At 45.2% G+C, this 57,671-nt stretch carries 57 protein-coding genes (1 of these 57 running past the window's edge); 26 read left to right on the plus strand and 31 right to left on the minus strand.

What is annotated here, in order from left to right; all coding sequences use genetic code 11:
- A partial coding sequence (locus M9196_RS05570) for a DMT family transporter (protein ID WP_250616544.1) occupies positions 1–816 on the minus strand: 816 nt, incomplete at its 3' end.
- Between the two features lie 110 nt (positions 817–926).
- On the opposite strand from M9196_RS05570, the gene M9196_RS05575 reads away from it, so the two are divergent.
- The 6 genes from M9196_RS05575 (at position 927) to M9196_RS23480 (ending at position 7,903) form a co-directional block, all read left to right on the plus strand.
- On the plus strand, positions 927–1,511 hold the full coding sequence (locus tag M9196_RS05575) for a TetR/AcrR family transcriptional regulator (RefSeq protein ID WP_250616545.1): 585 nt from the start codon (positions 927–929) through the stop codon (positions 1,509–1,511).
- 322 nt (positions 1,512–1,833) lie between these two features.
- A complete protein-coding gene (locus M9196_RS05580; RefSeq protein WP_250616546.1) occupies positions 1,834–2,772 on the plus strand; it encodes a bile acid:sodium symporter family protein in 939 nt (312 codons plus the stop codon).
- Between the two features lie 464 nt (positions 2,773–3,236).
- The gene (locus M9196_RS05585; protein ID WP_250616547.1) at positions 3,237–3,980 is read left to right on the plus strand and encodes an ABC transporter ATP-binding protein; all 744 of its coding nucleotides are present in this window, start codon (positions 3,237–3,239) and stop codon (positions 3,978–3,980) included.
- Positions 3,967–6,462, plus strand: coding sequence for an ABC transporter permease (locus M9196_RS05590; protein WP_250616548.1), 2,496 nt, complete (start codon positions 3,967–3,969; stop codon positions 6,460–6,462). Before M9196_RS05585 ends, M9196_RS05590 begins: the two co-directional genes overlap by 14 nt.
- Positions 6,462–7,580 carry a lipocalin-like domain-containing protein gene (locus M9196_RS05595; protein WP_250616549.1) on the plus strand — a complete coding sequence of 373 codons (1,119 nt, stop codon included), beginning with the start codon at positions 6,462–6,464 and terminating at the stop codon, positions 7,578–7,580. The genes M9196_RS05590 and M9196_RS05595 overlap by 1 nt, the downstream gene beginning before the upstream one ends.
- A 200-nt stretch (positions 7,581–7,780) precedes the next feature.
- Entirely contained in the window at positions 7,781–7,903 is a 123-nt protein-coding gene (locus M9196_RS23480) for a hypothetical protein (RefSeq protein WP_284677105.1), read from the plus strand.
- A 76-nt stretch (positions 7,904–7,979) separates the two neighbouring features.
- Here the strand turns inward: M9196_RS23480 and M9196_RS05600 are convergent, their stop codons facing one another.
- The gene (locus M9196_RS05600; protein ID WP_250616550.1) at positions 7,980–9,548 is read right to left on the minus strand and encodes a polysaccharide lyase family 7 protein; all 1,569 of its coding nucleotides are present in this window, start codon (positions 9,546–9,548) and stop codon (positions 7,980–7,982) included.
- Between the two features lie 626 nt (positions 9,549–10,174).
- A complete protein-coding gene (locus M9196_RS05605; protein ID WP_250616551.1) occupies positions 10,175–11,053 on the minus strand; it encodes a LysR family transcriptional regulator in 879 nt (292 codons plus the stop codon).
- Between the two features lie 130 nt (positions 11,054–11,183).
- Here M9196_RS05605 and M9196_RS05610 point away from each other — a divergent pair, with 130 nt between their 5' ends.
- From M9196_RS05610 to M9196_RS05625, 4 genes are all read left to right on the plus strand, one after another.
- A complete protein-coding gene (locus M9196_RS05610) occupies positions 11,184–12,257 on the plus strand; it encodes a linear amide C-N hydrolase (RefSeq protein WP_250616552.1) in 1,074 nt (357 codons plus the stop codon).
- Positions 12,258–12,506: 249 nt separating this feature from the next.
- Positions 12,507–12,722, plus strand: coding sequence for a DUF4177 domain-containing protein (locus tag M9196_RS05615; protein WP_250616553.1), 216 nt, complete (start codon positions 12,507–12,509; stop codon positions 12,720–12,722).
- 2 nt (positions 12,723–12,724) lie between these two features.
- On the plus strand, positions 12,725–12,949 hold the full coding sequence (gene yidD / locus M9196_RS05620) for a membrane protein insertion efficiency factor YidD (RefSeq protein ID WP_284677106.1): 225 nt from the start codon (positions 12,725–12,727) through the stop codon (positions 12,947–12,949).
- The gene (locus M9196_RS05625; RefSeq protein ID WP_250616554.1) at positions 12,949–13,338 is read left to right on the plus strand and encodes a hypothetical protein; all 390 of its coding nucleotides are present in this window, start codon (positions 12,949–12,951) and stop codon (positions 13,336–13,338) included. The genes yidD and M9196_RS05625 overlap by 1 nt, the downstream gene beginning before the upstream one ends.
- 181 nt (positions 13,339–13,519) lie before the next feature.
- On the opposite strand, the gene M9196_RS05630 is transcribed toward M9196_RS05625, so the two are convergent.
- Positions 13,520–14,155: an SDR family NAD(P)-dependent oxidoreductase gene (locus tag M9196_RS05630; protein WP_250616815.1), complete on the minus strand. Its 636-nt coding sequence runs from the start codon at positions 14,153–14,155 to the stop codon at positions 13,520–13,522.
- A gap of 301 nt (positions 14,156–14,456) precedes the next feature.
- Here M9196_RS05630 and M9196_RS05635 point away from each other — a divergent pair, with 301 nt between their 5' ends.
- The 4 genes from M9196_RS05635 to M9196_RS05650 all read left to right on the plus strand — a co-directional run bounded on the left by M9196_RS05635 (position 14,457) and on the right by M9196_RS05650 (position 16,557).
- The gene (locus M9196_RS05635; RefSeq protein WP_250616555.1) at positions 14,457–14,921 is read left to right on the plus strand and encodes a GNAT family N-acetyltransferase; all 465 of its coding nucleotides are present in this window, start codon (positions 14,457–14,459) and stop codon (positions 14,919–14,921) included.
- 159 nt (positions 14,922–15,080) lie between these two features.
- Positions 15,081–15,476 (plus strand): ACT domain-containing protein, encoded by a 396-nt coding sequence (locus tag M9196_RS05640; RefSeq protein ID WP_250616556.1) that lies wholly within the window; start codon positions 15,081–15,083, stop codon positions 15,474–15,476.
- Between the two features lie 182 nt (positions 15,477–15,658).
- The gene (locus M9196_RS05645; RefSeq protein WP_250616557.1) at positions 15,659–16,003 is read left to right on the plus strand and encodes a VOC family protein; all 345 of its coding nucleotides are present in this window, start codon (positions 15,659–15,661) and stop codon (positions 16,001–16,003) included.
- Positions 16,004–16,278: 275 nt separating this feature from the next.
- The gene (locus M9196_RS05650; protein WP_250616558.1) at positions 16,279–16,557 is read left to right on the plus strand and encodes a hypothetical protein; all 279 of its coding nucleotides are present in this window, start codon (positions 16,279–16,281) and stop codon (positions 16,555–16,557) included.
- 138 nt (positions 16,558–16,695) lie between these two features.
- Here M9196_RS05650 and M9196_RS05655 read toward each other — a convergent pair whose 3' ends face one another.
- Positions 16,696–17,274, minus strand: coding sequence for a nucleoside deaminase (locus M9196_RS05655; RefSeq protein ID WP_250616559.1), 579 nt, complete (start codon positions 17,272–17,274; stop codon positions 16,696–16,698).
- Positions 17,275–17,557: 283 nt separating this feature from the next.
- On the opposite strand from M9196_RS05655, the gene M9196_RS05660 reads away from it, so the two are divergent.
- Both M9196_RS05660 and M9196_RS05665 read left to right on the plus strand, forming a co-directional pair.
- Entirely contained in the window at positions 17,558–18,466 is a 909-nt protein-coding gene (locus tag M9196_RS05660; RefSeq protein ID WP_250616560.1) for a dienelactone hydrolase family protein, read from the plus strand.
- 252 nt (positions 18,467–18,718) lie between these two features.
- Positions 18,719–19,099: a VOC family protein gene (locus M9196_RS05665; RefSeq protein ID WP_250616561.1), complete on the plus strand. Its 381-nt coding sequence runs from the start codon at positions 18,719–18,721 to the stop codon at positions 19,097–19,099.
- A gap of 216 nt (positions 19,100–19,315) precedes the next feature.
- Here M9196_RS05665 and M9196_RS05670 read toward each other — a convergent pair whose 3' ends face one another.
- The 5 genes from M9196_RS05670 to M9196_RS05690 all read right to left on the minus strand — a co-directional run bounded on the left by M9196_RS05670 (position 19,316) and on the right by M9196_RS05690 (position 25,942).
- Positions 19,316–19,807, minus strand: coding sequence for an SCP2 sterol-binding domain-containing protein (locus M9196_RS05670; protein ID WP_250616562.1), 492 nt, complete (start codon positions 19,805–19,807; stop codon positions 19,316–19,318).
- A gap of 153 nt (positions 19,808–19,960) precedes the next feature.
- Complete coding sequence (locus tag M9196_RS05675; protein ID WP_250616563.1) at positions 19,961–21,937, minus strand: alkyl sulfatase dimerization domain-containing protein; 1,977 nt, start codon at positions 21,935–21,937, stop codon at positions 19,961–19,963.
- A gap of 350 nt (positions 21,938–22,287) precedes the next feature.
- The gene (locus tag M9196_RS05680; protein WP_250616564.1) at positions 22,288–23,277 is read right to left on the minus strand and encodes an efflux RND transporter periplasmic adaptor subunit; all 990 of its coding nucleotides are present in this window, start codon (positions 23,275–23,277) and stop codon (positions 22,288–22,290) included.
- Entirely contained in the window at positions 23,277–23,903 is a 627-nt protein-coding gene (locus M9196_RS05685) for a magnesium transporter (protein WP_250616565.1), read from the minus strand. Before M9196_RS05685 ends, M9196_RS05680 begins: the two co-directional genes overlap by 1 nt.
- Positions 23,904–24,721: 818 nt before the next feature.
- A complete protein-coding gene (locus M9196_RS05690) occupies positions 24,722–25,942 on the minus strand; it encodes an OmpP1/FadL family transporter (protein WP_250616566.1) in 1,221 nt (406 codons plus the stop codon).
- A 134-nt stretch (positions 25,943–26,076) separates the two neighbouring features.
- Between M9196_RS05690 and M9196_RS05695 the strand changes: the two genes are divergently transcribed.
- Positions 26,077–27,021 (plus strand): LysR family transcriptional regulator, encoded by a 945-nt coding sequence (locus M9196_RS05695; RefSeq protein WP_250616567.1) that lies wholly within the window; start codon positions 26,077–26,079, stop codon positions 27,019–27,021.
- Positions 27,022–27,198: 177 nt separating this feature from the next.
- Here the strand turns inward: M9196_RS05695 and M9196_RS05700 are convergent, their stop codons facing one another.
- The 4 genes from M9196_RS05700 to M9196_RS05715 form a co-directional block, all read right to left on the minus strand.
- On the minus strand, positions 27,199–28,803 hold the full coding sequence (locus tag M9196_RS05700; RefSeq protein WP_250616568.1) for a BCCT family transporter: 1,605 nt from the start codon (positions 28,801–28,803) through the stop codon (positions 27,199–27,201).
- 538 nt (positions 28,804–29,341) lie between these two features.
- On the minus strand, positions 29,342–29,479 hold the full coding sequence (locus M9196_RS05705) for a hypothetical protein (protein WP_250616569.1): 138 nt from the start codon (positions 29,477–29,479) through the stop codon (positions 29,342–29,344).
- Positions 29,480–29,662: 183 nt separating this feature from the next.
- Positions 29,663–30,538, minus strand: coding sequence for a radical SAM protein (locus M9196_RS05710; protein WP_250616570.1), 876 nt, complete (start codon positions 30,536–30,538; stop codon positions 29,663–29,665).
- A 240-nt stretch (positions 30,539–30,778) separates the two neighbouring features.
- Complete coding sequence (locus M9196_RS05715; RefSeq protein ID WP_250616571.1) at positions 30,779–31,579, minus strand: SDR family NAD(P)-dependent oxidoreductase; 801 nt, start codon at positions 31,577–31,579, stop codon at positions 30,779–30,781.
- Between the two features lie 217 nt (positions 31,580–31,796).
- Here M9196_RS05715 and M9196_RS05720 point away from each other — a divergent pair, with 217 nt between their 5' ends.
- From M9196_RS05720 to M9196_RS05730, 3 genes are all read left to right on the plus strand, one after another.
- Positions 31,797–32,783 carry a zinc-dependent alcohol dehydrogenase family protein gene (locus tag M9196_RS05720; RefSeq protein ID WP_250616572.1) on the plus strand — a complete coding sequence of 329 codons (987 nt, stop codon included), beginning with the start codon at positions 31,797–31,799 and terminating at the stop codon, positions 32,781–32,783.
- Between the two features lie 94 nt (positions 32,784–32,877).
- Positions 32,878–34,227 carry an MATE family efflux transporter gene (locus M9196_RS05725; RefSeq protein WP_284677108.1) on the plus strand — a complete coding sequence of 450 codons (1,350 nt, stop codon included), beginning with the start codon at positions 32,878–32,880 and terminating at the stop codon, positions 34,225–34,227.
- A 12-nt stretch (positions 34,228–34,239) separates the two neighbouring features.
- The gene (locus tag M9196_RS05730) at positions 34,240–35,145 is read left to right on the plus strand and encodes a LysR family transcriptional regulator (protein WP_250616574.1); all 906 of its coding nucleotides are present in this window, start codon (positions 34,240–34,242) and stop codon (positions 35,143–35,145) included.
- A 47-nt stretch (positions 35,146–35,192) separates the two neighbouring features.
- On the opposite strand, the gene M9196_RS05735 is transcribed toward M9196_RS05730, so the two are convergent.
- Positions 35,193–36,038, minus strand: coding sequence for a LysR family transcriptional regulator (locus M9196_RS05735; protein ID WP_250616575.1), 846 nt, complete (start codon positions 36,036–36,038; stop codon positions 35,193–35,195).
- 845 nt (positions 36,039–36,883) lie between these two features.
- On the opposite strand from M9196_RS05735, the gene M9196_RS05740 reads away from it, so the two are divergent.
- The 6 genes from M9196_RS05740 (at position 36,884) to M9196_RS05765 (ending at position 42,868) form a co-directional block, all read left to right on the plus strand.
- Entirely contained in the window at positions 36,884–37,969 is a 1,086-nt protein-coding gene (locus M9196_RS05740) for a porin (RefSeq protein ID WP_250616576.1), read from the plus strand.
- A 351-nt stretch (positions 37,970–38,320) separates the two neighbouring features.
- The gene (locus M9196_RS05745) at positions 38,321–38,815 is read left to right on the plus strand and encodes a hypothetical protein (RefSeq protein ID WP_250616577.1); all 495 of its coding nucleotides are present in this window, start codon (positions 38,321–38,323) and stop codon (positions 38,813–38,815) included.
- Positions 38,816–38,896: 81 nt separating this feature from the next.
- Positions 38,897–41,113, plus strand: a complete 2,217-nt coding sequence (locus M9196_RS05750; RefSeq protein ID WP_250616578.1) for a protein-disulfide reductase DsbD family protein — start codon at positions 38,897–38,899, stop codon at positions 41,111–41,113.
- Entirely contained in the window at positions 41,113–41,640 is a 528-nt protein-coding gene (locus M9196_RS05755; RefSeq protein ID WP_250616579.1) for a protein disulfide oxidoreductase, read from the plus strand. The genes M9196_RS05750 and M9196_RS05755 overlap by 1 nt, the downstream gene beginning before the upstream one ends.
- A 63-nt stretch (positions 41,641–41,703) precedes the next feature.
- Complete coding sequence (locus M9196_RS05760) at positions 41,704–42,474, plus strand: DsbA family protein (RefSeq protein WP_250616580.1); 771 nt, start codon at positions 41,704–41,706, stop codon at positions 42,472–42,474.
- A gap of 238 nt (positions 42,475–42,712) precedes the next feature.
- Entirely contained in the window at positions 42,713–42,868 is a 156-nt protein-coding gene (locus M9196_RS05765) for a hypothetical protein (RefSeq protein WP_250616830.1), read from the plus strand.
- Between the two features lie 213 nt (positions 42,869–43,081).
- Here M9196_RS05765 and M9196_RS05770 read toward each other — a convergent pair whose 3' ends face one another.
- From M9196_RS05770 to M9196_RS05845, 16 genes are all read right to left on the minus strand, one after another.
- Positions 43,082–44,305 carry a beta-ketoacyl-ACP synthase gene (locus tag M9196_RS05770; protein WP_250616581.1) on the minus strand — a complete coding sequence of 408 codons (1,224 nt, stop codon included), beginning with the start codon at positions 44,303–44,305 and terminating at the stop codon, positions 43,082–43,084.
- A complete protein-coding gene (locus M9196_RS05775) occupies positions 44,302–45,027 on the minus strand; it encodes a 3-ketoacyl-ACP reductase FabG2 (protein WP_250616582.1) in 726 nt (241 codons plus the stop codon). Before M9196_RS05775 ends, M9196_RS05770 begins: the two co-directional genes overlap by 4 nt.
- Positions 45,024–45,488 (minus strand): hotdog family protein, encoded by a 465-nt coding sequence (locus M9196_RS05780; protein WP_250616583.1) that lies wholly within the window; start codon positions 45,486–45,488, stop codon positions 45,024–45,026. Before M9196_RS05780 ends, M9196_RS05775 begins: the two co-directional genes overlap by 4 nt.
- Positions 45,481–46,686 carry a beta-ketoacyl-[acyl-carrier-protein] synthase family protein gene (locus tag M9196_RS05785; RefSeq protein ID WP_250616584.1) on the minus strand — a complete coding sequence of 402 codons (1,206 nt, stop codon included), beginning with the start codon at positions 46,684–46,686 and terminating at the stop codon, positions 45,481–45,483. Before M9196_RS05785 ends, M9196_RS05780 begins: the two co-directional genes overlap by 8 nt.
- Positions 46,687–46,695: 9 nt before the next feature.
- Complete coding sequence (locus tag M9196_RS05790; protein WP_250616816.1) at positions 46,696–47,343, minus strand: DUF3261 domain-containing protein; 648 nt, start codon at positions 47,341–47,343, stop codon at positions 46,696–46,698.
- A gap of 14 nt (positions 47,344–47,357) precedes the next feature.
- Positions 47,358–49,739 (minus strand): MMPL family transporter, encoded by a 2,382-nt coding sequence (locus M9196_RS05795; protein WP_250616817.1) that lies wholly within the window; start codon positions 49,737–49,739, stop codon positions 47,358–47,360.
- Between the two features lie 4 nt (positions 49,740–49,743).
- Positions 49,744–50,325 (minus strand): outer membrane lipoprotein carrier protein LolA, encoded by a 582-nt coding sequence (locus M9196_RS05800; RefSeq protein WP_250616818.1) that lies wholly within the window; start codon positions 50,323–50,325, stop codon positions 49,744–49,746.
- A gap of 64 nt (positions 50,326–50,389) precedes the next feature.
- Positions 50,390–50,842 carry an acyl-CoA thioesterase gene (locus M9196_RS05805; protein WP_250616585.1) on the minus strand — a complete coding sequence of 151 codons (453 nt, stop codon included), beginning with the start codon at positions 50,840–50,842 and terminating at the stop codon, positions 50,390–50,392.
- Between the two features lie 72 nt (positions 50,843–50,914).
- Complete coding sequence (locus tag M9196_RS05810) at positions 50,915–52,453, minus strand: HAL/PAL/TAL family ammonia-lyase (protein ID WP_250616586.1); 1,539 nt, start codon at positions 52,451–52,453, stop codon at positions 50,915–50,917.
- Positions 52,437–54,200, minus strand: coding sequence for a glycosyltransferase family 2 protein (locus tag M9196_RS05815; protein ID WP_250616587.1), 1,764 nt, complete (start codon positions 54,198–54,200; stop codon positions 52,437–52,439). The genes M9196_RS05810 and M9196_RS05815 overlap by 17 nt, the downstream gene beginning before the upstream one ends.
- Positions 54,201–54,228: 28 nt before the next feature.
- Positions 54,229–54,597 carry an ApeI family dehydratase gene (locus tag M9196_RS05820; RefSeq protein WP_250616588.1) on the minus strand — a complete coding sequence of 123 codons (369 nt, stop codon included), beginning with the start codon at positions 54,595–54,597 and terminating at the stop codon, positions 54,229–54,231.
- Positions 54,598–54,633: 36 nt separating this feature from the next.
- Positions 54,634–56,049, minus strand: coding sequence for an AMP-binding protein (locus M9196_RS05825; protein ID WP_250616589.1), 1,416 nt, complete (start codon positions 56,047–56,049; stop codon positions 54,634–54,636).
- A 6-nt stretch (positions 56,050–56,055) separates the two neighbouring features.
- A complete protein-coding gene (locus tag M9196_RS05830) occupies positions 56,056–56,613 on the minus strand; it encodes a COG4648 family protein (protein ID WP_250616590.1) in 558 nt (185 codons plus the stop codon).
- Positions 56,613–56,870, minus strand: coding sequence for an acyl carrier protein (locus M9196_RS05835; RefSeq protein ID WP_250616591.1), 258 nt, complete (start codon positions 56,868–56,870; stop codon positions 56,613–56,615). The genes M9196_RS05830 and M9196_RS05835 overlap by 1 nt, the downstream gene beginning before the upstream one ends.
- A 15-nt stretch (positions 56,871–56,885) precedes the next feature.
- Positions 56,886–57,146 (minus strand): phosphopantetheine-binding protein, encoded by a 261-nt coding sequence (locus M9196_RS05840; RefSeq protein ID WP_250616592.1) that lies wholly within the window; start codon positions 57,144–57,146, stop codon positions 56,886–56,888.
- Between the two features lie 6 nt (positions 57,147–57,152).
- Positions 57,153–57,671 carry the 3' portion of a lysophospholipid acyltransferase family protein gene (locus M9196_RS05845; RefSeq protein WP_250616593.1) on the minus strand. 273 nt of this gene lie beyond the right edge of the window, so the window shows 519 of its 792 coding nt (coding positions 274–792); its start codon lies off the right edge, out of view; the stop codon is at positions 57,153–57,155.

The raw sequence follows: 57,671 nt of genomic DNA on the forward strand, positions 1-57,671 counted from the left end.
ACTGGTTGTGGCAGGTATCTCAGAGAAGAATAGAAATCCCCATACGGGTGCGAGCACGGTTTCTAACATCAAAGTCATCGAGACTTCTGCTGCCGTGATATAACGAGTTGCCACCATCGACATCACTCTACCTAATGGCGCGGTAAACAATCCCATTGCTGCCATAATTAGCCAAGTATTTGTGCTGTAGGTACTCGGCTCTGCGAAAAATGCCATGGTAATGGTAAGTAACACGCCGCCCAACGCTACGCTCGCCAATCTACTCACATCTTGATATTTCCGCAGCAAGGTGAACATTAGCGACAGGCAGATCACCGAGAAAACAGCCAAAGCATCGCCAAACCAGCTTCCTGAACTAAACGATCCTGAAACAACAACGCCAATGCCTACCATGACAGAGATAATCGCCAAAACTGTCGAGCGGCTGGTTTTTTCACGTAACAGTAACCAACTAAATATTGCTGCGACGGCTGGGGAAGCGCTCAGAATCACGAAGGTATTAGCAATCGAGGTGTTCTTGATACTAAATACCAAGCCCGTCGCACTGCCTACCATCAAGACACCAGCGAACAGTAACGGCCAACCACTTTGAACCACGGCTTTTCTAATGCCACGTTTGTCGTTTATCTTGAGCAAAATTGGCATTGAGATAGCGCTAAATAACCCGAAAAGAAATGCAGTATCAAAACCACTAACGCCAGCGAAGCGGATAAATATCGGATCGATACTCATCAATACTGCGCCTATAAGTGCAACCATAAAACCGGTTGTGCGGCTATTCTTTACCGCCAAAGAAGGAAGAGAAAAAACAGTCATGATGTACCCCTGTAAAAAAATCATACTGGCGAGTATGATTTTTTGTTGTTATTGTGTCAACAAAAATAATACCAGTGGGTATGATCTATATTTTTTGAGGAAGGAAGCGGATGAGTAAAATTGCGCAAAATAAAGAAAAGAAAAAGCAGGCTATCTTGGCTGCTGCAAAGTCTGTCTTTTTATCCGAGGGTTATAGCTCTGCCAGTATGGATGGCATAGCAGTGCAAGCGAAGATAACAAAGCAAACGCTCTATCGCTATTTCCCTTCCAAAATCGAGCTTTTCCAAGCAACTTTGCAACAGATCGGTGAAAACTATAATGATCGATATTCTCAACATCTCGCACTGGAAAGCACTCGAGATGCACTGATTGCGTTTGCAAGTGAGTTTATGAAGTTTCATTTATCGCAAGAACATATTGCGGTGCAACGACTATTGATTGCAGAAGCGGTCCAAGAACCTGAAATCGTCCAGCGTTTTATGCGCATGGGCCCGGACGACACCAACCGTTCGTTAAATGTCTTCTTTGTTGAACGGTTTAAATTACGCCAGCCTCATACCAAGATTGAACTTTGGATTGGTATGCTGTTAGCCCCTCGCTCTGAGGCGTTATTGGGGATGTCGGTTCTGAATGAGCAACAAATTGAGCAACATGCCATTGAGGCAACCGACGTGTTGCTTTTGGGAATTCAATAGAGCACAGGGAGGTCGTCTACAGATTACGACTGCGTTGGAAAAACGTTCGTATTTTACTGGGGATTCGTATTTTACTAAGGGAAAAATCATTGCAGCTTCGCCAAAACACATGAATGAAGTCAAAAAACCTCTTGATACCAATCTCACAAACGTCTTGATACTAATCTCTCTTCATTTTTATGTGGATTGGTCATTTGAATTTAAATTCAAATATTGATTGATGGATATTGATAAACCCTGCTAATTTAATAACTCGTTAACATTACAGCAATGTATTGGTTGTAATCGTTTTTTAGCTACTTATCACACGGATGTTCTACCCATGCTCGCTAAAATTATTACCCTATTTCCACTTTGGGCAATCCTTTGCTCAATCATTGCGTTTGTTATGCCTGCCCCTTTTGCGTCTCAAAGCCCCATGATAGTGCCTTTATTGACCGTCATTATGTTAGCAATGGGGTTAACCTTAAAACCTTCAGATTTCTTGGCGGCAATTAAAAATAAAAAAGCCGTAGGCTTGGGTCTAGTGTTGCAATTTACGGTTATGCCGACAGCAGCCTTGCTGATTAGTTTGATACTAAGCTTCTCTCCTGAATTGACACTCGGCATGGTTTTGGTGGGCACGGTTGCGGGTGGAACCTCTTCAAATGTGATGTGCTATTTAGCAAAAGGCGATGTTGCGCTTTCCATCACCATGACGGCATTATCTACATTTTTAGGTGTGATTTTGACACCGTTCATTATTGAATTGATTATGGGGCAGAGTGTCGATATTCCAGTTCTCGGCATGATTCAAAGCCTATTTAAGATTGTATTCTTACCTGTGTCGATTGGCGTTTTATGTAATGTCTTTTTCAATAAAGCGGTCAGTAAAGTTGAACCGCTGTTACCGCTTATTTCGATGATCGCCATTATTTTAGTGGTGGCGATTGTGGTTGCTTTAACGGGAAGTAAATTAGCGGCGGTAGGACCTATCGTTATGTTAGCGGTCATTATGCATAATGGCTTTGGTCTAACGGCCGGCTACTTTATCTCCAAAGCCATGGGGTTTGAAGAGAAAGTATGTCGCACCATAGCATTTGAAGTGGGGTTACAGAACTCAGGATTAGCCACCGCGTTAGCGTTGAAATTCTTCACACCGGCATCGGCTGTGGCGGGTTCACTTTTTTCCGTTTGGCACAACATATCGGGCTCCATCGTCGCGGGGTACTTTTCAAAGCGATCACCTAAAGAGCCTAGCCTATTGAAAGTCAGTGATTAAATCACGTTATATTATTTGGTAGGGGAGTGGCGGCAATTTGGCTTATTGGATGAGAGCTTGTAGCAGAGCACGCTCTACTCGATGCTAATTGGTCGCCACTTCGTAAAAAAGGCGCTTCAAAGAATCTCGTGTATCCCAAACTGGGGTTAATAAACCGGGTCAATTTTACTGTTGTAGGGCGTTTGAGGCATCGAATAGATAGCAAGCCAACATAATGGTTATCCGGTTATAGCTATCAAGTTATAGTTATCCGGTTATAGCTATCCAATTATCGTTATCCGATCATGGTTTTTTAGTAACTCTGTTTCCCTCACGTTAATCTATATCCTCACTTTCGCAGTACAAGTGACTAATAAGTCGATGTTAATCGCGGTCTTTTTTGAATTATTGTCTAAAGTTTCATAGAGCTAACCATCGTGACCGTTGCCTAAAAAAACAGTACCTTCTCATTGTAGGGAGTAGAAATGACCAGCCCCATCGTGACACTCAACCACGCCAGAAAAAACTTTGTTGATGGCAAAGAAACCCATCGTGTGCTGGACGGTGTCGACTTTACCCTTACAACGGGTGCAAGTGTGGCCTTAACGGGTGCCAGTGGCAGCGGTAAAAGTACCTTACTCAACGTTATAGCGGGCTTTGAACCGCTTTCAGAGGGGGAGCTATGGTTAGATGGCGATAACACTGCCGACTGGAAAGATCGCCAGTGGAGTCGATTCCGCTATCAAAAGCTGGGCGTTATCTTCCAACAGTTCAATCTATTAACCCCTCTCAACGTCAAGCAAAATATCGCCTTTCCCCTGCACTTGAATCAACAAGAATGGAGCGATTGGTGTGATTATTTGGTGGAAAAATTAGGCATCAGTGATCTGCTCAATCGGCATGTTGCTGCTCTCTCCGGTGGTCAGCAGCAGCGAGTGGCGATAGCGCGTGCATTGGCACACAAACCCAAATTGTTGCTTGCCGATGAACCCACAGGAAATCTCGATCAAAAAGCAGGGTTAGAGGTAATGAAGTTACTGAAGGAAATTACCACACAAGGCAACACGGCGGTGCTTTTGGTGACTCACAGCTCAGAGTGTGCCGATTTTATGCAGACACAGCTTGTTTTAGATAATGGCCATTTGACTGACACTCGCTTGAAGGTCGTTCAACAAAAAAATGGGTACCCTGAAGCGAAGAATCTCGAGCCACACCATGAAGCAAACTAGGCTCTCCCACACCAAAGTCGCTCTCAATTTATTTGCTGAGCACTACCGTCAATCCCCATTGCAAGCGGCGGCGATTCTAATAGGGATCGTACTTGCCGTGACCTTATTTGTCGCCGTGCAAGCCATTAACCTTAATGCCAAACGAAGCTACGCCGAATCCACCGAGCAACTCAGCGCCCAAGCACAGAACATGATTATTCCACCTGCTGGGCAAAACGACTTACCAGAATCGCTTTATTTCAACCTAAGACAGCATGGATTAAGCGCGGCGCTTCCTGTGATAGAAGGTCGTGTCAGAGATAAGCAAGGTCGCCGTTGGTCGGTGCAAGGTAGCGATCTGATCGCTGCGCTCACATCACGTTCTCGTTATGCGGCAACTAACCAGAACGGTAGCGATGAAAATATTTCTTTGTTTAATAACGCCTTGCCGTTGCCTCAACTTTTGGCGGGCAAGCCCATTGTGATGATGAGCCAATCGCAACACCAAATCTTGGGCGAAGTAGACACCCTGACTCTGGATGAAACTAGCACCAAAGTGGTGGTGTTACCCGATGAATGGCAACTGGGTAGCAGAATGTTAATGGACATTGGTTTCGCTCAGCAGCTCCTAGGTAAGCAAGGGCGGCTTAGCTATATCGCTGTGTTTGATAGGAATAACAACACACAACAAAAATGGCAGAGCCTAGTAGGCGCGCAAGGGCAATGGATCGTCAATAACCAAAGCACGGATCTTGGTTCGATTACCGATAGTTTTCACCTTAATCTAACGGCCATGAGTTTATTAGCATTTTTAGTTGGCCTGTTCATCGCTTACAACGGTGTGAAGTACAGCTTGCTCAAGCGAAATCGGCTATTGGTGCAAATTCAGCAAGCGGGTATTGCGCCAAATTTTGTATTCTCAGCACTCCTTATCGAGCTGACGATACTGGTCACAATCGGCGCTTCAATTGGATTTTTGTTGGGCATTCAACTCAGTCACTGGCTACATCCGACCGTGGCGATAACCCTTGAACAACTTTATGGCGCAACATTGCTGCCCGGCACATGGCAGTGGCAGTGGCTACTACAAGCGTTAATACTCACGCTGGCCGCTACGCTTGTGGCTTGTTGGCAACATTTTAAGCAGCGGGTACGTCAGCCACTTGCATCACACGGTGGGTTTTACCAGATGCCGGAGGCGTCAAACGAAGGCGTGTTGTTTATCATCGGCACTGTGTTGACGGCTCTCGCGTTATCAGGATTGTGGTTAAGTGAGCATCATCGCTTTACTATGGGGTGGCTCGGACTGTTAGTGGTATCGATTCCTTTATATGTCCCTAAAACGTTAAGTCTGTTAGCACATTGGAGCGAGCGGCGTACCAAGTCGGGGTTGATGCAGTATCTGTTTGCTGAACTGCGCGAGCTGATTGCTCCTCTTTCTCTTGCCATGATGGCATTACTTCTCGCAGTTACCGCCAACATAGGGATGAATACTTTGGTGGGCAGCTTTGAATTTACCTTAAAACAGTGGCTTGAACAGCGGTTACATGCTGACATTTACGTCAGTCCTGCCCAAGGTGAGATCGCGAATGTAGAACGCGCACTTGCGCAGTTTGATAACGTTGAAACCATCTACAAGCAATATTACGTCGACGATAATTTGCAAGGTTTGCCCATTTTACTCGGCACCAAAGACCGAGACACGCTAGAGCAAACCATGGTATTTAAATCGCAAGTGGATACCTTTTGGCCACGCTTTTACCAAGGGGAGGTGGTCGCGATCAGCGAACCCACAGCGGTCAAACTTGGCTTACTGCTTGGTAGTGAACTCACGTTAGACGCCGTTCAAGGAAAAAAACTAAAAGTTGGCGCTATTTTCCACGATTACGGCTCGCCAAATGGCGAAGTCTTACTTGCCCCTAAATTGTGGTTTGAGAGTGGTTTTACTGACGTACCCACGAGCCTTGGAATTCAAGTTTCTGGCGACCAACAAGTCGCGTACGAACAACTTCGCCAACAACTGAATTTGCACCCCAGTCAGCTTTACGATCAAACACAAATCAAGTCCATTGCTTTAGACATATTCTCACAAACCTTTGCCATCACGCGGGCGCTCAATAGTGTCACTCTAATGGTGGCCGTAGTGGGATTGTTCTGCGCTTGTTTTATGTTGCTCGAGGCACGCAAAGCCGCTATTGCGAGGCTGTATGCGCTTGGCGTCAGCCGTCGACGACTAATGGGGATGGTCGTGGGACAAATCGTTGTTCTGGTCAGTTTTACTCTTGTTATCGCTCTGCCACTTGGCGCCATCGTCGGCTATGTGTTGACAGATATGGTCACTCTACGAGCCTTTGGTTGGAGCTTACAATACGTATGGAATTGGGGGGATGCATTGAGCATTGCCGCCATCACCATCTTGGTCGCGGTGATGGCCACCTTGTTGCCATTATGGCGTTTGGTGAATAAGCCTGTCGTATCCAGTTTACAGAGTGAGGTACTGTGATGAACCGAATCCCTAGAGGTGTCGCACTCACCCTGACCGCTTGGTTACTCATAGGTTGTGAAGATCCACAATCGTATCAAACGCAAAATATGGGCGTAATACTTGGCGAAAATACAGCACAAAGCGAGGATGCGCCATTTACGAAAGTCGTCAGTGGTATCGATATTGCTTTCCCTTCTGACCATCAAGCACACCCTAACTTTCGACACGAATGGTGGTACTTAACCGCTAACCTAACCGATGAAAACGGCCGCCCTTTAGGTGTGCAATGGACGCAGTTTCGTTTCGCTGCAGCCCCGCAAGAAAGTGAGAGTAGCACCAACAAAGGTACATGGCGCAGTCAACAAATTTATATGGCCCACAGCGCTGTTACAACGAAAAATAAACACTACGCCGATGAAAAATGGTCCCGCGAACACGCTGAATTTGCGGATGTGGAGGCTTCACCATTTCGTGTTTATCTAGACGATTGGCAATGGATGTCTGCTACCGATGATCTTTTTCCTGCCACGTTGAATGTAAACTCAGCCCAGTTTGGCTACTCGCTCAAGTTAACGTCCAGTGCGCCTTACCAAAAACAAGGGCAGCAAGGCTACAGCGTCAAAAGTGCCGATGGTCAGGTTGCTTCGTATTACTACAGTCAGCCGTTCATTAATATCTCTGGTAAAGTCACGATTGATGGACAAACGCATCAGGTATCGGGCAAAGGTTGGATCGACCGAGAATGGAGTTCGCAGTTCTTGCTTGATTCACAACAAGGGTGGGATTGGTTTGCGCTAAGGTTGAGTGATACGACGAGTTTAGTCGTGTTTCAACTGCGAAATTCAATTGCAGGGGAAGCCAATTATACCCACGCTAAATTGATGCAGGAAAATGGGTCAGGAACCACTATCGGGCAGCAAGACATCCGCTTAGTCGCGATTAAGCAAACGGCAATCGACGGACGTGACTATCCAACAGAGTGGCGGCTTACGATACCAACACAACAGATTGATTTGACCGTTTCAGCGCTTAATCCAGATGCCAGAATGCCGCTTTCTGTGCCGTACTGGGAAGGACCCGTCGAGATTCAAGGATCACATTCTGGAACCGGCTATATGGAGCTGACAGGTTATTGATCGCACCGTCATATTCTTGGCAATGTGTACGGGTAAGGCTAATGCGCATTACACCAATGAGTCTCGATATTAAAAGAAATGGGATACGTGATTTGCTGGTGGTACTCAGTGCTAAAAACAAACAGCAAACCTCGTGAATTGTGCGTGCCGTGGGTAAGTGTTGATTCTCTGTTCGAGAGAAGAGCAGTTATTTTGAATAGATGAGTTGGAAAGCGGAGGCGGTCAAAGATAGTGCCGTGATTGGCGCGGTGATTTTTTGTGCTGCTGTTACTGTTACTGCTACTGCTACTGCTACCGCGACGGCGACGGCGAAGAGAAAGTAAGAAAATGTGTTCTATCGATTGACGAAAAAAAACCTCCTACTCAATGAGCAGGAGGTTGGATTGTTATACGTGAGTATTATTTTTTGTACTGATCGTGAGACACGTCTAGCTGGTAGAACGTCGCTTGTGAGTAGTCGTCTAGATCGCCGCTGATGTTTTGGTTGTAAACACCGGCCTTGAAGTACATGTATTTTCCGCCTGCGTCGTAGCCGCTGTTGCTCATGTCAACCACTTGTACAACATCGTCTTGGCCTTCACGCATTAGAGTAACAGTCATCGTGTTGCCCTTAACGTCAATGCGGTAGCTGAATACTTCACCAAGAGCGATACCATCTTCACCGACTTCAGCCGTCATGTCGCCAACTAGAGGATAGAAATCTTCTTTTGTTGCGTCTTGGCTTTCGTGTGCAAAGTATACCGCACCCGTTGCTTGGTTTGGCAGTTTACGGTAGTACAAACGAATTGGCTCATCGTTTTGATCGTGAATCTGACCAATGATGAAGCGACCTACTTCATTCGCGTTACCTGTTGTTGTTGCATGGTCTACTTTCAATGTCGCTTCTAGAACGCCATCGATACCTGCCGCCGCTTCTAGATCAGCTTGAGGTGCACTTGAGAATACCCAGTTATTCTTGTTAACACCTTTAGTGCTAATAGACTGGTCACCACGACGCATCATTTCACGAAGTTCAGTACGTGCGTACTTGGTGTTTTTAGAAGTACGTACACCTTTCACGTAAGACTTAAATACTAAGCCACCATCGTCAGCTGTGTAGAAGACTTCTGGGTGTTGGTATCCATTTGCAAGGTTCCACTCAGAAACGTCATCTGGCTTGCCATTCTTGTCATGATCGAATGGTTGAGACAGATACCAGTGAGTCATATCAAAGTTTTCGCTTGGTGCGTTACCCGCAACTGGTGTTGCTGGTAGATCTTTTGGTACTGGCAGTGCACTACGTGTGTCACATTTTACGGTTGTTTCACAAGGGTAAACCGCTGCTACGCCGAAGTTACCAGAACGCAGATCTTTGCGCGCTTCTTTACGTGCTTTTTCCGCCGCTTTCATTTCAGCGATCATCGTTGCTTCTGCCGCGACTACCGCCGGAGTGATGATGTGGCTAGTAGGACAAGCGTTAATACCACAGTTCACTGCTGCAAGTTCAGTTACACTGTTCCAGCCACTTTTGCTGTTACCGTGACCCACGTACTTAACGTAGCGTGCTTTAACTGCTGGCTCAAACTGGAAACGTTCTAGACCAATTGCTTTGCCTGAACTCATTTGATTCTCAAGAACCGTCGTCCAGTTTTCACCATCTTCACTCACTTGAATATCGAAGATAGACTGACGCTCATTACCTTTGCTGAATGATGCTTGAACAGCGTCAAATTCTTGTACAGAACCGTAGTCCAACATTGCCCACTCGCCGTCACCAGCAGAAGACCAACGTGTTGTTAAATCTTGGTCAAACAGGCGGTCTGGGCCGTTACCATCGTGACTACTAGCGGTGATAGCTACTGGCGTTAAAAGTGGTTCACCCGTTTCTTTGTTATTTGGAAAATCAGGAGTCGTCGTGCTTGTGCTCGCGCAACCAACCGCAAGTAATACGGAAGATGCAACCAAGCTCTTTAGAATAGTTTGTTTCATATTAAATCCATTATTGTCATACAAACGCAGCGATGTAGGCGAAAACGAAGTTCTAAAACCGATACTTCAGGGTCTTTAACCTTCAAATGCCTGCCTTAACATAAAATATTACATAATCTTATAATACAAATAAGTATTTAGTTGGATAAATGAGATCGGTGACAGTTTTTGTGTTGCCATACTTTAACTGGATCACATTTGTTATTGATAAAATAGCGGATAGATAGGTGGATAAGTAGATAAGTAGATAAGTAGATAAGTAACTAGATAGGTGCTAGCGTGACGCGGGTAACCCCAATTCGTTTGGTCGCTCAGTCGTCAAACTCTTGTTCTAATTAGGTATAGTGAAGTGTCACGCCGCGCCTTATTTTAAAAAGTTATATTTTTCAATTTGTTGCCTAAATTTAGGTTCTGTTTTTTGCAAGCGTGCCACCATCTTCTGGATAAAAACGCCTGACATCCAGGCGAACGTTGCCACAGAACTTGTCTACTTTATTGCCTTTGCGCCGTCAAAAGCATTGGTTAGTAGACAGACGTGAGCGGTTGGCAGGCGGAAGTGAACGGTTGGTAAACAGAAGTGGGTAGTGCCTAGGCAAGGGTGTGACTCCTTCACCAAATACGATGTTCTAGGGGCGATTTTTAAATGCGCGCACGCCATCAATAAACATTTGCATTGCTGGGTTGATCGCTTTTTCTTTAGGCCATACCAAGGTTGTCGCCCAGTTTGAAACTTCGCCATCATTCGTTTGGTAAAGGTTTACCTCTTTATTATCGATTGCTTGGTTGCAAACGAACCTCGGTAAATATGCCCAACCGACCCCTGCTTTTACTAGATTGAGTATTTGCCTGCTGTTGTTGCACAGCATGTAACGATGGCTTGTTACGTCAGCGTCTCTCATGCCTATGTCGTTCAAAAAAGACAGACTAAGCTGGAGCTGATTTTTTAGTGCATCTTCGTTGACAATTTTTGGCAGAGACCACTGCGTTGGAGTGATTCGACAAACACCAAAGGAATAAGCTGTCTCGGAGGCGAGTTCATCCTGTAAATAGACCGTGTTATAGAGCAAGCCAATATCAACGACTCCGGAGGTCAACCAGCTTTTTATTTGCATCGTGTCGTTGGTGAGTATTTTTAAGGACATATGAGGGTAATCGGTCACAAGCTTTGCAATCAGGATGTCTAACTCGACATCGATTAGCCCGCTGTCGATGGCGATGGTGAGCTTATCTGGTACACCTTGCAAAATGCTGTCGACATTGGCGTCAAAAAGCGCGGCCTCTTTAAGCATTGCAATAGCCGATTTATAAAGTTGCTCACCTTGGGGCGTAACTTCTAGTGAGCGTGCGTGCCTGATGAACAACTCCAGACCAGTATCTATCTCTAGGTTGTTAATTTGCTCTCTTACGGTGGAGACATGCTTACCAAGCTGCCTAGCCGCCTGAGCCATCCCTTTATTGTCTGCGGTTGCAACAAAAGCACGTAGTTGATCTAAAGATGCTGCCATCGTTATCCTTAGTGATTAATCCTAGTTTGTAGGGGAATCCCCTAGTCTAAGCGATTTTGAGATTTAGTAATACTAGCAATAATAGACTCATACAGAGAAGGGTAGCCCCAAAACTTGAGAGAGCATTATTATGAAATCATTCAAATTCAATAAAATCGCCGTCGTCGCCGTTGCAGCCGCTTCATTGGCTGTTGTCGCGGGTACCGCCAATGCATGTTCGCGCTTTACCTTAGACACACCACACGGTGTATCAACAGTTCGCTCTCTTGATTGGGGGGATCAATTAGGTAACGTTGCGCAAGTTAACCCAGTAGGTATTGAAAACGCTTCTGAAACACCAAGCTATAAAAACGCCATGAACTGGACGACAAAATATCACGCGATTGCCCAAATGGAGTGGGACGTTTTCCACGGTGTTGCATCTGATGCGATCAACTCTGAAGGTCTAGCGGCGTCATTGTTGTATATGTACGACTCAAAAGCATTTATTAAAGATTACCAAGACACGGGTGCGCCAGCGGTGAGTTTCCTAGATGTCATTCGTTATATCACCGAGTCTTACGCAACCACAGAAGAAGCGGTTAACGCCTTCAATAACAATGAATGGCAAATTGCGTGGGCGGATGGTCTACACGGCACGCAACACGGTTTGCATATTTCAATCCAAGATAAGTCCGGTGATATTGCTCTACTTCAACTCAATGAAGGTGGCGAAATGGTTGTTCACCGTGGTGATACTCAGTCTGACCTTCGTATCATGGCGAATGCACCACTGCAACAGTACCATCGTGAAAACGTTGCTAAGGTTGACCTCAGCGACCTTAAAGCAAAAGACATTCCAAGTTCAATCAGCTCTGCTGACCGCAACCTACGTGGCCTATTTAACACTTCCCATATCGAGTTTAAAGAAGGCTCAAGCTGGGCACAAACCCGAGGTAAACTACTCAGTACGTACAATGCTGGTAACCTAGTACCACAGGATCTCGTTGATCCTGTTAACGGGGAGACCTACGCGACTTGGACCCAGTTCGTATACAATCATTCTAACGGCGAGTTCTTGTTCACTAACTATGACACACGCGCTCAAATTAGTTACAACTTTAATGATACGTTGGCGTTCACTGAAACAATGTGTGCTGACACAGTGAAGCAGGCAGAAGAAGGCCTTAACCAAGCGGTGTTCTCTACCTGTAAAACGCACTAAGAAATCGAATAGTTAAAGACAAAACTAGGATGACTAGACGCTAACTCGACGCCGTTTGGCGCTAGCATCACTCAATACCCCTTGAAGCCTCTTCAAGGGGGTTTTTGTATGGTTAGTAAAGTTCACTATTAAAGTGGTGGCTCATGCGCCACTTAGTAAGGCGTTGATACAGCAAACGTTGAATATGCGCCTTGATATGCTTGCTTCGGCATTGTAATATGCTGTTTTTATTATAATTTTTGGATAAAGATGACGGATTTTACAGAGTATAAAGTGGTTCACATTGTTGAAGGTGGCTGTGGAACAATCTTGTTAGGCGCGAGTGGTTTACCTGTGCAAAAAATGGAAGCAGAACTAAACAAATATGCACAAGATGGCTGGCAAGTTGTATTTCAAGTAGTTGAGCAAAAGCGCTTTATGCTGTTTTGGAAGCGTGAGGCAGTGATTATCACGCTTGGACGCTAAGTTTGATTAAGTATATTTCTTTAAAATTGATCCACCGCTATCAAGCTAGCGGTGGATCAAAGCAATTGTTGAACATTGAATGTAATTTTGAGCCTACTTGCTCTGAGTATACTAAACAATGTATTAAAAAATATGGGGCTTTAAAAGGCTGGAAGCTGGGGCTAGCTAGAATTAAACGATGTAACCAGCCTGACCTCATCGAAAAAATATATGATGAGGTACCGTAATGCGTTTATTTGAACCGATTGAACAATTGGAAAAAAATGAAGAACTCCTGAGAAATCAAGTAACATCATTACCTGGAGCTCAAAAGAAAGAGTTTTACAAACGACAGTCTAGAAAGCTCAAGGATCCGGACACTTATGCTACTTTGAACTGGTTTTTTCTTGGTGGCTTTCACCACTGTTATTTAGGTAAGTACGGTTTATTTACCCTAGAGTTGTCACTTCTAACGATAAGTATCATTGGCTTAATCCTAGGTCACTCAAGCGCAGTTATTATACTCGCATTGCTTGTTTGCTATGAGTTACCACAGTTATTTTTCTCTCAGAAAATCGCTAGGCAGCACAACTATAAATTGTCCTGTGAAATATTTAATGACGTCCGAAGAACTTAGGTGAAACCTGCTGTATAGCAATTAATTAAAGAGGGACTCCCAACGCTTGGTATTTTTCATTCCCTCGTTGGGCTTTGTGTTTACGGTAGTGTGGTTAAGTTTCGTGTTAGTGTTACTCACCCCTTGGTAGGACGTTATGTCAATAGAGGGGTAATCTAACCCCCTTGTCTATTTAGCGTATTTAGTACGATTCGATACTTGGGTCAACGCACTGAAAAATTTGGCCAAGACTTGTGTCACTCAACAGTAGTTCATGACTTAGTCGAGCAACTTCGCCGCGAGTAATAGAGCCGTGAACTTCTCTATGTTGTGACAGTACTCCTTGATTCGTTGGAGCTCCATCTTTTAGTCCTCCTGGGCGAAGAATTGTGTATTCTAAATTGCTGGTTTGTAGCCAAGCTTCAGCCAGCGTTTTTTCACGAACAGCGCTTCCGAAACCTCGTTTTGCTCGATCTGAAAGGTATTTCCATGAATCACCGCAACCTAACGAAGTGAGCAACAGCAACCGCTTTGAAGCGCTTTGCTCTAGAGAATCGATTAAATAACGGTGCCCTATGTAATCGACGGGGTTATCCGAATGGAAGCTGCCCATTGTTGAGATGTTAAAGGTGTTCTCAGGTAGGCTAGAAACGGCGTTTTTAACTTGGTCTTCATCTGTGGCATCACAACAGACAGAAGTAATGTTGTAATCATTGAGTTTAACGTTTTTGCTTGGATCTCTTGCAATAGCGATGACATTGAAACCTTGTTCGTAGAAGTGATCAACCATAGCAGCACCTAAGCCACTGGCGGCGCCCCAAATTGCAATATTCATAATAAACACACCCATTTGTTGATAATGAGAATAGTTTGCATGTTTATAGGGCAATAGTCACTAGGTTGGCATAAAATTCATAAAAGAAGCCGATTAATCCGCCACTTTACGCTTGGCACGTTTGGCACCCGTTCAACTCGACGCTTGATGGATTGATTAATGTTGTTTACGGTGGTTACAGTTGTTTATGGTGGTTACTGTTATTTAAGGTGATTACTGTTGTTTACGGTGATTAACTCAAGTTTGGGGGGGCGTCCCTCGTGATTGAATCGGGCGTTAGCTGTGTCCAAGCGAGGCGGTTATTATGATAAAGATTAGGCAGTATGTTGAAGCGGATACCAGAGCAATGTGGGAGATCCATTTTCATACCATCCGCAATATTAACATTCGTGATTATACTCAAGCTCAAGTTGAAGCGTGGGCTCCAGAGCATTTCGACTTGGCTATTTGGAAGCAGCGAATGAACGCTTTATCTCCTTTTGTTGCTGAACTCGACGGGGTCATAGTTGGCTATACAGACTTACAGGAAAATGGTTTGATTGATCATTTTTTCTGTCATCACGATTACCAAGGCCAGGGGGTGGGTAAGGCTCTCATAAACCATGTTTTAGCCATTGGGGAAGAGAAGGGTATTCAACGGTTTTTCTCTGAGGTTAGCATTACCGCAAAGCCATTTTACCAGCACTTTGGTTTTGAAGTCGTCAACGCTCAAGATGTAGAAATTCGCGGGCAAATTCTGAGAAATTTTGTCATGGAAAAGTACCGCTAACAAATACTCAACGTGGGTCTCTAGCGCTTGGTAGTTTTGGTTAAAATGGTAAATTAGAGTCTAGGGCCCAAAGCTATAGATTCGGCATTACGTTGCTCGCTACTTAAGCTGCGTCACTCACACATCAAGCGGTGTCAGCGATATAAGGAAATATTAACTATGTCAGGTATTACAGATTTAGATGAACTATTGCGTTCGATGAGCCCAAGTTTAGTCGAAGCCGACTTCGTTTTTTGTACCGTTTCAGGTCAACTCAACGCGTATGTTGAGTTAAATCCAGTCGCCACATTTATTGAGTCTGAAGGCTTAACTCTTGTCCTTGAAAAATCGGTAGCAGAGAAGGCGGGGTTATCGTTTGAAGGTTCATATCGTCAAATTACGCTAACCGTTCATTCGAGCTTGGAAGCGGTTGGTCTTACCGCAGCCGTCGCAAGCAAGTTAGCTTCAAAAGGTATTAGCGCGAATGTCATTGCAGCGTATTATCATGATCATATCTTTGTGCAAACGAGCAAAGCTGAAGCGGCTGTATCAGCGCTAGAAGAGTTCAGCGCGTAACCTTGACGGATATTACTAATAAGGTGTTTGCGCTTGCGAGATAATGGGTATGAACGTCTCAATTGGATCGTCTACTGAGGCCATAAAAAGGGCTCAGGCTATTCGCTATCAAGTCTTCACAGTGGAACTTGCGGGCGTTAGGTGCGTATACTCGTATCGTGGGTATATCACAAGGAATAAGAATGAACATTCACTATCTTGAAGTCGTCACCCCTGATGTCGCGTCTGTATGTAAAAGTTATGAGTTAACTCAAAATGTTCGCTTTGGTGAACCGGATGAAATGTTAGGTGGTGCAAGAACAGGTACGCTTCCCGACGGTTGTATTTTGGGGATTCGAGCCCCTTTGCGAGCAGATGAAACGCCGGTCGTTCGCCCATACTGGCTAGTGGATGACATAGACACAGCGGTTTCAATTGTTAAAGCTCAAGGCGCTGAAATAGCCGTTCCACCTGTAGAGATACCCAGTAAGGGCAAGTTTTGCATCTATATTCTAGGTTCAATCGAACATGGCTTCTGGCAACGGTAAGCATACTCAGTATTGGTTCACGCCACTTAACAAGTGATGACGGCATAATGAAACGTTGAGTTGCTGATATTCAAATAACCAATCTGGTTGGTTATGGTTTACCGTGAGAAGATACGCGAAGCAATGTGCCTTCTGTGTCTGAACCGGTAAAGTCATCGGCCAGTAGAAAAACAAACGCTTCAAATTGATTCGTGACCCGCTAACTGAAGGGCATAGCACGATACGAGTCAATATCGTCAAAATTAGTAAAAATCTTAATTTAAATAGGGGTAGATATGAACGACAAAATGTTTGAAATTTGGCAAAAAAAGCGAGAGCTGGGTTTTGTTACTTGGCTCTATAAGAGCACACTGGTGGCGGTTTGCTTCTATCTGATCTTTAGCAGTATTTTTCAATATTCGGTCATCAGTCAACAGGGTATTTGGGCATTTCTTCAGAGCCAGCTTTCGAATTACGCCTTGTTCACGGCTTTAATCACGGCGACCAATGCAGGGCTTTGGTTTTATCGAGAATCTAGCTATAAGAAAGAAGCGCGTCGTAGAAACCTCTTATAACGAGGCGCTTAACTTTTGTATTGCGAAAAACGACTCAAGAGTCATTCTTTAGAAAGTTATCGTGAAAGTTACTTCCGAGACAAATTAAGTTACTTCCGAGACCAATTAAGGTACTTGGGAGTGACCTTAATTGGCTATCTATCGACGTTTAGAGATAGTTTCTAGGGCATCACCAGCAGTAGAAAAGAATATTTGCGCCGCTAGGTCAATTAACTCTTGGCTGCATGTCGCTTTGCCAAAATGTTGTCGTTCATTAGCTAAGTGTTGCCAAACCGGGGGTAGAACTTCTAACGATGTTTGTTCGGCTTGGTCTGCACTGTCTGACTCCAGTTCTGGGTAGTACACTTGATTGACACCAGACGTCACGAGGCGCAGTGTGCACATCGGGCACGGTTGCCATGAGGAGAAAAGTTGGTACCCAGACATGTCGGGTTGTGTCACATCCGCTAACTTTTCTTCGAGCTGGTTTAGTAACTCCATTTCTGCATGTCGGTCAGATTTGAAGGTGGGGACAAATTGGCGATTCCGCTCAGAGAACACAATCTTTCCATCTTTGACGATACAACCACCCACTCCAATATTCCCTTCTTTGGCCGCTATTAGCGCTTGTTCTACCGCCACTTTTACAAATGGGTCATGGGGAAAGGATTGATTTGGCGTAAAAGCGTTAAGCTGCTGCTCAAGTGATGTAAGGTCGTGTTTATCTTGGTCAAACATAGTCGTGTCCTTTTTTCTCTGAGCTTAAGTCGCCTAGCACTACCCGTCTAGTAAATTAATGTAGCAGCGTCGTAACTATTCAGTATCGCGACAGCAAATGATTGTGGCGTTTAAAAGGTCTCTTTGTCCTAGTGGTAATGCCGAACGGGTAACCTAAGTGGTATGTGAGCGAACCATTAATACGCGCTAACAAATTTACCCAAACAATATTGAGCGATCGTTCAATATTGCTCTAGTTTCCGCTATAGTTGAATGGTCCAACAATTCACAACAAGGAAAGGTTATGAATCCAAATACCGAATCTCAATCAACATCCGCTAGGTCTATCCCTCAAGAAGCATTCGATTGGTATGACGAATATGCTCATGGTTTGATTGATCGCAGAGAATTTATGGCTCGTCTTTCAGGGTTGGCCGTCCTTGGTTTAACCGTGACCACATTAACGTCTGCACTGATCCCTAATTATGCACAGGCAGAGCAAGTCTCATTCAATGATCCTTCTATCAAAGCTACCTATGAAACCTTCCCGTCACCTAAAGGACACGGAGAAGGGCGAGGTTACTTAGTGGTTCCAAAAGAACTGGAGGGGAATGCGCCTGTTGTACTCGTTGTTCATGAAAACAGAGGATTAAACCCTTATATAAAGGATGTAGCAAGACGACTCGCAGCCGCAGGTTTTATTGCGTTTGCACCTGACGCGCTTTATTCGCTTGGCGGGTATCCGGGTAATGATGATGAAGGTCGAGCGATGCAGAAATCTTTATCAAGAGATCTCATTGAAGAAGACTTCATCGCCGCAGCGAACTTTTTGAAATCTCATGAAAAAAGCAACGGGAAATTAGGCGCAGTCGGCTTCTGCTTTGGTGGCTATATCGTGAATATGTTAGCTGCGGTCATGCCAGAGCAGCTTGATGCGGGGGTTCCGTTCTATGGCACTCCTGCCGCGCCAGATTTAAGAAAAAATGTTAAGGGGCCATTGCTAATCCAATTTGCTGGTATCGATAAACGTGTTAATGCGACTTGGCCAGACTATGAGACGGAGCTTAAAGAAGTTGGGGCAGAGTACACGGCTTATATTTATGAGGGGGTGAACCATGGCTTCCATAATGACTCAACTGGCCGATATGCTGAAGAAGAAGCAGAGCTAGCGTGGGCACGTACACTTGAGTTCTTTACTAAAAACTTGTCTTAATAGGTGAGGTGACAGCCTCATTTTTATCCAAACGAGGGCGGGTATGCGAACAACAGGCGTTAGTGGGCTGTTCGCGTACCCGCCCTCGTTCATGTCTACGTTAAGCGAACCATGTACTTTGGACGTTACTCGTTTTCACAGCGGTGGGTGATCGGATTGTGATGGGATGACGAGAATGCGCATCCGCACGAAATTTCAAATCCTAAGCTAAGCTAATAGTCTCGGTTTGCTTTTTCAACTAAGGACGAAATTATGCAATTGAACCCAGTTGGTTGGTTTGAAATTTATGTCGATGATATGGCTAGAGCCAGAAAATTTTATGAGTCAGTTTTCGATATAAAACTAGAGAAGCTTGAAAGCCCCGCCAAAATAGAGATTGAAATGTGGTGCTTTCCTCACCAAATGGACCGTTACGGAGCCAGTGGGGCGCTTGCGCATATGAGTCAGGTGAAAGCGGGAGGCAATAGTACGCTTGTGTATTTTTCATGTGAAGATTGCGCCGAAGAAGAATCACGGGTCCCGAGCAGTGGTGGTGTGGTTCAAGTACCTAAAATGGCAATTGGTGAACATGGTTTTATCAGCGTTTTCAGCGATAGCGAAGGGAATATGGTCGGGCTTCATTCAATGCAGTGATCGTTCTTTGCAATGATTGCTCTTTGCATTGAACGTTCTGTAAAGTGATTGTTGCTTCACAAGTCAATGAATGGACGGGTCACACCTTGCTGTGTGACCGCTCATCGAGGCTAGGCTTTGTGGCTATCCGCAATTCCAACACCAATATAGATGATGCTGTCGTCGGGTATGCTGGCTGAATAGGTGGAAGTGACGTTCCGCCTCACGTTCTTTTAATTAAGCGAATGTATGGCTGAGCCAAGATTGAAGTTGTTGGCGTTTTTCTCGCGGGCCATTTATTGTTACTAACCCTTGCCTGAACGCTTCATCCCAAGAAATTTTTCCTGTCGCTAGGGCGTCAAAAACATCCAATTCAGTGATCAACAATACATCTTGTTCGGTCGGTAGATTGTTGCGACCTGTGACAACTACGCCTTTTCCCGCGGTAAAACGAAAATCACTATAGTGTCCTTTGATTGCCTCAAAAAGAACAAAATCCATTGTTTCGTTGTGTGGTTTTTTTAGAGCCGCTTTGGCGGTAAATAGTCGAAAGTGGTCCGGTTTATTGAGGTTACCGAGTTGGTCATGCTGTCTTGCACTAATAATATTACCAAATACCTCTAATGACCCAGGCTCAGTCACTAAATTGAATCCCGTATCTTGGTGAAGACCACAAGCAAATGTGAGTGAAGAGGTAAGGGAGAGGATGAGTGCAAATCGTTTGAACATAATGACTACCTTGATTGACAGCAGTGATTGCAAATTAACGACGGTTAAGTCATGTCTAACCATAAAAAGGGACCAAAACTGGTCCCTATATGTGTTTTCATCCGTGAAGAAGCCGTTGCCTAAATGGTGGTTCGGCTGGTATTAAGCGGGTTACTAGCGAACGATGAGCATGATCTCTTCTGGAGTCATTGGCTTATCGAAGTAGCTCATGAACTGACCGAAACCTTTGATGTCGCCATTCGAGAACTTGAATGCACCAGATTGTAGATTGGTGCCAATCACTTGTTGAGCGTTTGGACCTGCAATCAAGATTTGGTTCAATACTGCACGAGTCGTGTCGATTTGAACGGCTGCACCTTTCACGGCTTCTTCGTGTAACTGAGCAATACCGTTACGGATTTCGATAGTGAATGCTTCGTTCGTATCGGAGAAGTTGTACGTTAGCATCATGTTTACGTCTAACGTGTTTTCTGCGATTAGCGTTGAAGTCATCATGTCGAAAATCTGCTTGCTTGGCAGTGCAGTTAGAACGTCAACAGAAGCGAAGCTGATCATGTTAGAGAAGTCACGCTTGTTCTCTAGTTCAGCCGCCGCGTTAAGCGCCCAGTTACGCCAGTTGATGTTCACTTGGTCTGCAGCCCATGCTTTGTAAGCTTGTGCTTTCATCTCACGAGCTTCCATATCTTGCTTGTTTACCGTGATTGGGTAAGAAATAATTTCTGCTGCAAATGTGTAGTTCTCAGCTTTAATTGCGGCTTGTGCAGTCGTAAGGATGTTGTCACGACCGCCCATGATCTCTACGAATGCTTTAGCACGTTGCTCGTAAGCCATTGGCTCTAGCTGCCATGGGTCCGCTTCGAAGAAACCGTTGTAACCTACGTAAATCTGACGCACGGCGTGTGCAACAGTGCCGTAGTGCTCACCTAACCAAGGGTGTTCTGCAAGGTGCTTAGGAAGTTTAACTACTTCAACGAGCTCGTCTGGCGTCATACCTTTGTTCATGTAACGGATAGTTTGGTCATGCGTGTATTGAATCGCATCACGGTAAGCTGTGAGTACGTCAGCGACCGCTTCTTTACCTTCAACAGGACGACCGTGAGAGTTAATCATGATTTCAGTGTCGAACTTACGCATGACATCGATGCCCTTGAACCACATTGATGGGTCACGGAATTTAGTACCACGGATGGTGTGAAGGTTAGGGAAATTCTCACCTTGAAGTACTTCAGCCGCGTGCAGGATTTTCTGATCTGGGAAGTAAACCACTAACTCATCTTTAGTTTCAGATGGCACGTTCTCAATGTGCATTTTCACGCCAGCAATTTCGATTTCGATGTAGCTTTGGCTTGGTACCAGCAGGTTTGGTTCGATGAACGAGATAGCCCCTTGCATGAAGCGTGGACCGAGGCCGTCGTTTACTGTGCCGTGCTCGCCTTCTTCTACGTGCTTAGCGCCGGTGTAAGAAGTACGGTGACCAAATAGAGTACCTAGGTTTGAAGACCAGTTGGCGACTGCAGCGGTTAGGCCTTCTTCAGCGATAATTTTTACTTCACCTGATGCCACTTCTTCATCTGTTACCCATGCACGCACACCAGATATGTGGTCGATGTGGTTGTGAGAATAGATGATTGCTTTAACTGGCTTGTCTGTGATTTGGCGGAACTGCTCTTTAACCGATTGAGCCATTTCTACCGACTCACCTGGATCAACAATGATGATACCGTCAGTACCTTCAATCATGACGGGTGTATCTAGACCAAAACCGTACCCAAGGTAAACGTTGTCGTCTACTTTGATGATCGCTTGGTCCATTTTACGGCCATGCTTAGTTAGGATTGGATGAACGTGGTCAGATTCTTCAGTGTAAGCCAACGAGTCGCCTGTCTTAGACACCACTTGGATACGCTCGCCTTTACCCCAAAACATATTCGATTTATGTTCGAATAGCACCTCGCTTTTGTAGCGAGCATCAAGGTCAATGTTTTGGTATTGTGCGGCGTTTGCTGTTTGAAGCTCTTGACCTACTTTTGATGTAGCTTCAACCATCGGCGTTGCAGATACAAACCCAGAGGTAAGCAGAGCGCTGGCGATAGCAATAGGGAGCGTCATTCTTTTGAATGTATTAGTCATGATGGTGACCTTATATTTGGATACAGGAATTGGATTTCTTGCGTCAAATAATAGAGAGGATAAAGGTGACTATCTATGCGCCAATAAGATTTCAACTCATCGCTTTTACGATGATTTATCGTAGTAGTTATTGTGTTTGCGATTTATTTTGATCTAAATCAAGTCGCGAGATGAGCGTGCGGCTGAGACAAAAAATGCCCCGACATTCGGAGCATTTTTTTTGATATGAATGATTGACATCACAACGTATTCTTGGATTTAGATCTGGCCAATAACGCGATCTATCCTTTTACTCACGTCTAAGCGACAGCACTGAAAGTCCAGCGCCTAAATCACAGTATTTAAAGTGCTTACCAAGCACCAAAATATGACTTGTAAGACTGAAGCCTAACCGTTGCTGCGCCGATGACATCAATGAAGCCCCAAAACGGATGCGGTTTTTCAGCAGAAATCCAAGCGGCGCCAGCTGAACCAATTGGGATGTTGAAACCTTCTGGTTCGATAATTTCAAGTACGATGGTACGACCTAATCCATTGCTGTTTCTTACCACATGTTGACCCACACTTTGAGGGCCTTGGAATGGTGAAATTGCGGCTTCGCCAGTACCTGTTGTGAAGCTGTGTACCTTGGCTCTGAAAATGTGGCCAGGGTAGGCGTCAACATAGAACTCGGCAAAGTCGCCTTTTTGAACATAACCGTAAGTTTGATCCGATACACGCATTTCTAAAAACTTTTTATTGGTGTTGTATAGGTGCATGTTGCCCATTACCGATCCTTCAGCAATGTTGACAATTGCAACCTGCCCGTCAAATTCAGCACGGATGGTTTTTTTCTCTTGTGCCCAGCTTACTTTTTGAAGGTCAGCAATAAGTGAATTGAGTTCGGCGTTCATCACTCGTAAATCAGAGTCGTATTTTTCGACATCGCGAGCATTAAATATTTCTGGTGATGTTTCAGCGCGCTTAATATCCCGCATCATCTGTTTGATTTGTTCTTGTTTTTGAACGATCGCAGATTCGATTTTGGCTTTGTCTGCCGCCGAGTTAATGTCGACCAGTGTATAAAGCACATCGTTCTTTTTTACTTGTTGGTTATGGTTAACAGAGATTTCGTCAATCTGTTGACCAAGTACTGGTGACATAATGGCATGTGGCGCTTTGACTGTTGTAGAGTTCGTTAAGTCAACAGGGGCCCATAAGCGAGAAACCACCGCTAAAAGCGCGAGAATAGTGACACCACCGATGGTTGCCCATGTGTAGTTTTTGATGTTCTTTTTAAGAGCACCTGTCGCAAACAGTGACCATACAATTAGGATGTATGGAATCATCATCTCTTTCATTATGCAGCCTCTATTTCTATTGGAGTTGGTTTCATTGTCGGTTGGTTTTTTTCAGTCGATTCAGTTGTCGATGTTTCGCGCGACGCGTTATTTACGTCAACTTTGGTGTTGGTGTTGGTGTTGGTGTTGGTATTATTAGAATGAGTATCGGCAGTGGTGGTGTCTTGTTGTGGTTGTACACCACGGCGAATAACATCACTCAGTGATTGACCGATATGTTTCCAGTTAGCCATCGCGATAACCAAGGCAATGACCCAGAAGGTCTTGCTGATGAAGAGTCCGCAAAGTGACAGCGCAAACACAATTTGTACGTGGGCGCTTTTATGTTCTTTTGCTTTATGTACACCCAGTTCATGCAATTGCCACATGCCGTAAACCCCCGCTAATACCACAGCAATCGTCACTGAGAATAAGTAGCCGGAGAAGTATACGGATTGGAAAAAGTTCATCATCATCTCATTGGGATGATTGTTGAATTGAGACATGTCGATGTCTTGAGAGTGGATGGTACCCAATGGTGCCAGCGCCCATGCGCCAGCGAACATGATAGCCATAAACAGGCAGAATTTAATCAAGACCATTGCCACGGCCCAGACTTTCTGGAAAACGATTTTTATAAAATTCATATCTCAACCTACATCAATAAGAGAAGAGAATTGGCGGCCTATAAGTAACGTTTAAAGACATCTTTAAAAGTAGGTGCCTATTATGTGCGTAGATTGGCGCTCATAATAAACAAAAGTAATCGATGATATTTAAAGTCACTTACTGAGTTCAGACTGCCTATTCTCGGTATCAAGAAGCGAAGGTGCTCCTCTACAAATCAATCTTTGTTATTTTTCGGCAGGCGTAAATGAAGTGGCTATACGACATCCTAATGACTATTCGTGGCGCGCTTTAACCATTACTGACTGACTTGTTATGCCTCGGTTATCGAGAAGGTCTTCCATGAACGTACCCAAAGCGATTATTTTTATGCTTGGGTTAATACTTGATTTGTTGGCAGGATAATAAGAAGAGTTTTACGTTGCATCTACCCAGATTATTGATTTCTTCATATCGTAATTTCGATAGATGCTTATAAATATAAATTGCAGGTTTAATTATTTGCGAGTGTTCAAATTCAGCTTTTAAAAAGCGTAAAACAAATTGGCTTGGATCAATGAAATGGCGAATAAAAGCCACAATAAATATTTGAGTAGAATTGATGGTTTTAAATTTATTTTCTAATAAAGACGTATAGGAAGGGAATAAGAAGTGATGTTCAACATGAGTAGATCGGTACCTTAGACTGGCACGCCATGAGGTTTACCGCACCATAAAGTAGGAGGATGCTCAAAAAAAGACCGAGCGAATAGCTAGGCCTAGAGTTGTGCATCAGTGAAGCCATGTAGAGACCATGGCTTTTAACGATTAGATACATTGGTTGAGCGGGGTTGTTTCTTTATAAGAAGCGGTAGTTGGCCTGAATACCAAAGAAGTGCGCGCTGTTGTCATAAGAGCCTTGAACGCCGATTTCGGGGCTAAGAGCGTAATTCAGTTCTGGTTTACCTAGATCGATGTAATCGTAGTATGCGCGAAGTTCCCAGCTCTCATTTAGTGCATAGGTGGCACCAGCACCAATACGTTTGGTTTCACCCACAGGAAGATCCAGATATTGATGAGTCGCGTCATTTTGAGGAGAGGTTTCATAGCTGATGCCGGTCTCTAGTCGCAAGGTCGGGGTGATCTGATAATGCGTACCAATAGCTAGGTTCCAGACATCGTCAAAGCTACGATCGACCACTTGTATTGAGCTATCATTGACGTCCAGTGTAAGGTCTGTCCATGTTGATAGTTGGTACCAAGTCGTGCTCCACAGCATATCCCATTGGTCATTGACGGAGTGTACGCCACTTATCTGTATGTTCTGAGGCATGATAAAATCGAGCCCCACGTCATGCTTAGTCGCGCTGGCCGTATTTTGAAGATCGCCCTCACCGTAGTGAGCAAGTTCGGACCGGTAAATGAAACCAAAACGGTGCTTCTCGCTGGGTTGGTAAAAGGCACTGAGAGTGTAGCCAACAGTGAGATCGTCTGCTTGTGCTTTGAATAAGTGATTAGACTCGACAATAGGATTCAACTCGCCATTAGCAGTGAGATATTCAGCATTGACCGAAGCGCCCAATGAAAATTGCTCGTTCACTTTATAAGACACGGAAGGCATTAATTGAACGGTCATGAATTCGACATTCTTAAATAAACGCTGCCCAGAAAAGTTATCACCATAATCGATCCCAGAACCACCCTGAGAAGCGAAAGCGAAGCCTGCGTGGAACTTGTCGTTGATAGGGGTGACAAAGTAGAAGCTTGCTATTGGAGCCCAGCCTCCCGCATCAATATTATTATCAAAACGCTCATTTGGGGTGGCGTCTGAATAACGGATGTCAGTGTAGAGCCCTGCGAGGTTAACGGTGAGCTCCGTCTTTTCGAGCTGAGACATGGCAGCAGGGTTCGTCCATGCGGTTAATGCACTTTCGGCTAACGCGGCAGAACCTGCGCCAGCGGTACTTGCATTAAGAGAGCCGAGCTCCGGAAGGAGGTGGGCCGCTGCCATTACTGAATTTGAATGTAGTGCGTTGCTAGCCATCATCGCAATAGTCATAGCAAGGTAATGTTTTTTCATGGGTAAGCCTACTGAAATACTAATTACGCGGGATGTTAGTGTCTCAATCTGCGACTTTAAACGAGGGATTCTTATTTCATTCTATCGGTTTTACGATAGCATAGGGCTCATGGTCGCCTAATGAGTACTGATATATGAGTAATGACATCCCTAATTTCAACTTACTTGCCGTATTTTCTGCGGTAATGGAGCAGGGCAGTTTGAGCAAAGCTGCGGATCAACTCAGTACCAATCAATCGACCATCAGTACCGCATTAACACGTTTAAAAAAAGAGATTGGCCAAGAGCTTTTTGTGAGGAAAGGGCGAGGAGTTGTGCCCACCTCTTATGCCCAAAGTTTGTATGAACAAATTAAAGCACCGATCAATGAACTTAATGGCGTCTTTCAATCGATGGCAAGCTTTGATGAACAGACGTCTGAGCGTAAGTTTGCTCTCTCTTCTCCTGAACATCTCCAGTGGGTATTACTGGATAGTTTTTCAGCGCTTCCCAATAAAAACTTATCGTTAGAAGTGTTTGATCAACCAGACAGTGATAATCGCATCTACGAAGATCTTTTAACTCAAGAATTCGATGCGATGATTGAGATAGTCATTCCTGAGCACCAAAGTATCGTTAGTCAAAAATTGTATGAAGAAGAGTTTGTGATAGTGTGCCGGACAGATCATCCCCGAATCGCTGGTGAGATCAGCGAGGCGCAGTATCTAAATGAGCAGCATGCAGTACTAGACAGGACGCGACGTAAAGTTCGGACACTAAACCATTACACATCTATAGATCTATCCAAGCGTAAAATTGTATTTCATGGGCGTTCGTTGTTCAGTAATATTTTGTTGTGTAGCCAATCGGATTACATCACCGTGGTGCCTTTATCAATGGCAGTGCAGTTCCAGAATAAGTTAAGTTTACAAATATTCACACCACCATTTGAGTATCAACCGTTGTCCCATTATCTGGTCTGGTTGAAGAAGCAAACTAACGATCCCGCTCATCAATGGCTTCGAGAGCAGATTATTCATCGCTCAAAAAAGATGGCTCAGGTGTTAAAGTCGGAAGGTATGAAGTTTGCGCGAGACTGATGTGTGCTGATGTGTGCTGGTGTGACTGCCGAAGATGTCTCTGGTCTTTATAAATTGGATTTACAAGATTACACAAGTGTATTTGGCGCGCACTTCTTCGCTTCATGATGTTAAAAAGGCTTATCGAGAGACATACCGATAAGCCTTAAATTTATGAACTAATCCAACGCAGAAACCTTACGCAGACTTGTTTTCCGTTACCTTAGGTCGATCGATTTCGGTCAACAAGGCTTTTACCAAGCTTATGGAGCCGAGTAATAGAATAAGCGTAAAGGGCAGCGCAGCAATAATGGTAATGGACTGTAGAGCCTGAATAGAGTCCGTTCCACCAATCCAGAGCATCACCATTGCAATGACAGCAGAGATAAACGCCCAAACGACTTTCTGTTTAATAGGGAGTTCCAGTTTGCCACCTGCGGTCATGCTATCGACAACGATAGAACCAGAATCGAGGGTGGTCACAAAGAATACCACGATCAGTGCTACCGCAATGATTGAAAGTATATTGCCAATTGGATACGCGTCTAACATGTAGAACAAGCTGAGTGAAACATCACTGATGCCTTGCTCAACGCCAAGTCGGCCGACTTTGTCGATGATTTGTTGGATGGCGATGCCACCAAAGAAAGACATCCATGCGGTGGTGACCAAAGTTGGTACGACCATGACGCAGACCAAAAACTCACGGATGGTACGGCCTTTAGAAATGCGAGCAACGAACATGCCAAAGAATGGGGCATACGCAACCCACCAAGCCCAATAGAACACCGTCCAGCCATGCAGCCAAGTGGTATCTTCTCGACCAGCGCTTTGGCTCAGCGGAATAATGTTTTTCACATAACCGACGACTGCAGTTGTCAAAGAGTCGAATACCGTGCTGAAATTGAGTACGGCAAGGAAGCCAAGAAAAACAAAAGCGATAATCATGTTGAGGTTACTCAACACCTTCACGCCACCGTCCATGCCTCGTATCACAGAGATAATTGCCAGTCCCATGATGACTAAGATGACAAGCAATTGGAGGAAAAGACTGTTTTCAAATCCAAATACGTGGCTAATTCCACTCGCGGCTTGAGAGCCACCTAAGCCTAAAGATGTCGCCAGTCCGAAGAGAATAACCAGTACGGCCATCACATCTATGACATCACCAACTTTGCCCCAAACTCTTTCGCCCAATAACGGGTAAAAAACGGAGCGCATAGAAAGGGGTAACCCTTTGTTGTAAACAAAATAGGCTAAAGAGAGTGCCGTCATGCCGTAGATGGCCCAAGCGTGGAATCCCCAGTGAAAAACTGCGGCGCCCAGTGCCAGCTCGCGACCTTCAGAGGTATAGGCCTCGACATTTAATGGCGTACCAAACCAATTGGTGAAAAATGCTGTCGGCTCGGCAACGCCCCAAAAGATAAGCCCAATACCCATACCAGCTGCGAACAGCATTGAAATCCAAGATAAGGTGGAATAGTCGGTGGTCGCTTCGTCGCCACCTAAGCGAATTTTACCTAATGGTGAAAAAGCGATACCAACGGCAAATAGCAGCAGTATGTTTGCGCCCCACATGAAGACGAAGTCAAATTTAGAAAGTGCTGCAGCTTTTACTGAATCGATAGCGGCTTTGGCGTTTTCTGGTGAGAGTATTAGTAGTGCGACGACAAAGAGGATAGATAACCCTGCCGATGCGGTAAACACTGTGTTATGGACATCCATACCCCATTTGGTGACGTTGTCCTGACCAACTTGATAATCTGTCGAATCGATACTGTATTTTTTAGATTTAAAACTCATAATTATGAGGTTTGTATATTCGAATGCACGAATACAACGACCAACTCCATGTTTGATTAATTCTTGATTAGAGTGTTAATGCCATATTAATAATGGAGTAACTCATGATGTTATTAGCTAATTAGCTGCGTCATGCCTAATCCCAAGTGGCATAATCTAACACAAAGTAGGCACAAAAGAGACTGAAATGAAGTGATCTTTGTTTCGCCCTCTAAGTAATTTTCGGTGATAGGGTTATGTTAAGGGCATATGTAGACAGGGCTCTTTCTGAAAAAACATGCAGAGATTTCGCCAGGGAAGCGCGTAGTTATGTGGCTTGGAAAGCCTTGGCTTTCTAATTTTAAACTACACCTACATTACTTAACTTTATGTTATATAGTGGTTTTTTATGTGGTGCATTTATCGAGATGGAAATTAATCTCTGTTTTGTAAGTAACTATGTCGAGGGGGATGTTTTAATGGACGACTTGAGCAATAGTTGTTCGTTATGCTGGAAAACAGAAATACAGGGTTAAGTTAGAACTCAATTGTTTTGACTTCAAAGGAAGTGCTGTTTGGTGATCAGTTTGGTCGAAGTCGATGGGCCAACGTGATGAAGTGTCGCGACAGATTGTTCAATCTCAAACAACAAGGGATTGGCAACGCGCCAATCCTTTTGTACTTTCTTAAGTGACATATACTCGTCATCGGAGCCGTAGGCATCTTCTTCGGTAAAAGACCAAATTGGTACACACTAAAAGCATCACGTTCGTTTGAATTTGTGCAATTTACCTACTCTGAATCTTTCCACTTACCGAGCATAAGTTCCAATTTACTAAGCACAGCTTCCAGTTTATTCCCAAGCACAGGCTCCTGTTTATTACCAAGCATAAGTTTCAATGACATTTTTCTTTGTCATCGGGTTATGGTTGATGTGCTTATTAATGTTGTCTAAAAACGGCTGACGCGCTTCGGGCCAAGCACCACGCATGGTGGCAATGTTGTTACCGTGATCGCCCCAATAGAAACATGGAAAATCATCCATGTTCTCGAGCAAATACTTTTCTTCTTCCAATATTTGCAGAGGTGTTGGCAATATAAATTGTCCACTGGCAACCTCGCGTTCAAGCTGACTACCCGGTTGAATGGCTAATGCCATGGGTGCGATGGCATCAGGACGCATGATATTCAAAAGGCTGGTGGTATTCTCAGCGTGCTCCTTTGAGCGTTCACGACCACCTAAACCAAAGATAAATGACGCCAATACTTTTATATCCGCTTCACGAGCCATTTCCATTCCTTTGATGGCATGCTCTCGGGTCATTTCCTTTTTAATGCGCTCTAATACAATGGGATCGCCAGATTCTAGACCTGAATACGCTGTTGTTAGGCCCGCAGAACGAATCTCTTTCAATTCAGAGACACTTTTACGACGAAAATCGTTGAAGCCAGAATATAACGCCAGGTGTTTGAGTTCAGGGAACGTCACCTTAATTCGATCAAGAATCGCAATCAATTTTTCTGTGCGCATCGCCATCACGTTGCCGTCAATTAAAAAGATAGATTCAACGTTAGGGTAAATGGCACGGGCCTCAGCGATATCTTTAAAAATGTCCTCAATATCGCGCACTTTAAAGCGCTTATCATCAAACATAGTGCAGAAGGTACACTGGTTATTACTGCAACCCAGTGTTGTTTGAATAAGAATACTATCCGCTTCCATCCAAGGGCGATAGATTTTACCTTCGTAATGCATAGTAAGCTCCTCAGCTAACGGTTTGTTGGTTAAGTTTTATGTTGTTGGTTAGTCTTATGTTGTGGGGTAAGTGCTGTGTAGTTGCCGAGAAGTGTAACGCTGAGGCTTGGACGTGATAAGAAAGAGAAGAATAGAATCAGTATTAATGAAAATTTAATAATGAAAAGAGAGGCCAAAAAAAACGCTGACCGTTATCTACGATCAGCGTATTTGAAAACATCGATATGTGATTTATGTGATTTAAGCGATTAATGACTCAATTGCAGCGACGACTTTGGCGTTTTTTTCTGCGTTTAGGGCATCCGAATGCGGAGAAGAGAAACGACCTGCATCATTATCAAAGTATTTGCCTGAAGCATTGGAAAACTCATCAGATAGAGCGGCCCTATGCAGAATATCGGCACCAATACTCAAATCATTACCAGCGACACCATAAGCTTCTTTAACAAGCTTACTGCCCAAAAATGATGCCGGGTTGACAGCAACAACCAGTGGGCCTTTACCTTTTAGTTGCTCTGCAAGGTGTGTTGACCACATAGTAATTGCTAACTTCGTTTGTGCATAAACTTGTCCATCAGAAGGGCCGGCGTTGGCGCTGATGAGATCACTTAGACTGACTGTTGACTGAGCGGCAGAAGAGAGGTTAACGATCCGCCCCGTTGTATCAAATAATGGCAGTAATTTTTTCGTCAGTAAGTAAGGGGCAATCGTGTTAACAACGAAGCGAACATCAAGGTTATCTTTTGTCGTGATCGTAGGGACATTGTAGACACCGGCGTTATTAATGAGCACATCGAGCTTGCTGTGTTTTTCCGCTACCGACTTTGCGAACTGCTCTACATCTTGAAGATCTGAAAGATCAGCCACATACCCTTCTATCACGGCGTCACTATTCATCTGTTGTAGGGTGGCTTTTACCCCTTCCAGTTTACTCGGGTTTCTCCCATGAATAAGCACATGGTGCCCGTCGGCAACGAGGAGCTTAGCTGTTTCTAAACCAATGCCATCAGTTGAGCCTGTAATTAGAATTGTTTTTTTCATCGGGTTTCTCCGTGGATTGTAGTAATCGTAGCGAGCGATGTCGGGTGAGAGCATCGACTTAAACGTATTAGGTATTCCATGCTAATGCAAAGTTAACCATTTTATTATTAATAAAATCTTAAAACTGATTATATCCGCAGCCATCTTATCTAATTTTAAACCGCGTCTATACTGGCTCCATACAAACCAGATACCACAACGACAGAGGTTGAACATCATGAAAGCAACGGTTATTCGTACATTCGGCGTAACAGACGTATTTGAATCAGCAGAGCTAGCAAAACCAGAAGTGAAAGCTGGGCATGTGCTGGTGAAGGTTGCTGCGTCAAGTGTTAACACTATTGATATGATGATTCGTGAAATGGGTGAAGCCTTGCCATTCCACCCTCCATTGCCGGGTGTATTGGGAATGGATTTTGCTGGCACCATCGACGCTGTCGGTGCAGGTGTGACCGAGTATGCAGTGGGCGACGAAGTCTATGGGTGTGCTGGCGGTCTTGGTGAACTTCAAGGTTCTTTGGCTGAGTACATGGTCGCGGATATCGACCTAATTGCACACAAACCTACCAATCTCTCGATGCGTGAAGCTGCCGCACTGCCGTTAGTGGGTATTACGGCATACGAAGGTTTAGCGCGTGCTGGCATTACTGCAGGTCAGAAAGTGCTCGTACATGGTGGTGCTGGTGGTGTGGGCCATGTGGCACTCCAATTAGCTCGTCATTTTGGTACTGAAGTCTATGCGACTGGCGCTGCTGGTGAGCAAACCGATTTAATCACTGCATTAGGTGCAACGGCGATCGATTTTAAATCAGAGTCAGTGGCTGACTATGTGGAGAAGTACACGTCAGGGGCTGGTTTTGACGTTATCCTCGATTCTGTTGGTGGCGCAAACCTCAATAACTCAATTGAAGCGGCGAAGCTTAACGGTCAAATTGCGACAACGCTTGCGATGCATGAACAGGACTTAACGATGGCGCACATGAAAGGTCTGTCACTGCACGTTGTCTTTATGTTACTACCAATGATTTATAACGTGGGTCGCGCAGAGCACGGTAAGATCTTAAAAGCGCTCGCTAAGATTGTAGAAGCGGGTGCTCTAAAACCCGTACTTGATGTCGAAGCGTTTTCTCTTGAAGAAGCAGGTAAAGCGCATGATCGTCTGGCAAGCGGTCAAGCAATGGGTAAAGTGGTCGTGAGCCTCTAATTCGTTACTCAATTACCTTTAAAGGCCTGCATTGTGTAGGCCTTTTTGTTGTCACAGCGTCTCCCTTCAATGCGGTGACTATGTTGAGATTGCCATGCCCTTATTCTCTCCAATTTTAAAGCTCATTCTGGAACGAACACTGCCGCTAACGGTAGGAATGTTTGCCATCATGTTAGTACAACTAGTGGATTCGGTTTTTATCGGCATGCTGGGGCTTGATGAGCTCGCGGTGCATGGCATTACTCTGCCTTTTCAGACGGCGATCATTGGCGTCCAAGTAGGAATTGGCGTCGCAGCAACCTCGATTATCTCACAAGCGTGCGGCGCCAAAAATAGAGAACAATCAACCTCGACGGCAACCATCACTCTATGGATGGGGACGGGCTTTATCTCGCTTGTGTGCGTCGGGTTTTGGTTACTAAAAGCACCGATTTTGAGTGTGTTTATATCATCAGATGTGACCGAACAACATTTGAGTACTCTGGCCGAGATCTTCTATCGTTATTGGCCTGTTTGGCTACTTAGTGCTGTGTCGGTGGCGGTACTTTATCTATTAACCTGTATATTTCGAGCCAATGGAGACACCAAAACGACCGGACGCATGTTTTTACTGGCAAGCATCATCAATCTTATCTTAGACCCCGTTCTTATGTTTGGGTTGGAGATGGGGATTATTGGTGCGGCGATAGCGTCGACGATTGGCTATGCTTGTTGTGCTGTCTATATGTTTATTAAAGCACGGCGGTGGGGTTGGTTAAACGCTCTTTCCTCGTGTTTTTCTACCTTACGCTTTGTTGCTGAGTTAGCACGAATGAGCGCGGCGACGATCGTGAACCAGTTGCTTCCTTCGGTGAGTGCTTTTATATGTATGATGCTGATATCGAGAATCAGTACAGACTCGATTGCGTTTTGGAGTTTGTTAGCCCGATTAGAGAGCTTCTTACTGGTGTTTACGCTGGCTCTCACTATGTCAGTCCCGCCAATGATTGGGCGTTACCTAGGTGAGAATGGCCAAGGTAAGATTGGTCAGGTGTTGTCTTCTGCGAGTCAATTCCTGATCTTGTTTCACCTTGTGATGGCATTGGTACTCGCGTTGTTGTCTCCTTGGCTCATTCCTCTTATCAGCAATGAAGAGGTCATACAGAACTGGTTTATCGTTGCGGTCTGGGTTATGCCGTTTAGCTACGCACCTCTTGGGTTATGCATGTTGGTGGTATCGGTATTGAATGCACTTGGTGAACCAAGTCAGGCACTTAGAGTTTCTATGGCTCGATTATTCCTATTCTATGTGCCCGCAGTTTGGGTGGGTGCATCAATAGGGGGCATTCTCAGTGTGGTGTACGCGGCGAGCGTTGCTAACATCTTGGCTGGGGTTTATGCTTGGTTTAAGTTGAAAGAAGTCATTAACGCACCAGTCACGACAGCACAACGTATTGAAATATAGGGGATTTTTATAATGAATATTGAGCACCTGCGGCTATTTTTGCGTATTGCATCCACACATAACATCAGCCAAGCAGGTAACGAATTAGGTTTGTCCGCACCGGTCGCCAGTATGCATATCAATAAACTGGAAGAAAGTATTGGTGCGAGGCTGATTCATAGAACCACCCGTAAAGTCTCACTGACTGAAGAGGGCGAAACACTACTGCCTTATGCTGAAGAGATCATCAGCACTGTCGATGCTGCACAAGCAACGGTAGGTTCAGGAAAAGTGTGCCCGAAAGGAACCGTAAGGATCACGGCCCCCGCATCCTTCGGTCGAATGCATTTAATGCCTGCGTTAAAAGGCTTTCTCGCTCAATATCCTGAACTCTCAGTCGATATTCGCCTTTCAGATTCAATGGTGGACTTAGTCGAAGGTGGCTTTGATGTCGCTATTCGTAATGCCGACTTAAAAGATTCTACCTTAATCGCTAAAAAGCTTGCCTCTGATAAGCGCATTATGTGTGCATCTCCTGACTACATTGCAACGCATGGTACACCGACACATCCATCTGAACTTAAGCAGCATACATGTATCAATCATGCTGGCCTTGAGTCTTGGACATTTGATACACCGGAAGGTGTGCAGCACGTTAAAGTGAAAGGGAAAATTAAGGTCGACCACGGCGAAGCGGTAAGAGACGCAGCTGTTGATGGGATGGGTATTGCCATGTGCGCTACATGGATTGCCTATCAACATCTAAGAGACGGAAGCTTGGTCCAAGTGCTTGATGAGTATGCCTTGATTGATAACTCGGCGATTTGGGCGGTTTACCCAAGTTCAAGATTGCTCGCGCCTAAGGTGCGAGCCTTTATTGATTATTGCTCTGAATACTACGGTAACCCACCTTATTGGGAGTTAACTGAATCTGACTAGTGCGACCCAAGTACGCTCTATGAGCCATCGGTGCATTGCCATCACAATTATTGGTATTGATTGTTTTGAATAACCGAGCGCAACGTATCTCGAACGTGTTGGTGATCAGTATCATTGATAAAACGTCGGTGATAGATCATACGATAATGGACATTTCGGAGCTCTAGTGGGATATCAAACACCTTTAAATTAAGCATAGGTGCCATGTGGTTGGCTAAAGATAGAGTAGATGCACCAAGAAGGTTTGTTGTCGCCGTGAGTGACAACATACTAGAAACGGAACCGGTTTCTGCCTTGATATTTCTTGATGTGATGGGCTTTTCGGCCAGAAAATCCATCATATTGACTTGGTTACGGCGTATTTTCAGCGCAATATGACCCATTTCAAAATACTGCTCATAAGAGAGGCTATCTCCTATCTCTGGATGATCCTTGCGACAGACGCAAACGGCGGGTTCGTTGAAGATATCTTCTACAATGTGCGATTGGCTTTTACTCGTCGCAAAGTCGATAGCTAAGTGCACTTTTTGTGAATCTATATCCGCGAGTATCTGCGATTCACTTAATGGTGCTTCAATAAAAGATAATCCGGGTAAATCGCAAACTAAGTGCATTAGGCTTTCAGCGCAGTACACTTTGGTGATTTCTTGCTTCTTCTCGATGGTTTCAAGAATGGCCAGGGGCGTCTCTATCTTATCTGCAAGCGAGACTGCTGCGCCCGTCGGCGCGATACCTCTTCCCGACCGGACGAATAGAGCTTTGCCAACGACGGCTTCCAGCCTTTTGAGCGCCGCGCTAACGGCAGGTTGCGTCAGGCCCAGTTCTTCAGAAGCTAAAGTAATCGAGCGATGTCGATAGACGGCGTTAAACGTAGAGAGAAGATTGAGATCCATAACAATCTGATATATTGGATGATGTTTTCTATCCTAGCAGAGCGTAGAGGCCTGTCAATTTAACTATTATTGGTGGGCATGCTTCACAATATCCTTGGAAATCATTCTTACTCTTTGCCATGAATAAAGCCTGAGCCGAAACGTTGGCTAGTCTTTTCCTAGTCCGAATAAGACAGAGTAAAATGAAACGGTCTAAGTTCGCATAATGGCATTTTATTGCGAGTAATCGTTAGATGATGAAGAGATATTGATGTCAGAGGTAGGGGTATTAAATGTATTCACCATCGGTCAATTATACAGAGTCTATGCGAGTGTATATTAGTATCTAACTACGGTGTTAATTTATAAAATGTTATTGCATTTCTTAATTTATTAAAAAAGGTTTGGATTTTATTTAGCGTTGTATGCGGCAATATACGTGATCGTAATTATTGTGATGCTTGTCTTGAAATGGATTAAAGCTGGAGATTATGACAGAGAATCAAGATAGCGATCACTATGCGTTATTGATAATTGTATATAAACTGGGCGTACTTACTCACATGAAGATACAATAAATGTCGCACTTACTATCTGCAATCGAGCTTTGTGTTTTGCGTAATTGTCTCCAGTTATCATTTTGGTACAACCAAGATTATCGACTCACTCACGATCATCCTACTGACTAACACTCGTTAGTGCTTTGTGCTGCCTGCACAAAGAGCTTTACAAACTTTTACGGATACTTCAGCGATTCAATGATTAATTTGAAGCGTTACGTTTGTATTGTTTGAAATAAATATTTTCTCCTGTGGCTCAATAAAAATTGGGCACGTACCCCTGTACTTGAAATTTGGAAAATAATAATGAAACTAAATATTCTAGCGACAGCTATTGCTGCTTTTTGTGTAAGTTCTCAAGCTACGGCTTATACAGTCTATGAAGATGATGTTAATAAGTTTGATATTGGCGGTGCATTTGTTGTTGATATTTTTAAACCTACTTCGGATATGGATGCTATTTTTTATACTAGCCGTTCTACATTTAATCTGGCGTTTGAAAGAGACTTAGGTAACAACTGGTCCAGTGACGTGAAATTGGAGTGGGATAACTTTTTAAACGCACCGTCTTCAGGCGTTGGTCATAATGGTGATAACTTTCGTAATCGGCTTGGTTATATCTCGTTAAATAATGAGTCACTAGGTAGCATCCGTATTGGTAAGCAGTGGTCGGCATACCATGATGTCGCCAAGTACATGGATAATTTGATCATCATCGATCCCGATGCGACGCCAATTTACAGTGATGGCCGTGATGGTGGCTTCTTAGCAACAGGACGTGGTGATAATCTTGTGGCGTATCGTAATACGTTGGGTGGGCTGAACCTTTCTGCGCATTATGGATTTGGCAGTAGCAGCGAAACCTCGGACATTGACCGTGATTATAACGTTGCAGCCGCAGCAAGTTACGACTTCGACTCGGGTGTGAGTCTTGGTGCGACGTACTTACAAAACAAGGTGTATGTAGACAATAATGCGCCAGTCATGAATCTAAAGGATGGCGACACTCAAGACGCGATTTCAGCAGGTGCTCAGTACGCTCAAGGTCCACTAAAAGTGGCGGCCATGTACACCCAAGGCACTAAGGTACACAAAGCCGGTTTACTTGGACATTCTGATTTAGAGTATGCGGATGCGAACGGTATTGATGTTTATGCTCACTACATGTTTGATATCGGCCTTCGTCCTTATGCTTATTATTCTAACTTAGATTTTGATGACTCCGAAGCAGGTGTGACGGGAGATAGACAGGTTTATGCGTTAGGTTTGACCTACCATTACAGCCCGAAAATGATGGTGACCGCTGAGTTTAAACGCAACGTGGTCGATGATTTGGCTCTAGGAAGTGTTAGTGACAATGGCGGCGGTTTTAACGCCATCTACGCGTTCTAGTATCGATGTTATAAGGCGAACAGCAATGAGTTCGCCTTATTTTCTAGAGGAGCATTATCGATATATTGAACGTAAAGGTAACGATCGGCACTGGGTACCGGAGTGCAGTGAAATCCCTTCTTGTATATTGTTAGCAAATACAAAAAGGCGAAAAATTCACTAGAGTTACGGGTTGAGGTTCTCTACACTGTTTGCCGAATGCTGTTAGCTTGCCGGTCTTTCAGGGACAATGCGTTGCTATCAGTGTTTGCAGCTAATGGCGATCGTAGCGAGTGAATGCTCGTAAGTAATGAGTAATCGTCGCTAATATTGGTCATGTTTTGGCATTGAATAGACGGTAAAGAAACCATTTTGACGCAACGTTTTTTCTCTGATTTTCGAGAGAAGTCATTACACAAAAAAGCAAAATTCGCTTTGACCTTAACGGTTTGGGTGCTGTTTGTGTGTTTGATGCAAAATAGTGGTGTTTTGAAAGTGTGTTCGTTGCCGACGGGTATGAGTGGCGTATCCACGGTTGGAACGGCGCCTGCTCACCTTCAGAAAAATATGAACACTACGCTGCACGCGCGTTCCCTGAGTGGTTTGTCACCGGATAGCGCACAGTTAACGGATACAACCTCGTCGAGACAAACTGGCGATCAGCAAGCGAATGAAGAGTGTCACCTATCTAGCCAGTTACTGACTTTCCATATCTTTGATCTTGATAGCCTTTGGCTGATTACTCTTGTTGTAATGGTTCTCGCTCTGGGTGTTTACCGTGTTCAGCGAATCCCGTTTACCCCTTTTACCGAGCCTATTTTTAGTCGTTATCGGATCCACCTCCGGCACTGCACTTTTCAAGAATAGCGATTCCAAAAATAAACAAACATTTCCGTATTGGGTTGTTAACTACGCCCGACACGTTGTCATTTTATTTTAGGAACATTAATGAAAAAACGAAACGAATACCCACGTTCAGTAGCGCAACTACTGGCGTCATTTGTGTTTGGTCTTTGGTTTTTGAGTACATTAGTACTCAGTCCTTTGGCATTAGCCAATTCCTCTTCTTTGCCTGTAGTCCAAACCTTAGTCAGTCATGATATCGAGGCCAAGTCGCAGGTACATCAGCAAGCCGTCGCCGAAACAGGGTGGCTCACCAATGATTTCCATTCCCATGTTGAAACGCGAGTAGTACTGACCGGGCAAGTTGATGAGCAAACTAGAACCGTTGAAGGCTTTTTAGAAGTTCGTTTATCCGGTGACTGGAAAACGTATTGGCGCTCTCCCGGAGAAGGGGGGATTGCCCCGTCAATGGATTGGCAGGCATCGAGTAACGTTAAAGCGATAAACTGGGAGTGGCCTTATCCTCATCGTTTTGAGCTCTTAGGTTTAGAGACGCTAGGCTACAAGCATGATGTGACTTTTCCTCTTCATATTGAAGTGAACGATCTTGATACACCAGTGAGGTTGTCTGCGACGGCAACGATTTCCAGTTGTACAACCGTGTGTGTATTAACCGACTTCCCAATAGATCTGACGTTCACGCCTAGTGAATTGACAGTGTCAGATACCGCTATGTATCAATATGCGCAAGCGATGAGCTTAGTCCCGAAAAGCTCACCGCTGATCGATGACATTGAGGCGGTTTGGGATGCATCTCGCCAAGCGTTACAGGTGACGGTGATGAACTCAAGAAGTTGGAATCAACCGGATCTGTTAATTGATAGCCTCGATGAAGCCGTTGAAGATTATTCATTTTTATCGCCCACGATTCATGTCGAAGGCGAAAAAGCCGTCGCGACGTTTAAGGTGACGAGTTGGTTAGGGGACCCGGATTTAGAATCGCGTTCGATTTTAATTACCATGATCGATGAAAACTTGTTGGCGGAGCAGGCTGTGACGGTAAAGAGTGGTGTTATTACCGATAATGATACCTCGAATTCTTTATCTTCTGCGTCAATGGTATCGATGCTTGGTTTTGCATTACTGGGCGGCTTGATACTCAACATTATGCCTTGTGTGTTCCCGGTGTTAGGGATGAAATTGAGTCATGTTATCTCTGCGGCAACGTCTGAGAAAAAGCAAGTACGTGCTCAGTTTGTTGCTTCATCAATGGGAATCGTTACGTCATTTTTGCTACTGGCCTTGTTTATCACTGCGTTGAAATGGTCGGGGTCGAGCATTGGCTGGGGGATCCAATTTCAAAGCGGTGGCTTTATTGCCTTTATGGTGCTGATTACCGGCTTGTTTGGTGCCAATATGCTGGGGTTATTTGAGCTTCGGTTACCGAGTTCAATGAACACTTGGATGGCAACAAAAGGCGATAACTCTTATATCGGTCATTTCGTGCAAGGTATGTTTGCCACACTGCTGGCCACCCCGTGTTCTGCACCATTTTTAGGTACAGCAGTGGCGTTTGCACTTGCGACTAGCACTGGTGCCACGTTCGCAATCTTTACCGCTCTTGGTTTAGGGATGGCGTTGCCGTGGATTCTTATCGCGCTGTTTCCCAGTTTGGTGTCGTGGTTACCTAAGCCAGGAGCGTGGATGAATCGAGTGAAAATCGTATTCGGTTCGATGATGTTGTTGACGTCGACTTGGCTAATGTCTTTGCTAAGCCATCACCTACCGCCATTTTGGGTTGGAGTATTGGCATTGGCGGCGCTGGTATGGTTATTTTTGCGCGTTAAAGCCTGTTATGGCGATAAACCTGCGTTATTGCTCGGTGGTGTGAGCATTATGGCGCTGGCGGGCGGGCTAATGATTGGCAGTATGACTGCCGACCGCTGGGCAACACCATTGCCTCCTGAACCTGACTGGGTGGCGCTGTCCACCACGCGGATTGCCGATGAAGTGGCAGCAGGGAACACGGTTTTTGTCGACGTGACGGCCGATTGGTGCATTACCTGTAAAGCCAATAAAATTGGGGTCATTCTTCAACCTCCGGTTTATGACACTTTGCAACAAGCTGATGTGGTTGCGATGAAGGGGGACTGGACCACGCCAAGTGACGACGTCACTGCCTTTCTTCGTTTTTATGGTCGATACGGTGTGCCTTTTAACATTGTGTTTGGCCCCAATGCCCCTGAAGGCATCCCTTTGCCTGTCATTCTCACCGATGACGGTGTGCTCAATGCGATTTCTAAAGCGCAAGGTGAACCGTAATGTGGTCACGTAAAAAATCGGATAAGGCATCAGTCAAAGGTTGGCGTCGGCATGTGCGCGAGTGGGGGACGATAGCCGTTGTTATGGTGTTAGTGACGATAGCTGTTGACCATTATCGCACTCGTGATATGCCTCAAATAGACTTACCAGCATTAAGTGGTGAGACGCTAGATGGTCAGTGGATTGATGTCGTCGAACAGAGTAAACAGGCGCCAGTTATTGTTTATTTTTGGGCAACGTGGTGCCCGGCATGTAAGTTTGTCACGCCAACTATTGATTGGTTTGATGGTCCTTATAGCGTGGTCGGCGTGTCGACCATGTCGGGGTCAGATGCTCGAGTGAGTCACTTTATGGCCGGGCAAGATAAACACTTTTCGAACATTAATGATCCCAAAGGGCAACGAATGCGTGAGTGGGGAATTACGGCAACGCCCACCATTGTGATTATTAAAGATGGAAAAATAGCATCAACAACGACAGGTGTGACGACACCAATGGGCTTATTTGCTCGTTTGGTCATGCTTTAAATAACGATCAAGATTGAGTCTCTACATGTCGTGACGATGTCACGATATTTAAATGGATAACTAATGATGAATAACGCAATCGAAAATACAAAATACACCGTCATGAAGACAATCAAGCCTTTCGTGACCTTAGCTCTGCTTGCTGTAGTGAATGCCCCAAGCCTCGCCGCTACAGTGGCGAACGAGACCAACACCAAGATTGAAGAGATCACTCAAATGCTGCAGGAAAATCCAGAAGTAGTGGATAACTTGCATCAGAGTCTCATGGCATTTATTGCACAACAGCAAGGAATAGTGACAACATTACAGCGCTATCAACCTCATGTGAATAGCGCCGCCCATAGCGCGTTTGGTGCCATGGACGATCCGCAATTGACGATCATCAACGTGACGGATTACAACTGCCCTTACTGTAAAAAGCTGGATCGTGAACTGGAAAAATTGGCCAAAGCGTACCCACAAATTAAAGTGGTGAATATTTATACGCCACTTAAGGAATATAATGGCCCGCTTGAATACAATACCGCAAGTTACGCGTTGAATGTGTGGCGAAACATGCCAGACAGTTATCAACAAGTGCATGACCTATTGGTGGCAAACCCTAGAATGCATAGTGAACGCACCATGAAAGCGATAGCCGAGAAAACCGGTACTCAAAGCCAGCTTGTTCAGTCAAAGGTGTCTGATGAATTGTTGGAGCGTAACCAACAGTTTTTCAGTGATTTAGGCTTACGTGGCACGCCTGCGTTAGTGATTAATGATCAAATTATCCCAGGTTATCTGCCATACCCAGAATTAGAGAAGGTACTGAAAGCGCAGCTTAATCCGTCGTAGAAGTTAAGGCGGTGTTGGAATACCGCCCTAATACAGCAACATGTTTTAGGGCGGTAATTTGAGCAAGTTTAGGTGACGAAATGTGTCATGCTGATGTTATCTATTCTATCTCGATGGCGTTGCTAACGAGTTTAATATTCCGCTCGTAATTTAACAGCCCTTTTAAGTATCTAGCTAGCTAGTCATAACAGGATCGAAGCTTGTATAATTTTCAACAAATCCACCACTGAAGATGAGAGTGCAAAAGAATATGAGAAAGCACTATACCGTTGAGGGTAACAACCACACCTACCCAACACTTGCGCTTTGCGATCGTTGCGTGAAAGACTATGTTGTGATCAGTGAGGGCGAACGCACATACGATGACTGTGAAAAATGTGGGGAGGATGACTAGCGCCACCTCAACGACACGATGCGTGCCGACTTTTTCTAAGGATTTCGATGGTTGAACTCGCGAGGGTTGCTTAGCCATTGCCAAGGGAAGAAATAATCGGCTCTTGGGCTTTAGAGTGGGAAGATAATCTATCCATACTGGCAATGGGTTGCCAGTATGGATAGTAAACCAGTATGGATAGTAAGATTGGTTTGATTAGCAAGAAGCCAAACGTTAAATTTTCTTAAAAATAAGAGAAGTATTAATGCCACCAAATGCGAAGTTATTGCTCATTAGGTACTTAGCATCCAGTTCACGGCCAGAGCCGGTAATGTAGTCTAGTCGACCGCACTGTTCATCAAGTGATGTTAGATTTAGGGTTGGGTTGAACCAGCCGCTGTGCATCATTTCCAAACTTAACCACGCTTCAATAGCACCACAGGCACCTAGCGTGTGACCAAAATAACTCTTAAGAGAGCTAATTGGCACTTCGCCAAAGACGTTCGCCGTCGCATTACTTTCAGCAATGTCGCCGCGTTCGGTTGCGGTTCCATGGGCGGAGACGTAATCAATTTTTTCTGGTGATAGGTTGGCATTTTGCAGCGCCATTTCCATGCATATTTGCATGGTTTCCATTTGCGGCTGAGTCACATGGGCGGCATCACAGTTACTGGCAAAGCCAATAATTTCTGCATAAATGGTTGCGCCACGAGCGACAGCATGTTCGTACTCTTCTAACACTAACGTGCCAGCACCTTCACCAATGACCAGACCATCGCGGTTTGAATCATAAGGGCTAGGGGTGGTTTTTGGCGCGTCATTTTTTAGGCTTGTGGCAAACAAGGTGTCAAAAACAGCGGATTCAGTTGGACAAAGCTCTTCACCACCGCCAGCAACCATGACGGTTTGATAACCGTGTTTTACCGCTTCATAGGCGTAACCAATCGCTTGGCTACCAGAGGTACATGCGCTGCTGGTGGGAATAACCCGTCCTTTAAGTCCAAAAAATAGCCCCACGTTAACGGCTGTGGTGTGCGGCATCATTTGTACATAAGTCGTTGCGGTAATCGCACGGGTACTTTTTTCGTTAAGCATGACCCCAAAAGCGCCAATTGCATCGGTACTGCCGGTTGAAGAACCGTAGGCGATACCGGTTTGTCCATTGGTGAGTACATCCTGACCAAGAAGACCGGATTGAATTAGGGCATTTTCCGTGGCAACGGTCGCCAGTTTGGAAACGCGGCCCATGCCTCGCACTTGCTTACGTTTGTAGTGCTTAGGCAATTCGAAGTGATCAATCGGTGCGGCTAATTTGGTATTTAGCCCATCATATTGCTCGTATGAAGGCATATATTGCGTCGCATTTTCACAGGCACGAAGTTTTGGCTCAACCGACGCCCAGTCGTTACCAAAAGCGGTAACACCCGACATACCGGTGACGACAACACGACGGTTCATACTAGACCTCCGTTAACGGAAATAACTTGTCGGGTGACATAAGAAGCGATATCTGACATTAGGTAGCTAACCAGTCCTGCAACTTCTTCCGGCTCGCCCATGCGACGAAGTGGGATTTGTGGCATGGCGTGCTCTTTGACATGTTCATCAACCATACCTGTATCAATTAGGCCAGGAGCCACACAGTTGACAGTGATTTTACGTTTCGCGAGCTCAAGTGCGAGTGATTTCGTTGCGCCAATGACGCCAGCCTTTGCTGCACTGTAATTGGTTTGTCCGCGGTTACCCATGATGCCGGAAACGGAAGCGAGTGTGACAATTCGTCCCCCTTTGCGTTTTTGCACCATTGGCATCACACACGGGTGAAGGACATTGTAAAAGCTGTCTAAATTGGTGTGAATGACGCCATCCCACTCTTCTTCTGTCATTGCAGGGAACGCGGTGTCTTTTGTGACGCCAGCATTATTAACGACACCGTAGTAGGCGCCATGCTGCTCAATATCGGCTTCTAAGCGCTCACGACATTGTTGACGATTACTGATATCAAACTGAATTAATCGCCCGCTACCACCATTTTCTTCGATGGTTTCAAGAGTGTTCAAAGCACCTTGTTTATCACCCATGTAATGCACAGCAATGGTGAAGCCATCGCCAGCGAGTTGGATAGCAATCGCTTTGCCGATGCCTTTACTGGCACCAGTGACTAAAACTTGTCGGCTCATTGAGAGTTCCTATTTTTCATTTCTTCTAATTTTTGTTCTGACGGCACATACACATTGAGTTGGCAGGAGGCGATGGTGTCTCCCTTCAATTCTAGGCGGGCTGAAAATACCGCCATGCCACTATCTTCAATTACTTTTTCTGCATGGATATCAAGTGTCTGACCTTGCTTGAATGTGTCATATTCTACTTGATATCGGCGACTCCCCAATAGGAACCCAACAGGTGGCGCTTCGCCTTTTTGTTTGGCGTGATACCCAGACCATGCAGCAACGGACTGTGCCATGAATTCGATACCGACATAGGCGGGCATTGATTGCGTTTCTGCGTCGAAGAACAGATGGTGATCGCCAATATCGACTTGGCAGTGAACGGTTTCACTTTGAATATCGATGACACGATCGACTAAGATCATCGGGTCATCGTGGGGAAGTAGCTGATCAATGGTTGGAAAGCTAGTCATTCCATACTCCAAAAATTAAGCTGATATTATTGCCACCAAACGCGAAAGAGTTACTCAATATCGCACCACCATTAAGCTTGATGTCGGTTTCGACTAAAGTGATCTCGATGTCACTGGCTTTGTTTTGGCAATGTTGTTTAGGTAATAGCAAATCATAGTTCAGTATATACCAAGCAATGGCGGCTTCAGTGGCACTGGCGGCCCCTAGCGTATGTCCGGTCAAGGGCTTAGTTGAACTAACTGGAACCGATTGCCCAAATACACGGGCGATGGCTTTACTTTCCATACGATCATTTAACGGTGTCGCGGTGCCATGTGCATTGATATAACCGATGTCTTCTGCAGATAAGTGTGCATCGATAAGCGCTTTTTGCATGGCTTGTTCCGCGCCATTACCCTCAGGGTGAGGCGCTGAAATGTGGTGTGCGTCTGAACTGTCACCGACACCTAATAAGGCAATATGTGCCTTGGAAGCGGGGCTAGGCGTTGTAGATAACAGCATAAAGGCGGCAGATTCGCCGATATTGATACCATTACGATCTTCATCAAAAGGGCGGCATAAGCGACTTGATAGCGCTTCTAAGCTATTGAAGCCATTGAGGGTTAAGGCACAAAGCGTATCTACTCCTCCAACGATGACGGCGTCAACCAGTCCGGATTTTAGTAATCGCTTAGCACTAAGAAATACACGACCGCTTGATGAACATGCAGTAGAAATAGAGTAGCAGGGGCCGCTGATATCAAAATACTGGGCGATAAAGTCGCTGCAGTTCCCTAATTCTTGCTTGCTGTAATGGAAGTGAGATGGGAATTCGCCACTCGCTAATTTCGCGGTGTACGCCGATTCGCCATCAGAAATACCTGAGGTGCTGGTGCCTACGATGACAGCCACTCGATCTGCCCCGTACTGAGTGATGGCTTCTTGTACCTTGGCTTCGATTTGCTGCATCGCTGAAAGGGCGAGACGATTGTTTCTTGAGTCATACTGGGTCAAATGTGAGGGCAGGCTAGGGAGATCCTCGATAACTCGACCCACTACCGTCGCTCCGCCGGTATTAAGTAGCCCTTCGGCATGGTCCATGTGTGAACAATCACGCAATGACAAACATTGTTGAATGCTTGCAGGCGTGTCACCTAATGCGGAGTGAAAGCCGCACGCATGGATAAATATTGGTGTTGGGGAATTGGTTTGCTTCATGCCTGCGTATTATTTGTCGTTGAGTTTAAAATTGAGCGTTTGGATTACGATTGAGTACCCTAATTGCTGATGGTCAAAATGAATTTTACCCTGTAATGGTTCGTTATGATCGTAACGAATAATGATAACGGGAGTGCCTGTGTCGTCAATAATTTGACGTTGACCTTCGGTGTCTATGATACGCCACTTTATCGCATTTAGTGGGGCTTCCCAAGCATTTTTCGGCCAGAGCGTTATCATCAAATTAAATAAAATCTGTTGTGGTTCGGGTAGGGTATTTTCTAGTCCGTTCAACACGTTGGCTTTAATGTCATTGTTTTGGTAAGTCAGTGACATGATGCGTGTGCCCCAAGACGAGAAACCCGCCAAAACGACCTTTTCTTCATCAACTTGCAATTGGACGGGTAGCTGCGAGGATTCGCTGCCCTTTTCGCTCTGCCAGGTGGCGTTAATTAGCTGACTAGCAGAGAGTTGATACCCAAGTTCGGCAGGGGAGGGTAACGCAACGGTGGTTCCAGGTTTTAACTGTACTTGTGTCGATACAGTTTGCGGTTTTAGTGCGCAACCGGCAACGTTGCTCAAGAACAACAGCGTGATTAAATATTTTACAAACTGTCTTCCTAATGGCGTCACGTAAGTAGTACCAGTGTTTATCATTGCTTTTAGCGACATTATTGCGAATCCTTATTTTCATTTTGGACTAGGTCAATCGCAAGTGGGGAGAGCAACCAAGCAATGAAAATACCAGTAAGAACGGTGATACCAAAGCTGTGAATGGCATGCGTATCGCTAAGTGATAATAACCCGAAGGACAATAGCGTGGTTATCGCCGATAGCGTAATGGCGAGCAAGGTGCTGTGGCAGCGTTGCTGCTCGGCAAAAAATAGCGTGTAGTCAATACCGATACCGATGATTAATACCAATGCGAGCAAATTAAATAGGTTCAACTCGCTACCTGTCGCCGCTGTGACGGCGAGGCCTGCTAGGCAAGCGATGAGTGATGGGAGTAAGATTCGAATAGCTCGTGTAACGCCATATCGCCATACTAATATTACGGCAATGGCGAAGGTAGCTAACGCAAGAAGCTCCATGATTTTAATGCGATATTGACCAAACAGTTCTGACACTTCTTCGGCTTTATTAAGATAAGTAATTTGTGGCTCTTGCTCAGCAAGAGCTTTGACGACAGCGTTGTCGCTTATATCCTTGAGCAGAATGACCGAAGCGACCTGTCCTTCAATTTCACCAAGGTAAAGAAAACGCAATGGTTCAGAGACGGGGTGCTGAAGGTAGTCCGGTAAGGTGATAAGGGTAGGTTGCTCGGCGATGTTGGGCATGCTAGCAAGGTGCAACGCCTTGGCTAATGCCTCTCCCTGGTCAAGATATAATGACTGGATGAGCGCGAAGTCTTCCACCTGTCTTTGTTGGGACGGCAGGTAGCGGTGTAGGCTTTGGTAGCCACTGATTATTTGCGTGTCTTGCCAGCGGTTGAGTTGTGATTCTAATGACTCTAACGATTGCAATAGCGCTTCGTTGTCGTCGGCGGTCACGACTAACATCTGTTGAGACGATTGCATGCCCGTTAAGGTGGCAATAAGGGTTTCTTGCTGTTTTAGTCCAGCTGGCATGGCTTGTAGCTGATGGATATCATCGTTGTAACGTACGTGAGTAATGGCAAGTAAACTGAGCAGTAGAATACCACTTGGTAAGCCCCAAGATACGAACCGGCTTTGCCATGTGGCAAGCCATAGTTGACTCAGATTTTGACCGGGTAATCGACGTGGCTTACTTGGTGAACGCGCTAAAATAGGGTACCACGCGACGACAGTCGCATACGCAGAGATGAGCCCTATGGCAGAAAATAATGCTAATTGCTGCAAGCCTGGGAAAGGAGCGATAAAGAGCCCTAAATAACCGATTAAGCTGGTCATTAACCCCAATGTGATTGCAATGAAAATGTGTTTGAGCCCTTTCAGACTATCCCATTTATTGCCCGCCGCGAGTCGGTCGGTGAGAAAGTGAAAGGCGTAGTCAATCGACACGCCAATTAGACTCGCCCCAAATACCAAACTAAATAAATGGACACGGCCGAATGCGAATGTTGTGACTGCCATGGCAACCAGTAAGCCTACTGAGACCGAAAGTAAGGCGAGCGCGAGCGGGGTTAAGCTGCGAAAAACCACGGCGATGAGCAGTACCACCCCCAATAATGAGAACACGCCGATAGTGCTGATTTCAGATTTGGCACTTCGTGTACCAAAGTCGGCGTAAAACAACACCCCTGTATGTGCCACCTCCACTTGATAGTGTTGGGTCAGGTTTTGCTGCCACTGTTCAATAAGTGGCACGGCTTGTTGTGCATGTATGCTATAGGGTGAATCATTGATTTCAGCAGTAATAAGCAAGTAGGTCTTGTCTTGATATTGGGTAGTTAAATAGCCGTTTGTTAACCCAAATGAAGACGAAGAATGACTAATTTGACTTAGGTAGTCACGAAACAGTAAAAAGGGATCATTAGCGAGTTCTTGACCCGTCACACCTGCAAAGGGGTTATATACCGATTGGATAACGCGCTGTGTTTGTGCACTTGGATTATTCTCAAGTCTCGTTCGCTGCGCTGGTGTTAATTGTTGCCAACGATGCTGGAAATAATATTGAGCCCATTGTTGTTGCTGCTTGGCATCAATTTCAGCGGTGATAGTAGCGAAGTAGCCGCTGTTTTTGAGTTGACTGGTAAAGGTCTGAGCGGCCTGATACAGCGCGGAACTATCGCTGTCTTTATTAGTGTCCGTCTCCTGCTCTTTATTAGTGGTATCAGCCGAGAGCACAAAGACCACTTTGTCACTCATACTCGTGGTGACTTTATCAAATGCACTTTCTGCAATAGGGTTTTGCTTGTTGACCGGCAGTAACTTAAGAATATCGGTTTCAATAGGGGAAACCGCACTGAAGCCCCATTGTTTAATAAGCAAAAGCGTCGCAAGTGCCACAACTCCTAACCATAATGCGGCCAGCTGATGTGAACGAGTTTTGTTAAAGCGGTGACTAGTCATTTGGCTAGAATTGGAACTGGGCTTGTTCGGCATCCGTTAGGCTCTTTGGTTGATAGCGTTGATGACTAAACGTAATGTCAGTTTTGTCGCCACGAATTTCTTGTAGAGTTAAGCGTTCAAGATCGTCTTTTCCGCTAATGGTGATGTTGTCAAACACCGCGTTGAGTGGCGCTGCAATAGGTGTTAAAACCAAGGACCATTGGCCTTGGGACGCGCTAAGCTGCATGTCAAACTGCTGCTCCAACTCTTGGGTATCACCATGAAATACCGCGAGAAATATATGGCTAAAATAAAATGCCATAGGGTTGTCTTTTGCCGTGACTACCTGTGCGGGCTGATCGGCAAAGGTTTGACGTAGTTTGTCTTTTGTTAACACCAACTGGACAGAGAATGGCACTTGTTGATGCCATAAAAGCCCATTAGCTTTGTCCAGTGTGAACTGCCCTGATGAACTAAGAGGCTGATCAAACATCGCAATATGGCGCTGCTGCTGAAAGTCGCCTCGCACTAGATCGTGCTTTGCCAGTTGCTGTTGTAAGTCAGCTAGGCTATTCACTTGCGCCCATGATAAGGGAGATAACAGCATAAGTAGCGCAACGGTAAGATGACGCCATGTTGTTCTAGCGTGCAGGCGACCAATTACTGGAAGATTATTCGTCATGAGCTAAGTGTCCATGTTGATGCCAATGTTCGACTTTTTCGATAAACACGCGAGGGGAGGCAAAACACATCTCCTCGGATTCAATTGCGACCGCGACTTGAGTTGTGTGGGCTTTACACATTCGAGTGCCGTTGCTCGCATCGTAAATCACATAGTCGACCCGCAGGCGATTCTCCCACTCAGTGAGCTGAGCCGTGACGCGAATTTCATGATTAAACGGAATGGCTTTGACGTATTTCACGCGGGTATCAATGATTGGCCAAGCAAACCCAGAGGCTTGCATGGCGCGATAATCATAACTAATTTTGCTCATCAATACTCGACGCGCTTCTTCGAAGAATCGAAAGAAGTTGCCGTGATAGATGACGCCCATAGGGTCGGCGTCCTGAAAAGAGGTCACGAGTGAAACCTCAGCCGTGAGCGGATGTGCGATGTCAGTCATAACGTTTCCTAACGGTTAATCCGTGGTACTTAATATCGGGGCACTTAATGCCTAGTACTTAATACCTAGTACTTAATACAGCGACCAATGACGCTGTTGAATGCGCGTCATAAAGTGACGTAAATCAGCTTCTAATGGACGATCTTCAATCACCATTTCGAATTCACTTAATATGGAATCGCGAATCGCTTTCAGGTTGTCACTCATGTGATGTTCATCGAGCTCATTATGTCGTTTTCTAAGCTCAATCGCTTGTGTTCCTGCGAGTAACGAGGCTGCAGCAACTTGCTCAGTCAGTTCCAAGACACGTAAACAGTCACGCGCGGCAATCGTGCCCATGCTGACTTTGTCTTGGTTATGGCATTCGGTAGAGCGCGAAAATACACTCGCAGGCATGGTGTGTTTTAATGCTTCTGCTGTCCACGCTGAAATACCGATTTGCACCGCTTTAAAGCCGTGGTTGATTGGCTTACGGTCACCTTCTGCACCCGTCAGGTTATACGGCAAACCATTATTAAACTTGTAGTCCATCAATTGCGCCATTTGGCGATCCAGTAGATCAGCGAGATTGGCGACGCCAGTTTTTAGGGTGTCCATTGCCATTGCAATATGACCGCCATAGAAGTGACCACCGTGCAAAACACGCTCGTTATCGCCATCAATAATAGGGTTGTCGTTAGCACTGTTAAGCTCGTTTTCGATCAACTGACGTAGCCATGGCAACGAGTCTTGAACCACGCCAATAACATGAGGCGCACAGCGAAGTGAATATCGGTCTTGTAAGCGATCACTGTTACGAGGTGGTCGTTCGGCTTGTAGATCATCACGCAGCCATGCCGCAATTTGTTGTTGACCTGGATGGGGTTTAACGGCAAACAATGCTTCATCAAAATGGAAATCATTACCATGAATGCCGACTGAGACCATAGCGGTGATCTTTGTGCACAATTGAGCCAGATATTCTGCTCGTTTAAAAGCTAAACACGCCAGCGCCGTCATGACTGAGGTGCCGTTCATTAACGCTAGTCCCTCTTTTGGCTTAAGCGTGATGGGCTTGATGTCTAGTGCTTTGAATACTTCTTCTGTTGGGCGAATTTCACCTTTATACAGCACTTCACGCTCACCAATAAGAGCGGCTGCTAGGTAGGAAAGCGGCGTGAGATCGCCACTGGCACCAACCGATCCTTCTTGCGGGATTCTTGGTGCGATATCGTGATTGATCAGTGTGGTGATTTGATTTAATAGATCATGGGAGACGCCAGACATGCCTTGAGAAAGCGAACACAAACGTGTTGCTAAAACGGCGCGTGATTGTTCGTGGCTCAGGTTGTCACCCAACCCACAACCATGGAATCGTGTTAGGTGCAGAGGTAACTCATCAACAAGGTGCGGCGGAATAGCGACGGTACATGAATCTCCATAACCGGTCGTCACGCCGTAAATCACGCCTTCTTCTTTCAATAAACGCTCTAGAAACGCTACGCTTCTATCTATTTTGGCGACGTAGTCCGGAGAACGATTCATGCTTGCGGATGCGCCAGCCGAAATGGCGACCACATCTTCAATGGAGAGGTGCTCAGCACCAAAAGTAATATTAGTGTTCTTCGTCATGATCTTTACTTAACGTCCAAAAGTTGAAAAAGTTATACCACTGCAGCGGCGCTAGCATAGCGTAGTGCTCCAAGCGTGCCGCGTAACGTTGTACTACGTTCTCCAATGCGGCTTGCCGTGTATTGCGTGGTAAGGCTATTTTGTCACTAAAGTGCTCAAAATAGACATTAAAATGAGGGTTTGCTTGGTTATCATCGCGAAGACCAAACATGAGATAAACCGGTGCTTTAAGTACTGATGCCAGCATAAATGGCCCTTGAGGGAATGGCGCGGGTTTATCGAGAAAATCAGCCCAAACACAACGCTGTTCTTTGCTGGTGGAAGTGCGATCGCCAACAATCACCACCCATTCCCCTTGTTCGATTTTTTGCTGCAACAAGATAGCGGTGTCAGGGCCCATATGGCTGACCTGAATAAGATTGAGCTCTGAGTTCGGGTTCACGGCTTTCATCACAGCATTAAAGCGTTCGGCGTGTTCAGTAAATACCAGTGCATTGATTTTAATATGGCTATAGCGACGACTGAGTGCCCGACACAGCTCTATATTACCAAGGTGCGAGCCCAGTAACAGCACGCCTTGCTTGTTATCAATGAGCGGTTGAAATTGCTCTTGGCCGTGAATAGTTAGGTTGTCGAGTGAAAAATCACCTTTCCATGCCGCAAGTTTATCTAACATCGTATGGCCAAAAGACAACAAATGCTGCTGGCTAGTGAGATTGCTTGGCAAAGCAAGACCGCGACTGTCGGCATAGTCGGTTAATTGCTGTAGGTACTGCTCGGATGCATGACGAGCGCGCTGATTCGTTAAATGATAATAACCAATCACAAGTGGCAAGATGAGGTTAAATGCTCGTCGCCCTAACACCTTGTAGATCCATAACAACGTATTGATACCCAATACCGTACCGCGTTCTTTCTGTGTTGACCAATGCGTCGCGGTGGCGGGTGTGTCGCATTCGCCAAGAGGTGGGCTTGTAACGGGTTTAGACGGTTTAAAATGACGAGCAACCAGTTTAGGTATTCTCGGCAACATACCGAAAAATAGTTTAGTGTGCATCTTACTGATTTTGACGTTGTCCCAAAGCGCATCGAAGTGAGAAATGCCACCTTCTGGGTACATGACGCGAGTGTCGATAAATTGAATGTCGCAGCCTTCCCAATACATGCGAACCAAAATTTCAATATCGAAATCCATTCGGCGGCCAATGCGAACCTTATCAAGTACGTTGACGGTTTGTATAACAGGGTAAGATCTAAACCCACACATGCTATCTTTGATATCAAATGACAGAGTTTCGACCCACACCCAAAAGTGAGTGACATAACGACCGTAAAGGCGAGATTTTGGCACGCTGCTGTCATAGACAGGTTTGCCCGAAATAAGCGCATTCGGTTGGGCTTGAGAGGCGTTGATCAGAGAAGGTAGTGATTCAAGATCATGTTGACCGTCTGAGTCAATTTGAATGGTGTGGGTAAAACCAAGAACCTTTGCTTGACGAATGCCGGCCATCACCGCGCCACCCTTACCTTGATTGGTTTCAAGGGTAATAAGCGTCACATGTTGTTGTTTGGCGACTTGGGCCAATATCTCTTTTGTTGTCAGATTACTGCCGTCATCAACTAATAAAACAGGGTAACCAAACTCCGTCAGTGAGTGAATGACATCCGCTATGGTATCACCATGATTGAAACAGGGGATAAGAAAGCAGGGATTGTAGCCACCGTTGGCTGATTCGCTATCACTCATGAGGTCTGTGGGTTCTCTTTTTAGCGTGTTAGTCACAAGGTGTGCCTAGCTTCATTTTTCCTGAGGAGTGGACGATGCCGTCGTCGCCTGACACTGAGCTGTATTTGAATGCTAGCTTTTGCGTCTCGTCATTCCAATGTAGTGACAGTGTGATAATGGCATCAGGTAATATAGGCTCTTGAAATTTGATCACTTCCATCCCTTTGAATGCGCTGGGTACCTTGAGCAGCTCGACAGCATAGTAGAGCGCCCAGTCTATTTGAGTCACGCCGGGTAGCAAGGGGAAGTCAGCAAAGTGACCGCAAAAGTCAAGAATATCCTCATCAACTTGCAGGCTTAGCGTCGCACAAGGCGATTGTACATCAGATTGTAAAACGGTCGGTTTTCTTTTTGTCATTGTCGTGTCGGTATCAGTCGCGTGAATGTAAAGGGTCTATGCGTTCGGGGTAGGCGAGTGCGTTTCACTAAATAACGACTCTAACTCCGAGAGCTGCCGTTTTCCTTGGCTATTTAGAGGGATATCTTGAACCACTCTAAAGCGACGTGGAATGGCAATAGGTTCTATCCATTGTCTTAGTTCAGAACGCAGCTGAAGCCAAAATTTGCCTTTACCTATGCTTTCAAGTTTACATTGCCCAGCTTGTGACAACACGATAGCGGCATTCAGGGATAATCGTTGTTCACTTTGAGCAGAGAATACCGCACTTTCACAAATCCAGTCGAGTTGATCCAAGCGCTTCTCTATTTCGACCAATGAAATTCGCTTTTCTTCGATCTTAATAATACGATCTGTACGTCCCTTTAGTTCAAATCGTCCATCACTATGCAAGACACAGGCGTCTGCTGTCTGATACCAACTTTCAGGATCAATATGTGGGGACTTTAATCGCAGGCAGCCTTCTTGGTTGAGTTCGGCCTTGACTCCGGGAAACAGTCGCCAATATTCATCTGCAGTGTGCTGCTGCTTAAACGCAATTCCCCCTGTTTCAGTACTGCCATAGACTTCAATTGGTAAGTGAGAAAAAAGGGAGTGAGCCTGTTGCGCAGCTTGATATGGCAAAGGTCCACCGGAAGAGAATAGCGCGCGATAGGTTGCCAAAGATGTTTGTGTAGAAAGCCGTTTGAGTAATGCTGGGCTGCTAATTAACACGCAGTTTTCGGACGCATGGCTCATGACCTGTTCTGGGTATTCAAGGTTTTGGCAGGCAAAGGCTCGTCCGCTGCACAAAGGCCAAAGCACACGAAATAGTAAGCCATAAATATGTTGATGAGAGACGGTACTTTCAATCATACAGTTTTTTAAATCGGTTCCCCAAACCGACTCTAAGATGGCAATTTCGGTATTCAGAAGCTGCAAGGTTTTGCTGATTGCTTTTGGCGTGCCACTCGAGCCGGAGGTAAATAGCACCACCTTGGTCGCATTGAGATCAAGAATAGCAAAGGTCTTGATTGAGTCTTGCTGACTGTTCACGCCAATGGAGTGACAGGGACGGCCTGCGATCGGCTCAACACCGTCGTCATGCAGCAAGAGATCAAATTGGCAAGCCAGCTCAGCAAGTGCAGCTGGTTGGTAATTCCCCGGTAAGATCAGAGATTTTCCACTATGACAGATAGCGAGCAACCCGACAGCAAAGCGATAGCTATCTTGTGTGCATAAGGCAATGCGCTGAGCTGGAAAGGTGGAAATTCGTTGTAGGGTGGCAGTGACATCACGCTGCAGTTGCTGCCATGTCCATTGATGCGTGCCATCGAATGCGACGACGTGATGTTTGTCGTGTGTTGCATTCAATAGGTGTGCAAGCGACTGAAGTTGGGTTGAAGCGATGTTCGCTTGAAGGTGGGACGACATAGTAGATTAATCCTCGCGAACAAACTGTCTAATGATCCACTCGCCAGCAAATAGACAACCCGCGGCAAGGTAGCTCAGTAAGCCGTTATAGAGCGTCCAAACTTCAAGTGTTTGAAAGCAGGTGTATAAGGCGATACTAGCATTGATAATAAAAAAACCGCACCACACCTTGGTGACATTACGAGTATAGCGGATCGCGCTATCGGGCAAGGTGGGTTGTTGCAGACGAGCAAAACGTTCAATGATCGATTGTGGTTGAGTGAGGCTCAGTGCAAAAACAGTGAGCATGCAAAGGTTGACGACAACAGGGTAGAAAGTCAGCCATCCGTGCTGTTTGAATATCGCGCCAAGCACACTCAAAGTGATACCAGTGAGACCGCTAATCCAAGCGAGCTGTTTGAACTCTTTAAGCTTGGTATTATTGCTAGAGACGATTCTTATCACAAAGACAGTGATAAGAATCATACTAATGGCTTGCAGACCAAATTGTTCTGCGCCGAAGTAGACGGCGAAAGGGTACGCAAAAATAACGATTGCGGACAGTATGGTCAGCAATGGGCGCATTAGTTATCTTTTAATAGCTCAGTCACAGATACCACCACGTCATTGACGGTACGAACAGCCTTAAACTCTTCAGGTTTAATTTTTTTACCGGTCACTTTTTGTAGGTGTACCACCAGATCAACCGCGTCAATACTGTCGAGATCGAGGTCTTGGTATAGGTGAGCTTCAGGCTGAACATCTGCCTCATCAACCTCAAAGAGTTCAACGAGAGCCTGCTTTACTTGCTCAAATACTTGCTGTTGGTTTAATTCTGTCATGATGATATCTGTTAATTAGTGGCTAGTCTGAGATGAAATATAGTTGGCTAGGTTTGCGACAGACGCAAAGTGCTCTCGGGTATTGGTATCATCGGCATCAATGACGATATTGAAGGTTTTCTTAATCGCAAGACCAAGCTCTAACGCATCAATAGAGTCTAGCCCTAACCCGTCGCCAAAGAGTGGAGCGTCAGTTTCGATATCGTCGATAGTGATGTCTTCTAAGTTTAAGGCATCAATAATTAGTTGTTTTATCTGATTTTGTAGTGCTTCCACAGGATCTTACTCATCGTTGTTCATTTTTGGAAATATCGCTTCAGCCAAATAACGGTTCAGTTTTCTTGCGGCTAAAGTGGGGGAGTTCGTTTGTGCGATAAACGGTTCTACCTCAATCTTACCCTTTATTTCGATATGGAAAAAGGGTTTGATTTTTGGGACTTGGTACCACATTTTTTCTTTGGTTAAAAAACTCGGACTTACTGAGATGTGTACCACGCGTAAATCACGCTGCGTTCTAATGGCAATTTGTGCGGCACCTCGCTGCAATTTTGACTCTATACCGGGCGTGGTACGGGTACCCTCAGGAAACACCAGCAATACGTTTCCTTGGTCAAAACGTTGCTCACATATCGACATGACATCATCAGGTGCTTCATTGGGGATATAGCCAGCCGCGCGGACAATATGCTTCATGAAAGGATTACGCCAAATAGCACTTTTTACTAAGCAATCACATTGTTTGAGTTGCGAGGCAATTAACACATAGTCAATTAGACTTGGGTGGTTGGCGACAATTAAGCA

Origin of the sequence: Vibrio methylphosphonaticus (assembly GCF_023634655.1) — a bacterium.
Lineage (GTDB): Bacteria > Pseudomonadota > Gammaproteobacteria > Enterobacterales > Vibrionaceae > Vibrio > Vibrio methylphosphonaticus.

Excerpts from the sequence above, each read along its gene's own strand:
- M9196_RS05830 (WP_250616590.1), bottom strand. The coding sequence starts at position 56,613 with ATGCGCCCATTGCTGACCATACTGTCCGCAATCGTTATTTTTGCGTAC.
- M9196_RS05580 (WP_250616546.1), top strand. The coding sequence starts at position 1,834 with ATGCTCGCTAAAATTATTACCCTATTTCCACTTTGGGCAATCCTTTGC.
- M9196_RS05680 (WP_250616564.1), bottom strand. The coding sequence starts at position 23,277 with ATGAAAGAGATGATGATTCCATACATCCTAATTGTATGGTCACTGTTT.
- M9196_RS05810 (WP_250616586.1), bottom strand. The coding sequence starts at position 52,453 with ATGACGAAGAACACTAATATTACTTTTGGTGCTGAGCACCTCTCCATT.
- M9196_RS05725 (WP_284677108.1), top strand. The coding sequence starts at position 32,878 with ATGCCCTTATTCTCTCCAATTTTAAAGCTCATTCTGGAACGAACACTG.
- M9196_RS05715 (WP_250616571.1), bottom strand. The coding sequence starts at position 31,579 with ATGAAAAAAACAATTCTAATTACAGGCTCAACTGATGGCATTGGTTTA.
- M9196_RS05690 (WP_250616566.1), bottom strand. The coding sequence starts at position 25,942 with ATGAAAAAACATTACCTTGCTATGACTATTGCGATGATGGCTAGCAAC.
- M9196_RS05740 (WP_250616576.1), top strand. The coding sequence starts at position 36,884 with ATGAAACTAAATATTCTAGCGACAGCTATTGCTGCTTTTTGTGTAAGT.
- M9196_RS05590 (WP_250616548.1), top strand. The coding sequence starts at position 3,967 with ATGAAGCAAACTAGGCTCTCCCACACCAAAGTCGCTCTCAATTTATTT.
- M9196_RS05660 (WP_250616560.1), top strand. The coding sequence starts at position 17,558 with ATGAATCCAAATACCGAATCTCAATCAACATCCGCTAGGTCTATCCCT.
- M9196_RS05795 (WP_250616817.1), bottom strand. The coding sequence starts at position 49,739 with ATGACTAGTCACCGCTTTAACAAAACTCGTTCACATCAGCTGGCCGCA.
- M9196_RS05605 (WP_250616551.1), bottom strand. The coding sequence starts at position 11,053 with ATGGCAGCATCTTTAGATCAACTACGTGCTTTTGTTGCAACCGCAGAC.
- M9196_RS05650 (WP_250616558.1), top strand. The coding sequence starts at position 16,279 with ATGAACGACAAAATGTTTGAAATTTGGCAAAAAAAGCGAGAGCTGGGT.
- M9196_RS05645 (WP_250616557.1), top strand. The coding sequence starts at position 15,659 with ATGAACATTCACTATCTTGAAGTCGTCACCCCTGATGTCGCGTCTGTA.
- M9196_RS05665 (WP_250616561.1), top strand. The coding sequence starts at position 18,719 with ATGCAATTGAACCCAGTTGGTTGGTTTGAAATTTATGTCGATGATATG.
- M9196_RS05770 (WP_250616581.1), bottom strand. The coding sequence starts at position 44,305 with ATGAACCGTCGTGTTGTCGTCACCGGTATGTCGGGTGTTACCGCTTTT.
- M9196_RS05700 (WP_250616568.1), bottom strand. The coding sequence starts at position 28,803 with ATGAGTTTTAAATCTAAAAAATACAGTATCGATTCGACAGATTATCAA.
- M9196_RS05710 (WP_250616570.1), bottom strand. The coding sequence starts at position 30,538 with ATGCATTACGAAGGTAAAATCTATCGCCCTTGGATGGAAGCGGATAGT.
- M9196_RS05675 (WP_250616563.1), bottom strand. The coding sequence starts at position 21,937 with ATGACTAATACATTCAAAAGAATGACGCTCCCTATTGCTATCGCCAGC.
- M9196_RS05790 (WP_250616816.1), bottom strand. The coding sequence starts at position 47,343 with ATGATAAACACTGGTACTACTTACGTGACGCCATTAGGAAGACAGTTT.
- M9196_RS05825 (WP_250616589.1), bottom strand. The coding sequence starts at position 56,049 with ATGTCGTCCCACCTTCAAGCGAACATCGCTTCAACCCAACTTCAGTCG.
- M9196_RS05735 (WP_250616575.1), bottom strand. The coding sequence starts at position 36,038 with ATGGATCTCAATCTTCTCTCTACGTTTAACGCCGTCTATCGACATCGC.
- M9196_RS05670 (WP_250616562.1), bottom strand. The coding sequence starts at position 19,807 with ATGTTCAAACGATTTGCACTCATCCTCTCCCTTACCTCTTCACTCACA.
- M9196_RS05755 (WP_250616579.1), top strand. The coding sequence starts at position 41,113 with ATGTGGTCACGTAAAAAATCGGATAAGGCATCAGTCAAAGGTTGGCGT.
- M9196_RS05775 (WP_250616582.1), bottom strand. The coding sequence starts at position 45,027 with ATGAGCCGACAAGTTTTAGTCACTGGTGCCAGTAAAGGCATCGGCAAA.
- M9196_RS05640 (WP_250616556.1), top strand. The coding sequence starts at position 15,081 with ATGTCAGGTATTACAGATTTAGATGAACTATTGCGTTCGATGAGCCCA.
- M9196_RS05595 (WP_250616549.1), top strand. The coding sequence starts at position 6,462 with ATGAACCGAATCCCTAGAGGTGTCGCACTCACCCTGACCGCTTGGTTA.
- M9196_RS05585 (WP_250616547.1), top strand. The coding sequence starts at position 3,237 with ATGACCAGCCCCATCGTGACACTCAACCACGCCAGAAAAAACTTTGTT.
- M9196_RS05815 (WP_250616587.1), bottom strand. The coding sequence starts at position 54,200 with ATGAGTGATAGCGAATCAGCCAACGGTGGCTACAATCCCTGCTTTCTT.
- M9196_RS05820 (WP_250616588.1), bottom strand. The coding sequence starts at position 54,597 with ATGACAAAAAGAAAACCGACCGTTTTACAATCTGATGTACAATCGCCT.
- M9196_RS23480 (WP_284677105.1), top strand. The coding sequence starts at position 7,781 with ATGAGTTGGAAAGCGGAGGCGGTCAAAGATAGTGCCGTGATTGGCGCG.
- M9196_RS05695 (WP_250616567.1), top strand. The coding sequence starts at position 26,077 with ATGAGTAATGACATCCCTAATTTCAACTTACTTGCCGTATTTTCTGCG.
- M9196_RS05625 (WP_250616554.1), top strand. The coding sequence starts at position 12,949 with ATGCGTTTATTTGAACCGATTGAACAATTGGAAAAAAATGAAGAACTC.
- M9196_RS05780 (WP_250616583.1), bottom strand. The coding sequence starts at position 45,488 with ATGACTAGCTTTCCAACCATTGATCAGCTACTTCCCCACGATGACCCG.
- M9196_RS05610 (WP_250616552.1), top strand. The coding sequence starts at position 11,184 with ATGAAATCATTCAAATTCAATAAAATCGCCGTCGTCGCCGTTGCAGCC.
- M9196_RS05730 (WP_250616574.1), top strand. The coding sequence starts at position 34,240 with ATGAATATTGAGCACCTGCGGCTATTTTTGCGTATTGCATCCACACAT.
- M9196_RS05575 (WP_250616545.1), top strand. The coding sequence starts at position 927 with ATGAGTAAAATTGCGCAAAATAAAGAAAAGAAAAAGCAGGCTATCTTG.
- M9196_RS05785 (WP_250616584.1), bottom strand. The coding sequence starts at position 46,686 with ATGAAGCAAACCAATTCCCCAACACCAATATTTATCCATGCGTGCGGC.
- M9196_RS05615 (WP_250616553.1), top strand. The coding sequence starts at position 12,507 with ATGACGGATTTTACAGAGTATAAAGTGGTTCACATTGTTGAAGGTGGC.
- M9196_RS05805 (WP_250616585.1), bottom strand. The coding sequence starts at position 50,842 with ATGACTGACATCGCACATCCGCTCACGGCTGAGGTTTCACTCGTGACC.
- M9196_RS05760 (WP_250616580.1), top strand. The coding sequence starts at position 41,704 with ATGATGAATAACGCAATCGAAAATACAAAATACACCGTCATGAAGACA.
- M9196_RS05750 (WP_250616578.1), top strand. The coding sequence starts at position 38,897 with ATGAAAAAACGAAACGAATACCCACGTTCAGTAGCGCAACTACTGGCG.
- M9196_RS05635 (WP_250616555.1), top strand. The coding sequence starts at position 14,457 with ATGATAAAGATTAGGCAGTATGTTGAAGCGGATACCAGAGCAATGTGG.
- M9196_RS05800 (WP_250616818.1), bottom strand. The coding sequence starts at position 50,325 with ATGCTGTTATCTCCCTTATCATGGGCGCAAGTGAATAGCCTAGCTGAC.
- M9196_RS05655 (WP_250616559.1), bottom strand. The coding sequence starts at position 17,274 with ATGTTTGACCAAGATAAACACGACCTTACATCACTTGAGCAGCAGCTT.
- M9196_RS05720 (WP_250616572.1), top strand. The coding sequence starts at position 31,797 with ATGAAAGCAACGGTTATTCGTACATTCGGCGTAACAGACGTATTTGAA.
- M9196_RS05685 (WP_250616565.1), bottom strand. The coding sequence starts at position 23,903 with ATGAATTTTATAAAAATCGTTTTCCAGAAAGTCTGGGCCGTGGCAATG.
- M9196_RS05600 (WP_250616550.1), bottom strand. The coding sequence starts at position 9,548 with ATGAAACAAACTATTCTAAAGAGCTTGGTTGCATCTTCCGTATTACTT.
- M9196_RS05835 (WP_250616591.1), bottom strand. The coding sequence starts at position 56,870 with ATGACAGAATTAAACCAACAGCAAGTATTTGAGCAAGTAAAGCAGGCT.
- M9196_RS05705 (WP_250616569.1), bottom strand. The coding sequence starts at position 29,479 with ATGTCACTTAAGAAAGTACAAAAGGATTGGCGCGTTGCCAATCCCTTG.